The sequence below is a fragment of the Streptomyces javensis genome, from assembly GCF_039525925.1.
GTDB classification, from domain to species: Bacteria; Actinomycetota; Actinomycetes; order Streptomycetales; family Streptomycetaceae; genus Streptomyces; species Streptomyces asiaticus.
The window spans coordinates 1-57,671 of record NZ_BAAAIF010000004.1; the positions used below are offsets into that span (position 1 = coordinate 1).

A 57,671-nucleotide genomic window follows, 5' to 3' on the forward strand; every position below is an offset into this window, starting at 1 on the left:
CGGGGCACCGTGGCCGCGTGCGCGCTGCGGGGGGACGCGGCGGCGGGGGTGTCCGGAACGCCCGGGGCCGCAGGGGCGTCCGGGTCGCCCGGGGCGGTCGGCGCGGGGCTGGCGGCGCTGGTCAGGCTGCGCGCGGCCTCCGCCCTGGACCCGGCCCGCGCGACGGCCGAGCAGCTGCTGCGCTCGCCCAGGGCCACGGCGGGCGGCAGGGGCCCGGGGAGACCGTTGCCCAGGGCCGCCGCCGGGGTCAGCGCGCCCCGGCACGGGCTGGAGGATCTGCCCGCCGCCTGGCAGGAGGCGCTGGCCGCCGCGCGGGCGGCGCACGCCGACACCCACCTGGGCCCGGTCGCGGAGTGGTCCGCCATCGGCCCGTACCGGCTGCTGGCCGCGCTGCCCCCGCTGCCGCCGGACGCCGCCGTACGGCCCCTGCTGGAGCCCGCGCACGCCGAACTCGCCCGCACCGCCGAGACCTTCCTCGACTGCGCGGGTCAGGCCGGGCGCACCGCCCAGCGGCTGGGCATCCACCGGCAGACGCTGTACTACCGGCTCTCGCGGGTGCGGCAGCTGACCGGTCTCGACCTGGACGCGGGCGAGGACCGGCTGCTGCTCCATATGACGCTGAAGGCCGCGCGGCTCGGACCGCCGGGGTGCTGAGTCCGGAGTCCGGGCCCCGGGGTCAGTCGGCGGGGGCCACGGGGGCGTGGTGGGCCTCCGGAGCGCGTGGAGCGTCTGGGGCGTCCGGGGCATCGCCGACGATCCGGCGCATCGCCTCGACGAGGTCGTGGGCGCTGGGCATGAGGTCGGGGTCGATGGCCATCTGGACGATCATCCCGCTCACCAGCGTCATATAGAACGAGCCCATGACCCGGGAGGTCTCCTCGTCCACGTCGCGCTCGTCGATGCCGTGGATCAGCCCCACCAGCCCCTGGCGCCCCTCCGGTTGGGCCCGGGCGAACGCGGCACGCAGCTCGGGGTCGTTCTGAACCTGGAGGATGGCCTCCAATTGGGAGCGCCACATCGCCTGGTGCTTGTCGAACAGCTCGAGCACCCGGGTCCACCGGGACTCGAACCGCCCCCGCAGCCCGGCGTCCGGGTCCTCACCGGCCGGGGCGTCCGCCTCGAGGGAGCGCTGGACGTCATCGGCCCAGTCGCCCATGGCCGCGAAGAGCGCCTCCCGCATCAGGGCGTCCTTGGAGCCGTAGTGGTAGCCGATGGAGGCCAGATTGGCGCCCGAGGCGGCCACGATGTCCCGCGCCGTCGTACGGGACCAGCCCTTCTCCTCAAGGCAGCGCTTGGCCCCGGCCAGCAGATCCTCTCGATGTCCCATGGCGTCAGGGTATCCCGATCCCATACGGATGTCCCAGACGAACGTCTCACACGATTGTTTTACACAGACGTACTAGACGCCTGTTTAAGACGCTCGTATAGTCGCCGTCATGACCTCGACCTCCACCGGCCCGCGCGCCGGACGCAGGGAATGGACCGCCTTCGTGGTCCTGATGCTTCCGCTCCTCCTCGTCTCCATGGACGTGTCGGTGCTGTACTTCGCGGTGCCGGCCATCAGCCGGGAGCTGCACCCCAGTTCCACCCAGCAGCTGTGGATCTTCGACATTTACGCCTTCGCCCTCGCCGGGCTGCTCATCACCATGGGAGCGCTGGGCGACCGCTTCGGACGGCGGAAGCTGCTGCTGTTCGGGGCCGCGGCCTTCGGCGCCGCGTCCGTCGCGGCGGCGTACGCGCGGAGCGCCGAGATGCTCATCGCCGCCCGGGCGGTGCTCGGGATCGGCGGTGCCACGCTGATGCCCTCGACGATGGCGCTGATCCGCAACCTCTTCCTCGACGAGAAGCAGCGGGCCAAGGCGATAGCGATCTGGTCGTCGGCCATGGCGGGCGGTATCGCGCTGGGCTCGGTGCTGAGCGGAGTGATGATCGAGCACTTCTGGTGGGGCTCGGTCTTCCTGATCAACGTCCCGGCGATGGTGCTGCTGCTGGCGCTGGTGCCGCTCCTGGTGCCGGAGTTCAAGGACCCCGCGCCCGGGGCGTTCGACCTGCCGAGCGTGCCGCTGTCGATGGCCGCGGTACTGCCGGTGATCTACGGCCTGAAGAAGATCGCCGCCGACAACGGCGTCGGCCTGGTCCCGGTGCTGTCCATCGTGGCCGGTCTCGCCATCGGCGCCGTCTTCGTACGGCGCCAGCGCATCCGGCGTGACGCGATGATCAGCCCGGAGCTGTTCCACCACCGCGGCTTCGGCCCGTCGATCGCGCTGAACACGCTGGCCACCTTCGCCATGATGGGCTCGGCCTACTTCACCACCCAGTATCTCCAGTCGGTGCTCGGCAAGGGCGCGCTGGAGGCGGCGCTGTGGAGCCTGGCCCCGTCCGTCTGCGTCGGCATCGCCGGACCGGCGGCGGCCGCGGCGGTCCAGCGCGGTGCCAACCGGGCGTATGTGGTCGGCGCGGGCTTCGCGACCGCGGCCATGGGCTACGGGATCCTGGCCCTGGCCGGTACGGACGCGCTGTGGACGGTGCTGATCGGCGCCGCCGTGCTGGCCAGCGGGATCGTCGCGGTGATGTCGCTGGTCACCGACCTGGCGATCGGCACCGTCCCGCCGGAGCGGGCGGGTTCGGCGGCCGCGCTGCTGGAGACGGGCCAGGAGTTCGGCGGGGCGATGGGCATGGCGGTGCTCGGCAGCGTCGGCACCGCCGTCTACCGGAGCGACGTCAAGGACTCGCTGGGCGCCGGACTGCCCGCCGACGCGCTCGACCAGGTGCGCGAGACGCTGGGCGCGGCCGCCGCGGTGGCGGGTTCGCTGAAGGGGCGTGCCGGGGAGCAGCTGCTGGACGCGGCGCGGGAGGCGTTCACCCACGGGATGCGGATCGCCTGCGGGGCCGGGGCGGTGGTCCTGGTGGCGGGCGCGATCCTGGCCCTGGCGACGCTGCGCCGGGTCGGCGCGGAGCACGCCGGGCCGCCGGTCGAGGACGCGCCGTCGACCGCCGCGGACGAGGCGGTGCCGGGCCGCTGAACCCGGTACGCAACGCCTGTTGGGGACCCCGCCGCGGTGGGGTCCCCAACAGGCGTTGCGTACCGGGCGAGTTGACCGCACCAGTACGCATTTCCTCGAACACCACGGCAACCATTCCCCGCCCGGCGGCAACCACAGAACGGCGGCCGGACACGGCGGCCAGAGGGCTGAGCAGCCACCCCACGCGAGAGGAGCGACGCACCGTGCGCATCACCAGAGCGTTAGCGGCAGCCGGGCTCGCCGCCGCCTTCCTGATCGGCGCGGCCTACACACCGCAGGCCGTCGCGGGCGAACTGCCGGGCGACACCCGGTTCTTCAACAACCCCGACTCGCTCGTCAACAAGTGGGTCGCCGCCAATCCGGGCGACTCCCGGCAGCCGCGGATCGCCTCGCGGATCGCCAGTCAGCCCCAGGCCGCGTGGTTCTCCCGGTACTCCCCCGCCACCGTCACCGAGGACGTCCGGAAGGTCACCTCCGCCGCCTCCGCCAAGGGCCAGACCCCCGTCCTGGTGACGTACCAGATCCCCAACCGCGACTGCGGCGGGGCCTCCGCGGGCGGCGCGCCCGACCTCGCGAGCTATGACACATGGGTGCGCGGCTTCGCCGCCGGGCTGGGCAGCGGGCCCGCCGTCATCATCCTCGAACCCGACTCGATCGCGCTCATCAGCTGCCTCTCGCCCACCGAGCTGAGCGGCCGCTACGCCTCCCTGGCCCGCGCCGCCACCGCCATCCACAGCGCGAACCCCAACGCCCGGGTGTACTTCGACGCCGGGCACTCCGCCTGGAACAGCGCCGCCGTCCAGGCCGCACGGCTCCGCTCGGCCGGGGTGCTGACCAGCGGCGACGGCATCTACAGCAATGTCTCCAACTTCCGCCGCACCGCCGACGAGGTGACCTTCACCAAGAGCGTGCTCGCCCAGCTCGGCACCTCCTCGGGGCTCACCGCCGTCATCGACACCAGCCGCAACGGCAACGGCCCCGCCCCCGACGACGCCTGGTGCGACCCCCACGGCCGCAAGGTCGGCGAAAACCCCACGGCGAACACCGGCGACCCGGCCATCGACGCCTACCTCTGGGTCAAGCCCCCGGGCGAAGTCGACGGCTGCGCGGGCCCGGCGGGCACCTTCGCACCGGACTACGCCTACGAACTGGCGGGCTGAGCGGACAAGGCCGTGGGTCACAGCTGGTCGATCTCGGTGAGGTCGATGTCGATGGTGAACGGGACCGGAAGCTTGATCCGCTCGTGGTAGATGCCGGTCGGCACATAGGTACGCGTCACCGTGTTGAGCTCAAAAACCTGGACGACCGGACGGCGGCCCTCACCGTGCTCGACCAGCCAGAAGTGCGGAATTCCCGCCTCAGCGTAGAGCTGCGGCTTGCGCTTGCGGTCACGCGACTCCGGCGACACGACCTCCACCACGAGCACGGCGTCGGCCGCGTCATAACCCGTCTCACGCGCCTCGGCGGATAGGGCCTCGGCGCGTAGGACGGAGATATCGGGCTCGGGCCGGTTGCGCTTGTCGAGGGCGATGGTCATCTCGCGACAGACCCGGAGTGACTCAGGGACCGATGCCCAGAGCCCCTTCTCCAGCAAGTACATGACCAGCGAATGAAAACGCCTCTGCGGGCTCACGAAGACGAGGCTCCCGTCGATCAGCTCAGTGTGCGGCGGGAGATCCGGCATGCGGTCAAGATCGTCTGCGGTGAATCCGCCCGAGGGCGGAAACGCCCAGGCCGGAAGCGGTTCAGCAGTCATGGTTCCTCCCATGGACGGGATTCTGGCCGCGTGACCAAGGGTAGCGGGCCGGAACGCCGGAGACGCCACCCACACGAGTGGCGGCGCCTCTCGCCATTGACCCGGACCGACCGCGCTCCGCGCCCGGACCCCGCACCCTGACCCACCCATCACCGGAGGCCCTCCGCTCCGGGCGTGGAGCGGAGGGCCCCCGGGGGCGCGGGGCGCTGTCAGCCCAGGTGGGCGGGGAGCGGGGTGGCGTCCTTGGTGCCGGGGTCGCGTACCGGGCGCGGGGTGTTCATCAGCAGGGCCACGACCACCGCGGCGCCCAGGAGGATCGAGGACGAGACGACGAAGGCGTGCGAGAAGCCCTCGACCAGACCGGCCTTGGCGGTCGCCTTGGCGGTCTGCGGTGTCATCTGCCGGGCGTGCGCGGCCATGTAGTCGGAGGTCGCGCTGGTGGCGATGGTGTTGAGCATCGCCGTGCCGATCGAACCGCCGATCTGCTGGGCGGTGTTGACGGTGGCGGAGGCGACGCCCGCGTCCCCCGCCCCCACGCCATGGGTCGCGTAGTTCATCGAGGGCGCCATCACCAGGCCCATGCCGAAGCCGACCAGGAGCTCGGCGGGCAGCACCCCCGCCGCGTACGAGCTGTCGACGTCCAGGGGCACCAGCAGGACGACACCGGTGGCCGCGATCAGCAGGCCGGGCGCCACCAGCAGCCGCGGCGGCACCTTGGGGATGAGGCGGGACGCGACACCGCCCGCGCCGATCAGCACCGCCCCGGTCATCGGCAGGAACGCCACACCGGTGAGCAGCGCCGAGTACCCCTTGACGAGCTGCATGTAGTACGTGAGGAAGAGGAACATCGCGAACATGCCGACCACCGAGAGGCCGACCGCCAGATAGGCGCTGCCCCGGGTGCGGTCCCCCACCACGCGCGGCGGCAGCAGCGGCCGCGCCACGGTCCGCTCCACCATGACGAAGGCGAAGAGCAGCACCCCGCCCAGGATGAGCAGCCCGGTCACCAGCCGGGAGTCCCAGCCCTCGGACTCGGCCTCGCTGCATGCGTAGACGACAGCCACCAGCCCGCACACCGCCAGCACCACACCGGGGATGTCGAAGCGGGCGCGGCCCTCGGCGCGGGTGTCGGTGGGCAGCACGGACCAGCTGATGGCCGCGACGACCGCGATCGGCACGTTGACGTACAGGCACCAGCGCCAGTCGAGGTACTCGGTCAGCAGGCCGCCGACGACCAGCCCGATCGCACCGCCGCCCGCCGCGATCGCGCCGAAGATGCCGAACGCCTTGGCGCGCTCACGGGGCTCGGTGAAGTTCACCGCGAGCAGCGACAGCGCCGAGGGGGCGAGCAGCGCGGCGAAGGCACCCTGGAGGGCGCGGGCCGCGAGCAGCATCTCGAAACCGGAGGCGGCGCCGCCGAGCGCGGAGGCCCCGGCGAAACCCAGCAGCCCGATGAGGAAGGTGCGCTTACGGCCGGTGTAGTCCGCGATCCGGCCGCCGAGCAGCAGCAGACTGCCGAACGCCAGGGTGTAGGCGGTGATGACCCACTGCCGGTCGCCGTCGGAGATGCCGAGGTCCTTCTGGGCCGACGGCAGGGCGATGTTCACGATGGTGATGTCGAGGACGATCATCAGCTGGGCCAGGCCGATGAAGACGAGAGCGAGCCAGCGCCGCGGGTTGGCCTGCGGCGGCGCCTCTGAGGGCTGGGACATGGCGATGCCTTTCTGATCTTGCGGAAGGCGAGCGGAGAGGGAGGTCAGGCGGGGTCTGATTCGAGATCCGATGCGGCGTCGTGGGCCTCGTGGGCGTCGTGGGCGTCGTGGGCGTCGTGGGCGTCGTCGATCACTCGCTCCCGGATGCGCTTGAACGCCTCCGCGTCGACGGCCGGGCCGCCGAGCGGGGTGGTGGGGCGCGGGGAGCCGGTGGGGCGCAACCCGTCGATGTAGACATCCAGCTGGCGATGGGCGATGCCGTCATCGGGGGCGAACCGGCCGCCACCGGGCAGCGGCCGCGTCAGCCGGATGATCATCAGCGTGATGTCACCGAAGACGACATCGCTCCGGATCAGCCCCTGGGCCTGGGCGCGCAGGAGCATCGCGTCGATCAGGTCGACGGCGTCGCCGGGGACGCCGTCGAGGATCTCGTCCACGGTGAACCGGCCCAGCAGCGCGGGCATCACCGAGCCGATCTTGAGATCGAGGGCGGCGTGCATAAAGCGGCGCAGTGCGCGCCAGGGGTCGCCCTCCTCGGCGGCGGCCCGGCTCGCGGCCTCGGCCAGCGCGGTCAGCACCTCGATGGCGACCTCTCGACGCAGATCGGCACGGTGCGGAAACCGCCGGTAGAGGGTCGCGATGCCGACCCCCGCGCGCCGGGCTATCTCATCCAGCCGGGCGTCCGGCCCCTGATCGGCGAAGACCTCGCGGGCGGCGCGCAGGATCTGCTCCCGGTTGCGCCGCGCGTCGGCGCGCATGGCGGGCGACGGGACGTCAACAGGGGCGTCGGTGTCGGTCTCGGCGTCTGCGGACACGGGGCATCTCCTGACAGCACGGCACATACCTACAGCTATATGGAGAAATTTTCTCCACATAGCTGCGAGCGTAGCGAGCCCACCGCCATTATTCAACACGCGATGAAAAAGATCCGGAACCCCTCCGGCACGCCTTGCCGCCATGGACGCACAAAGACCTGGGCCCGGCCCCCGCCGAAGCGGGGACCGGGCCCAGGTGGGTGACTGCCGAAGCGGCTCAGACCAGATTGACCGACCGGGCCGAAGTGGCGCCGATCTCCTCGGCGATCTCGGTGAGCACGGGCTGCGGAATGGTGTCGTCCACCGTGAGCGCCACCAGCGCGGCACCGCCCGCCGTGGCCCGGGAGACCTGCATCCCCGCGATGTTGATCCCCGCCTCGCCCAGGATGCGGCCGAGCGTGCCGACCACACCCGGGCGGTCGGTGTAGCGGAGGAAGGCCATGTGGTCGGCGAGCGCCAGATCCACGTCGTACTCCCCCACCGCGACGATCTTCTGCTGGTGCTTGGGGCCGGCCAGCGTGCCGGAGATCGAGACCTCCTCGCCGTCCGACAGGGTGCCGCGCACGGTCACCACATTGCGGTGCTCGCTCGACTCCGAGCTGGTGGTCAGCCGCACCTCGACCCCGCGCTCCTGCGCGAACAGCGGCGCGTTCACATACGAGACGGTCTCGTCGACGATGTCCTCGAAGACGCCCTTGAGCGCCGACAGCTCCAGCACCTTGACGTCGTGCTGGGTGATCTCGCCGTAGACCTCGACATCGAGGCGGACCGCGACCTCGCCCGCCAGCGCGGTGAAGATCCGCCCCAGCTTCTCGGCCAGCGGCAGCCCGGGCCGTACGTCCTCCGCGATGACGCCGCCCTGGACGTTCACCGCGTCCGGGACCAGCTCGCCGGCCAGCGCCAGCCGCACCGAGCGGGCGACCGCGATGCCCGCCTTCTCCTGGGCCTCACCGGTGGAGGCGCCCAGATGCGGGGTGACCACCACATTGTCGAACTCGAACAGCGGGGACTCGGTGCACGGCTCCTGGGAGAAGACGTCGAGACCGGCCCCGGCCACCCGGCCCTCCTTGAGGGCGGCGGCCAGCGCCACCTCGTCCACGATCCCGCCGCGCGCGGCGTTCACGATCCGGACCTCCGGCTTGACCTTGTGCAGCGCCTCGTCGCCGATCAGGCCGACCGTCTCGGGGGTCTTGGGGAGGTGGACCGTGATGAAGTCGGAGACCTCGAGCAGCTCGTCCAGCGAGAGCAGCTTCACACCCATCTGCGCGGCCCGCGCGGGCTGCACATACGGGTCGTACGCGACGACCTTCATCCCGAAGGCGGACATCCGCTGGGCCACCAGGACGCCGATGCGGCCGAGGCCGACCACGCCGAGGGTCTTCTCGCTCAGCTCCACACCGGTGTACTTGCTGCGCTTCCACTCGCCGTTCTTCAGCGCGGCATTGGCCTGCGGGATGTTCCGGGCCGTGGCCACCAGCAGACCGCAGGCGAGCTCGGCGGCGGTGACGATGTTGGACGTCGGCGCGTTGACGACCATGACGCCCGCCTTGGTGGCAGACGAGACGTCCACATTGTCCAGGCCGACGCCCGCGCGGGCGACCACCTTCAGCTTCTTCGCGGCGGCGATGGCCTCGGCGTCGACCTTGGTCGCGCTGCGGACGAGGATCGCGTCCACATCGGCGATGGCGGGAAGGAGCTCGGCTCGGTCCGCCCCGTTGCAGCTCCGGATCTCGAAGTCCGGGCCCAGGGCCTCGACCGTCGCCGGAGAGAGCTCTTCGGCGATGAGTACGACGGGCTTACCAGTGGAAGCAGTGCTCACGTGGTCTTCAGTCCTCACTAGTCCTCAGCGGACGGCCGTCCCGACGGCCGCTGGCGGTGAAGGGGTCAGCCGCGTGGGAGACGCACGACGCTGTGAGCCTGACGCGCTTGCTGTTGATGAGTGTAGTGGCGGTCGGGCCTTCGTCATGTGCCGTTGCGGCAGGATCACCCGCACGTGGTGGTGCGCGATGGACAAAGCGCGAACCGGGTGCGGCGGGGGTCCGGCGGACCCCCGCCGCACCCGGGGCACGGCCTCCGCGCCACCAGACGCGGTTACGCCTCTTCGTCGACCCAGCTCATGAGCTTGCGCAGCTCCTTGCCGGTGGTCTCCAGCAGGTGGTTCTCGTCGGCCTTCTTCAGCTCGTTGTACTTCGGCAGGCCGGCGTTGTACTCCGCCATCCAGTTCTTGGCGAAGGTGCCGTCCTGGATCTCGCCGAGGATCTTCTTCATCTCGGCCTTGGTGGACTCGTTGATGATCCGCGGACCGGAGACGTAGTCGCCCCACTCGGCGGTCTCGGAGATCGACCAGCGCATCTTCTCCAGGCCGCCCTCGTACATCAGGTCCACGATCAGCTTGAGCTCGTGGAGGCACTCGAAGTACGCGATCTCCGGCTGGTAACCGGCCTCGACCAGGGTCTCGAACCCGGCCTTGACCAGCGCCGAGGTGCCGCCGCACAGCACCGCCTGCTCACCGAAGAGGTCGGTCTCGGTCTCCTCGGTGAAGGTGGTCTTGATGACGCCGGCACGGGTGCCGCCGATGCCCTTGGCGTAGGACAGGGCCAGCTCGAAGGCGCTCCCGGTGGCGTCCTGCTCGACGGCCGCGATGCACGGCACGCCGCGCCCCTCCTCGTACTGGCGGCGGACCAGGTGGCCCGGGCCCTTGGGGGCGACCATGCAGACGTCCACGTTGGCCGGGGGCTTGATGAAGTCGAACCGGATGTTGAGACCGTGCCCGAAGAACAGCGCGTCGCCGTCCTTCAGGTTGTCCTTCACGGACTCCTCGTAGACCTTGGCCTGGATCGGGTCCGGGACCAGGATCATGATCACGTCGGCCTCGGCGGACGCCTCGGCCGGGGTGACCACGCGCAGGCCCTGCTCCTCGGCCTTGGCCTTGGACTTGGAGCCCTCGTGCAGGCCGACCCGGACGTCGACGCCCGAGTCGCGCAGCGACAGCGCGTGGGCGTGGCCCTGGCTGCCGTAGCCGAGGATTGCGACCTTGCGGCCCTGGATGATGGACAGGTCGGCGTCGTCGTCGTAGAACAGCTCGGCCACTTCGGGAATCTCCTAGCGTGTGGGTTGTGCTTCCCACCGTATGACGGGCGGGCGGGTGAAGGTTTCGGGGTCTCGCCATACGGTCCGGCGCACGGGGCGCGCCGGACCGCGGCCACGCTGGTCGGGCGGGGTCAGGCGGACCGGTCGAGCGCGCGCAGGCTCCGGTCGGTGATGGAGCGGGCGCCGCGCCCTATGGCGATGGTGCCGGACTGGACCAGTTCCTTGATGCCGTACGGTTCCAGCATCTTGAGCATGGCCTCGAGCTTGTCGCTGCTGCCGGTGGCCTCGATGGTCACGGCCTCCGGGGAGACGTCCACGGTCTTGGCGCGGAACAGCTGGACGATCTCGACGATCTGGGAGCGGGTCTCGTTGTCGGCGCGGACCTTGACCAGGACGAGCTCCCGCTGGATCGCCTGGCCGTCCTCCAGCTCGACGATCTTCAACACGTTGACCAGCTTGTTGAGCTGCTTGGTGACCTGCTCCAGCGGCAGCTCCTCGACATTGACCACGATGGTGATCCGGGAGATGTCGGGGTGCTCGGTGACGCCGACGGCCAGCGAGTCGATGTTGAAGCCGCGGCGGGAGAACAGGGCGGCGATCCGGGCCAGGATGCCGGGGGTGTTCTCCACCAGGACGGAGAGCGTGTGCTTGGACATGGGCTCGGTCTCTTCTCTCTCTCGGTCCTGGCCTCAGTCGTCTTCGCCGTCGCCGAAGTCCGGGCGGGTGTCGCGCGCCGCCAGGATCTCGTCGTTGGAGGTGCCGGCGGCGACCATCGGCCAGACCATGGCGTCCTCATGGACGATGAAGTCCACGACCACCGGGCGGTCGTTGATCGCGTTGGCCTTCTCGATCACGGCGTCGAGGTCGGCCGGGTCCTCGCAGCGCAGCCCGACGCAGCCCATGGCCTCGGAGAGCTTGACGAAGTCGGGGACGCGGGTGCCCAGGTTCTGCTGGACGGGGGTGTCGGGGCCGGAGTGCAGGACCGTGTTGGAGTAGCGCTGGTTGTAGAAGAGGGTCTGCCACTGGCGGACCATGCCCAGCGCGCCGTTGTTGATGATCGCGACCTTGATCGGGATGTTGTTCAGCGCGCAGGTGGCCAGCTCCTGGTTGGTCATCTGGAAGCAGCCGTCGCCGTCGATCGCCCAGACCGTGCGGCCCTCGGCGCCGGCCTTGGCGCCCATGGCGGCCGGCACGGCGTAGCCCATGGTGCCGGCGCCGCCCGAGTTCAGCCAGGTGGCGGGGGTCTCGTAGCCGATGAAGTGGGCGGCCCACATCTGGTGCTGGCCGACGCCCGCGGCGAAGATCGTGTCCTCCGGGGCCAGCTGCCCGATCCGCTGGATCACCTGCTGCGGGGAGAGGCTGCCGTCGGCGGGCAGGTCGTAGCCGAGCGGGTAGGTCTCCCGCCACCGGTTCAGGTCCTCCCACCAGCCGGCGTAGTCCCCGGTGTGGCCCGCGTCGTGCTCGGCCTGGACGGCGACGACCAGGTCGGCGATGACCTCGCGGGCGTCCCCGACGATCGGCACGTCGGCGGCGCGGTTCTTACCGATCTCGGCCGGATCGATATCCGCGTGGACGATCTTGGCGTACGGAGCGAAGGAGTCGAGCTTGCCGGTGACCCGGTCGTCGAAGCGGGCGCCGAGCGCCACGATCAGATCCGCCTTCTGGAGGGCGGTCACGGCGGCGACCGTGCCGTGCATGCCCGGCATGCCGAGGTGGAGGTGGTGGCTGTCGGGGAACGCGCCCAGCGCCATCAGGGTGGTAGTGACCGGGGCGCCGGTCAGCTCGGCCAGGACCTTCAGCTCGGCGGTGGCCTGAGCCTTGATCACACCGCCGCCGACGTACAGCACCGGGCGCTCGGCCTGGGTGATCAGGCGGGCGGCCTCGCGGATCTGCTTGGCGTGCGGCTTGGTGACCGGGCGGTAGCCCGGCAGATCGGTCTGCGGCGGCCAGGAGAAGGTGGTGCGTCCCTGGAGCAGGTCCTTGGGGATGTCCACCAGGACCGGGCCGGGGCGGCCGGTGGAGGCGATGTGGAACGCCTCGGCGATCGTGCGCGGGATGTCCTCGGCCTTGGTGACCAGGAAGTTGTGCTTGGTGATCGGCATGGTGATGCCGCAGATGTCCGCCTCCTGGAAGGCGTCCGTGCCGATGGCCTTGGAGGCCACCTGTCCGGTGATCGCGACGATCGGGACCGAGTCCATGTGGGCGTCGGCGATGGGGGTGACCAGGTTGGTGGCTCCGGGGCCCGAGGTGGCCATGCAGACGCCGACCTTGCCGGTGGCCTGGGCGTAGCCGGTGGCGGCGTGGCCCGCGCCCTGCTCGTGGCGGACGAGCACGTGCCGGACCTTCGAGGAGTCCATCATCGGGTCGTAAGCGGGGAGGATCGTGCCACCGGGGATGCCGAAGACGGTGTCGGCACCCACTTCCTCGAGGGAACGGATGAGGGACTGCGCGCCCGTGACGTGCTCGACGGGGGCGGACTGCGGTCCGCCGCTACGGGGCCGAGGCTGGGGGTGATGGGACCCGGGGGCCTGCTCGGTCATCGGCATTCTCTTCTCGAAGATGAGGTTCGGTGCGGGAGGAGGGGGCGGGGCGGTGCACCGGACCCTGCCGGTGCAACAAAAAACCCCTCGTGCCGTAAGGCAAGCGAGGGGAGCGCGCCGGTGAGGGTCCGCAGGGCTTCAATGAGCCCTGCTCAGCCGACGCGCTGTCCAAGTACGAGAATTCGGGTGCGCATGGCTCCGACCCTCCCCCCGGCGCATATCGGGTGTCAAGTGGGTGGGACGGGCGTCTCAGTATTTGAGCGGGTCGGCGGGTGGGTGTGCGGCTCCGTACGGCGCGGGCCATGGGAGCCGCCGTGCCCGCCATGACCGCCGTGCCGGATCGGCAGGGCTCCGCCGACCAGCAGCGGAGGCTCCGGACGCGGCACCGGATAGCCGCCGCGCAGCAGCGCCCGGCGCAGCCGGTGCTCGTCCAGCGGCCCGCTGAAGGCCGCCCCCTGGGCGTGGGTGCATCCCATACCGCGCAGGGTGACAATCTGCTCGGGCAACTCCACCCCCTCTGCGATGGACTGCATTCCGAGGTCGCCGGCGATCCTCAGCAGCCCTGCGGTGATCTTGTGCAGCCGTGAGGACTCGACCACTCCCTCGACCAGTCCGGGGTCCAGTTTCAGCACATCGATGGGAAGCCTGCGGAGCGCCCTGATCGCGGCATAGCCGCTGCCGAAGCCGTCGAGGGCGATCCGCACCCCCAGGCGGCGCAGCGCGCCGAGGCGGTGCTCCAGCTCGTCCAGCGGCACCCGTGGATCGCTGTCGGTCAGCTCCAGGATCAGCGCTCCGGACGGCAGCCCATGGCGGGCCAGCAGGGTCTCCACGGCCTTGGGCGGCATCGACTTGTCCACCAGCCGGCTCGCGGGGAGCCGGACGCAGACCGGGACCGGATGGCCGTCGCGGCGCCGCTGGGCGGCCTGCTCGACGGCCGCCTCCAGCATCCAGCGGGACAGCTCGGCGGTACGGGCGGTGTCCTCACCGCTCCCCCGGCCGTTGTCGGCGACCCGGAGGAACTCGGCGGGGGTGAACAGGATGCCCTGGGCCGAGCGCCAGCGGGCCTGCGCCGCGACCGCGGTGATCCGGCCGCTGGTCAGTTCGACGACGGGCTGGTGCAGCAGCACGAACTCGCCGTCGTGCAGGGCGGCGCGCAGTCTGGTGGCGACCTCGGCGCGCCGCGCCACCTCGGCCTGCATCTGCGGTGCGTACAGCTCCACGCGGTTCTTGCCCGCGGCCTTGGCGCGGTACATCGCCAGGTCGGCGTTGCGCATCAGGGCGCCGGGGCTGGTGCCGGGCTCGGCGAAGGCGACGCCGATGCTGGCGGCCACGCGGACCTCGGTGCCGCCCTCGACCCGGTAGGGCTGGGAGAGCCGGAGCCGCAGCCGGTCGGCGATCTCCATGATGCGCTGCTCGCGGTTGCCGACGTCCCCCTCGCCGTCGCCGAGGATGAGGGCGGCGAACTCATCGCCCCCGAGCCGGGCCGCGCAGTCGCCGGACCCGGACCGCACGGACTCCTGGAGCCGACGGGCGGCCTGGACCAGCAGCTCGTCCCCGGCGTGGTGGCCGACGGTGTCGTTGACCGCCTTGAAGCCGTCGAGGTCGATGAAGAGCACGGCGGTGCCGGCGTCCGTACGGCGGCGGCCGGCGACGGCGTGCGCGACCCGCCGGGTGAACAGGGCGCGGTTGGGCAGGTCGGTGAGCGGGTCGTGCTCGGCGTTGTGCTGGAGCTGGGCCTGGAGCCGGACCCGCTCGGTGACATCGCGGCTGTTGAAGATCAGCCCGCCGTGGTGGCGGTTGATCGTGGACTCCACGTTGAGCCAGTCGCCGGAGCCGGAGCGGAAGCGGCATTCGATCCGGGTGGTGGGCTCCTCGCCCGGTGGGGCGGCCAGGAACCGGCGGACCTCGTGGACCACCGAGCCGAGGTCCTCGGGGTGGATCAGGGAGGCCAGCTCGGAGCCCTCCAGCTCCTCCGCGTCGCGGCCGTAGACCCCGGAGGCGGCCGGGCTGACATAGCGCAGGATCCCGGTGGGCGCGGCGATCATGATCACATCGCTGGAGCTCTGCACCAGGGAGCGGAAGTGGCTCTCCTTCTGGGCGAGTTCCTGGGTGAGCCTGATGTTGTCCATCAGCATGATCGCTTGTCGGACGACGAGCGCGAGCACGACCGCGCAGGCGGTGAAGAGCACCACCCCGTCGATCGGCCGGCCGTCCATCACGTTGAACAGGACCCCCAGGGTGCAGACGGCGGCGGCGAGATAGGGCGCGAGGGCGGCGAGCGAGCCCGCGATGGGGACGACGCTCTGCTGCGCGGGGCGGCGCGCCGGCGGCGGGTTCTGCGCGGCCTCACGGCGGGCCACCCACGGTGCGTACGCCAGCAGCACGGAACCGGCGAACCACCCGGCGTCGAGTATCTGCCCGGAGCGGTAGTGCTCCCGCAGCAGCGGCGAGGTGAACAGCGCGTCGCACAGCACGGTGAGCGCGAAGGCGGCGATCGCGGTGTTGATCGCGGAGCGGTTGCCCGAGGAGCGCCGGAAGTGGAGCACGATCACCATGCTGACCAGCACGATGTCCAGCAGCGGATAGGCGAGTGACAGGGCGCCGCGGGCCACGGAGGCGCCGTCCGCGCCGAACTCCCCGGTGTGGGCGAGCGCGAGGCTCCAGGAGAGCGTGACCAGCGATCCGGCGATCAGCCAGGCGTCCAGCCCCAGACAGATCCACCGGGCCCGGCTCGTGGGGCGCTTGGCGAGCACCAGCATCCCGACGATGGCGGGCGGGGCGAAGAGCAGAAAGCAGAAGTCGGCGACCGAGGGGGTCGGCACGGAGCGGCCGAGCACCACCTCGTACCAGCCCCAGACGGCGTTCCCCAGCCCGGCCATGGCCGAGGAGGCGGCGAACAGCAGCCAGGCCGGGCGCAGCCGCCCGGCGTGCCGGCGGCCGTGCCACAGACAGGAGGCCGTGGCGGCGAACGCGGCGGCGCTCAGCCCGAAGTCACCCATGACGAGCGCCAGTTGGGACGATCCCCAGCCGACGATCGCCCCCGCCGCGTAACCGCCGCAGACCAGGGCGAGGACCACTTGCGGCAGCAGCCCGGCCCCGCCGCCGGAGACCGACGGCCGGGCGAGCACCGCTCCCGTGGCGCTCACTGGACTGCCATCCACTGCGTGGCGGACCACTGGCGCCTCGGGGCCCCCGGAAGCGGTATCCCCGCGGGCCTCGTCGAGTTGGAGAACCGCGCGGCTGCGCGGAAGTGTCGCGGTCGACGCCTGAGCTGCGTCGGGTTGTCGGTCCATCGGCCATACATCGCCCGTCGCCCCCCTCGAGTTCCGGTCCATCGCTGACGCCGTCAGGTCAGTGGCGCAGCCCCCGCTCGGGACGATACACCAGACTGGTCACTCAGGGACATAGGTCATCTACGCACCGTAACCGACTACGGCGTTGTATATACGGAGTGGAGTCAATCGGTGCCTGTATGTGGTGCCAGAGGCATGTCTACCCCGTCGTGGCGACGAGATGTGCCAGCGACTCGCCGCGCGCGTAACGATGCAGCTGATTCCTCAACAGCCGCTTGGCGCGCGGGAGGAAGGCAGACGTGGGGCCGCCCACATGCGGGGAGATGAGCACCCCTGGAGCGTGCCACAGCGGATGCCCGACGGGCAGTGGTTCGGGGTCGGTCACATCGAGCGCGGCCCGCAGCCGCCCCGACTCCAACTCCGTGAGCAGGGCCTTGGTGTCCACGACCCCACCACGGGAGACGTTCACCAGCAGCGCCCCGTCCTTCATCCGGGACAGGAATTCCGTCCCCGCCAGCCCACGGGTGGCCTCGGTGAGCGGGGTCACCAGCACCACCACATCCGCTTCCGGAAGCAGTCGGGGCAATTCGTCGATCGGGTGCACCGGGCCGCGCTCGGTCGTGCGCGGGGAGCGCGCGACGCGCGCCACCCGCTCGCACTCGAAGGGCACAAGCCGATCCTCGATCGCGCTGCCGATGGCCCCGTAGCCGACGATCAGTACGGACTTGTCGGCGAGCGCGGGACGGAAGCCGGAGCGCCACTCCTCGGCGTCCTGGCCCCGGACGAAGTCGGGGACGCCGCGCAGCGAGGCCAGGATGAGGGTGAGGGCGAGCTCGGCGGTGCTCGCGTCGTGCACACCGCGCGCGTTGCACAGCCGCACCCCGGGCGCGAGATCGGCCAGCGCGGGCTTGATGTGGTCTATTCCGGCGGTGAGGGTCTGCACCACCCGCAGGTTGGTCATGGCGGGCAGCGGGCGGGTGCACACCTGCGGCGGCTTCATGTACGGGACGCAGTAGAACGCGCAGCGCGCCGGGTCGGTGGGGAAGTCCTCACCACCGTCCCAGTGGGCGTATTCGAGGGTGTCGGGAAGGCCGTCGATCTCCTCGGGCGGGATGGGCAGCCACACCAGGTCGCGCGCTTCGGATGAACCGTGAGTCGAACCGTGGTGGCGGAACGTATCGCTGTGATCTGCACTCATGCCAGGAGGCTATGCGATCACCGGCCGTTGGCAGAGGTTAGTTTGGGGTCCGAGGAACGGGAGGGGTCAGGCCAGGTGGAGCGCAGGAGAATCGGAGCGGCGGCGCTCGAAGTGGGGGCCATCGGCCTTGGATGCATGCCGATGAGCTGGGCGTACACCGCTTCGCAGCGCAGTGGCGAGCACTCGGAGCGCACCGTGCACACCGCGCTCGACTCGGGGGCGAGCCTGCTGGACACCGCCGACATGTACGGCCCCTTCACCAATGAGCTGCTGGTGGGGAGGGTGCTCAAGGAGCGGCGGGCGGACGCCTTCGTGTCCACCAAATGCGGACTGCTGGTGGGCGACCAGCACATCGTGGCCAACGGGCGGCCCGGCTACGTGAAGCGGGCCTGCGACGCCTCGCTGCGCCGGCTCCAGACCGATGTGATCGACCTCTACCAGCTGCACCGGGCCGACCCCGAGGTCCCCATAGAGGAGACCTGGGGCGCGATGGCGGAGCTGGTCGCGGCGGGGAAGGTACGGGCGCTCGGGCTGTGCGCCGTGGGGGCGCGGGCGCAGCGGAGGGCGGGCGCCGGGATGCACGACGCCACGGTGCGCCAGCTGGAGCGGGTCCAGCAGGTCTTTCCGGTCAGCTGTGTGCAGGCGGAGCTGTCGGTGTGGTCGCCCGACGCGCTGGAGGCGCTGGTGCCGTGGTGTGCCTCGCGCGGGGTGGGCTTCCTGGCGGCGATGCCGCTGGGCAACGGCTTCCTGAGCGGAACGCTGACCCCGGGGCAGGGCTTCGAGCCGGACGACATGCGGGCCCGGCATCCGCGGTTCACGGCGGAGATGATGGCCGCGAACCAGCCGATCGTGGCCGGTCTGCGACGGGTCGCCGAGCGGCACGGGGACGGGGTGACCCCGGCCCAGGTGGCCCTGGCCTGGCTGCTGGCGCAGGGGCCGCATGTGGTGCCGGTGCCGGGGACCAAGCGGGAGCGGTGGGCGGCGGAGAACTGCGCGGCGGCCGGTCTGCCGCTTTCCCCCGAGGACCTAGCGGAGATCGCGGGGCTGCCTCCGGCGCGGGGGTCGTGGGACTGAACGCGCCGCGCCCGGCGGCCCGGCGCGGGGGTCGTGGGACTGAACGCGCGGCGTCCGACGGCCCGGCGCGGGCCTCCGGTGTGCGTTCGGCCCTGGTCCGGGCCCGATCCGGGGATGGGAACCCGGCGCGGGCCCGCGGTGTATAAGAATCAGTGCCGTGCCGCGGCACACGTGCCCATGGAGAGGAAACCCGACCGTGCGACGTCCTCGCGTCACCTCTGTTCTCGCCGCCGCTGCCGCTGCCGCCGTGGTGCTCGTGGCGGGCTGCTCGTCCGACGGTGACAGCATCACCAGACCGGGCGGCCGGTCGTCCACGCCCACGAAGCCGGGCGGCGGGGACCCCTCGGGCGCGCCCTCGCCGACGGAGTCCGCGGCGCCCGCGAAGGGCTCGGTGAAGGTGGAGCGCACGCTCACCACGAAGCTGAACTCCCCCTGGGGGCTAGCGCCGCTGCCCGGCGGGGATCTGCTGGTCTCCTCGCGGGACACCGGGAAGATCTTCAAGGTCTCGGCGGACTCGGGGAAGAAGACCGAGCTGGGGTCCGTCCCGGGCGTCTCCGCCGCCGGTGAGGGCGGGCTGCTGGGGCTGGCGGTCTCCTCCGACTTCGGCACGGACCATATGGTCTACGCGTACTTCACCACCGATTCGGACAACCGCATCGTCCGGATGGTGTACGACGACAAGCGCCCCGCCGGCGATCAGCTCGGCGCCCCGGACACGATCTTCAAGGGCATCCCCAAGGGCGCGATCCACAACGGGGGCCGTATCGCCTTCGGCCCGGACAAGATGCTCTACGCGGGCACGGGAGAGAGCGGTGACCGCGGGCTCGCCCAGGACATGGACTCCTTCGGCGGCAAGATCCTGCGGATGACCCCGGACGGCGAGCCCGCGCCCCGCAATCCGGACGCCCAGTCGGTCGTCTACTCCCCGGGTCACCGCAATGTGCAGGGCCTGGCCTGGGATGCGGACAAGCGGCTGTGGGCATCCGAGTTCGGCCAGGACACCTGGGACGAGCTCAATCTGATCGAGCCGGGCAAGAACTACGGCTGGCCGGAGGCCGAGGGCAAGGCCGGGAAGAAGGGCTTTGCCGATCCGCTCGAACAGTGGAAGCCCAAGGACGCCTCGCCGAGCGGAATCGCCTACGCCAAGGGCTCGATCTGGATGGCCGGGCTGCGCGGTGAGCGGCTGTGGCGCATTCCGCTGAAGGGCGACAAGGCGGTGGCGAAGCCACAGTCGTTCCTGGACGGGAAGTACGGACGGCTGCGCAGCGTGGTGGCGGCGGACGACGGGGGGCTGTGGCTGACCACGAGCAATACGGATGGGCGCGGTGAGCCGGGGCGGGAGGACGACCGGATCCTGCGGCTGGAGGTCCGCTGAGGGGAGATTCGCCGCAGGGGATCCGCTGAAGGGAGATTCGCTGAGGGGAGGGCGAATCGGCTGGTCGTGGCGTTGAGTTCGGCCGACATGGTGCGGAGTGCCCGTTCTGTGACGGGTCTGCCTACACTGGCACCAGTCGCACGCCTACGGGGGTCGTCATGTTCAACCTCATCGAGGAACTGTTCGCGCCCGGCCGCAAGCACACCGATGAAGAGCGCAACCGACTGGAGTTCACGCTCGACGAGACGCGCAGCAGCGATCCGGGGAAGGGTCCTATAGACCTTGACTCCGGGCGAGTGGTGATCCGGCCTCGCGAAGGGGACTGACCCGGAACCCGGAAGGGGTCATGGGGGCTGACCCGGCGGGCGATCGCGCACACCGTCAGCGGGCCACCGCCGCGCCGTCGGCCAGGCCGTCCACCAGGCGCAGGCGGTGAGCCACGGCGGCTGCCTCGGTCCGGCCCGAGACGCCCAGCTTGGCCAGGATGTTGGAGACATGCACGCTGGCCGTCTTGGGCGAGATGAAGAGCTCCTCGGCGATCTGGCGATTGCTGCGCCCGTCGGCGACCAGTCGCAGCACATCCCGCTCCCGTGGTGTCAACCCCAGCTCCTCGGCCGGATCAACGGGTTCGGCGGGCTCGGCGGCCGGGGCCGGGGAGCCCGGGGCCGGGGGCAGTGCGGGGGTGCGGCCCGGGGACGCGTCGAGCGCGGCGCGGGTCGCGGCTGACGCCAGGGGCAGCCGGGCGCGTCGGGCCAGCAGCTCGATCTCCTCGCGCAGCGGACGGGCGCCCAGCCGGTCGGCCACGGCATACGCCTGGGCGAGCAGTTCGGCGGCGTGGTCGCGATCGGCCTCACCGGAGGTGCCTCGACCGGGGGCGTTCTCGCCGGAGGTGTTCCGGCCGGGGGTGCTCCCGCCCGGGGTGCTCCCGCCGGGGGTGAGCAGTGCCTCTGCCCAGCGGTGGCGGGCGCGGGCCAGGGGATAGGGGCGGTCCAGCGCGGCGAAGGCGGCCGTGGCCTCGGCCCAGAGGTCGGGCCGGTCCCGGCCCTCGGCGCGTGCCAGTTCGGCCTGGACCAGCGCCGCGTGGGCCCGCCATACCGGCACGGGCTGCGGCACCCGCTTCACGGCCGCCCGGAGGCGGGCCAGCGCCTCGCCCCGGCCCGGCTCGGCCGTGGGCAGCCCGCGGGCGGCCGACTCGGCCGCGGTGGCCGTGTACAGCAACCGCCAGACGTAACGCTGCATCCCGGGTGGGAAACCGGCCGCCACGACCTGGTCCAGCAGGGCCCGGACCTCCAGGATCCGGCCACGGGCCGCCGCGAGTTCGATGGCGTGCCCCGCGATCTGGAGGGTGACTGCGGTTCGGTGTTGCGGGCGCCGTAGTGCTCCCGGGCGGCGGCCAGCTCGCGCTCCGCCGTGTCCCACTCCCCGCGCACCAGGGCCAGCTGGGTGAGCCGGTTGGCGGCGGTGCCGCGCGGTTTGGTGCCGAGGGCGAGCCGCCGGGTCTCCAGGGCCGCCGCCTCCGCCTCGTCCCACCGGCCCAGGGAGAACAGCGACTCGGCCAGATTCCCGTAGACCCAGGCCCGGGAGTCCACCAGGCCCACCCGGTCCAGGATCCGGGCGCCCTCCTCGGCGGTCTCCACCGCCTCGGCCGACCAGCCGACCCCCTCCAGCGCCGAGGCCAGATTGACATAGCAGCGCCCCAGGACGCTGATGTCGCCGAGGGCCAGGGCCCGCTCGCAGACCTCGCGCATCTCGGCCAGCCCGCGCTCGATGTCGCCGGAGTCACCGGTGAAGTAGCCCAGCGTCAGGCGGGCGTTCAGCTCCGTGCTCTCGGCGCCCACCAGCCGGGCCAGCTCGACCGCCCGTTCGGCGGCGGCCAGGCCCTCGGCACCCGGCCGGTGGGTCATCGTCCAGCCCGCCACCTGCGCCATGACCTCGGCGTGTACGGGAGACGGCGGCAGCCCGCGCACCAGCTCCTGGGCCCGGCTCAGCTCCTCCCAGCCGTCACCGCGGGCCAGCCCCTCCATCAGCTTGCTCTGCTGGGTCCAGAACCAGGCGGCCCGCAGCGGGTCGTCACCGTCGCGGTCCAGCGTCCGCAGGGCCCGCTTGCTGACGGTCAGCGCGCGCTCCCGCTGCCCGGACATATGCGCGGCCACCACCACCTCGGCGAGCAGATCGAGATGGCGCAGCGCCTGGTCCTCACAGCCGCAGGCGGGGTACACCTCCGCGTGGCCCATGGGCCGCTGCGCCCGCCGTATCTCCGTGGGTGCCTCCTCCCACAGCTCCATGGCCCGCTCCAGCAGCCGCAGCTGCTCCGCGTGGGCGTACCGCCGCCGTGCCGCGACGGACGCCTGGAGCACGGCGGGCAGGGCCTTGGCGGGGTCGTGTGCGTGGTACCAGTAGCTGGCCAGCCGGGCGGCCCGCTCATCGGCCCGTACCAGCGCGGGCTCGGCCTCCAGGGCCTCCGCGAAGCGCCGGTTGAGCCGGGAGCGCTCCCCGGGCAGCAGATCGTCGCGCACGGCCTCGCGCACCAGCGAATGCCGGAAGCGGTAGCCGCTGTCGTCGGCCGTGGGGCGCAGGATGTTCGCCCCGACGGCGGCCCGCAACGCGTCGATCAGCTCGTCCTCGCCCAGCCGGGCGACCGCGCGCAGCAGTTCGTACTCCACCGAGGAGCCACCCTCGGCGAGGATCCGCACCACCCCCTGGGCCTCCTCGGGCAGCGCCTCGACCCGCACCAGCAGCAGATCGCGCAGCGATTCGCTGAGCCCGGTGGCACAGCCCTCGTTGAGGGAGCGGGCGATCTCCTCCACGAAGAAGGCGTTGCCGTCGCTGCGCTTGAAGATCCGGTCGACCAGCTCGCGCTCCGGCTCGGCCCCGTTGATCCCGGTGAGCTGGGCGCGCACCTCGCCACGGGTGAAGCGGGACAGCTCGATGCGCCGCACCTCGCGCATCCGGTCCACCTCGGCGAGGAACGGGCGCAGCGGATGGCGGCGGTGGATGTCGTCGGAGCGGTAGGTGGCCACGACCAGCAGCCGGGCGCTGAGCAGCGAGCGGAAGAGATAGCCAAGCAGTTCGCGGGTGGAGCGGTCGGCCCAGTGCAGATCCTCGATGGCGACGACAAGGGTGCGCTCGGCGGCCAGCCGCTCCAGCAGCCGGACGGTGAGCTCGAAAAGCCGGGCCCGGCCGTCCCCGTCGTGGGAGGCCTGGGAGGTCTCGCCGAGCTCGGGCAGCAGCCGGGCCAGTTCGCCCTCCTGCCCGGCGGCGGCCCCGTCCAGCTCGGTGCCCAGCTTGCGGCGCAGTGAGCGCAGCACGGTGGACACGGGCGCGAACGGCAGCCCGTCGGCACCCATCTCCACACAGCCGCCGACCGCCGCGACCGCCCCCGCGGCCACGGCCGAGGCCAGGAACTCATCGATGAGCCGGGTCTTGCCGACCCCCGCCTCTCCCCCCACCAGCAGCACCTGTGGCTCGCCCGCGGTGGCGCGGGCGAGCGCGTCCTCGAGGGTGGCCAACTCCTGGGCGCGTCCGATGAACACCGGGCTGACGGACGTGGTGTGCACGTCGTCGAGCATCGCACAGGGCACCGACACCGCGGCACCGGCTTTTCCGGCGCCCACCGTTCCGGATTCCACCGCTCCGGTTTCCACCGCTTCGGTTTCCACCGCTCCGGTTTCCACCGCTCCGGCCCTCCTGGCGAGCGACACGGCCCGGCCGCCGTCAGGCCGCCGTACGGTACGACCGTGGTGAGCGGTCGCCGCGCCACCGCCGGACCGGCCTCATCCAGCCTCCGCTCCCCCGCCCGGCCGAGCGGCCGTCGGCCCCCTCCACCGCCTGCCGGACCAGCCGAGCCGCGGCGGCCTCCCGCCGCAGCTCGGTCTCGCGGATCCGGTGCAACTCATGGTGCAGCATGGCGTTCTCCCTGGTGACGAGTGATTTCGTGGAACGCGTCCACTCTCGTCGGCCAGGCGGGCCCGGCACATCGGGAGGCCGCCCGATCTTCGCTCGGGCCAGGGCCTTAGGCGCCCCGCCGACATGGCTGAGGAAGCCTGAGGAGGGTCCTTAGGGCACCGGCGACCGTGCCGTACCGGCCGCCGCCGCGCCCTCCGCGGGCTGCCCCGGCAGCGGCACGGGCACCGCCACCGGCCCGGACGCCGGGCCCTCACCGTCGCCCCCGGCCCCAACCTCGGCGTCGCCCGTGCCCTCGCCCTCCGACTCGATGCTGATCCTCGGCAGCAGCCGCTCCAGCCAGCCCGGCAGCCACCAGTTGGCGCCCCCGAGCAGATGCATCAGCGCGGGCACCAGGAGCGTACGGAGGACGAAGGCGTCCAGGGCGACCGCGGCCGCCAGCCCGATGCCGAACATCGCGATGATCCGGTCGCCGCTGAGCACGAAGGCCGAGAAGACCGCGATCATGATGACGGCGGCGGAGTTGATGACCCGGCCGGTCTCGGCGAGCCCCACCCGGACCGCGGTGCGGTTGTCGCGGGTGCGCCGCCACTCCTCGTACATCCGGCTGACCAGGAAGACCTGGTAGTCCATGGAGAGCCCGAAGAGCACCGACACCATGATCACTGGCAGGAAGGGCTCGATCGGGCCCGCCCTGCCCAGCCCCAGCAGTTCGCTCCCCCAGCCCCATTGGAAGATCGCGACCACCACGCCGAAGGACGACGCGACGGCGGCCACATTCATGACCGCCGCCTTGATCGGGATGCCGATGCTGCGGAACGCGAGCAGCAACAGCACACATCCCAGCGCCACCACCACCCCCACGAACAGCGGCAACTTGCTCACGATCACCGCGGCGAAGTCGTCGTAGCCCGCCGTCAGCCCGCCCACGTAGACCCGCAGCGAGCTGCCCTCCTCGGCCCGGGGCAGCACCTCGGCGCGCAGCCGTCCGACGAGGTCGGAGGTGTCCCGGGACTGCGGTGCCGTCGTGGGGACGACCGTGATGACGCCGGTGTCGCCGCCTCCGCCCAGGTCCGCGGCGGTCACCGAGGCCACTCCGTGGATGGTGCGCAGGGTCTCGGGCAGTTGGGTGAAGGCCATACGGTCGTCGGCCCCGTCCATGCTGCCTATCAGCGTCAACGGGCCGTTGAAACCCGGTCCGAACCCCTCGGCCAGCAGATCGTAGGCCCGGCGCGTGGTCGAGGCCGAGGAGCCGTTGCCCTGGTCCGAGGTGCCCAGGTGGAGCGAGAAGGTGGGGAGGGCGAGCACCGCGATGAGGGCGGCCGCGACCGCCCCCAGCAGTTTGGGGCGGCGCTCGACGTAAAGCGCCCAGCGCGCGCACAGGCCCTGGGACGCCGCGGCTTCCGGCCCCCGCTCGGCCAGCCGTCCGCGCTCCCTCCGGTTGAGGGCCCGCATGCCGATCAGGCCGAGCAGCGCGGGTAGCAGGGTGAGCGAGGCGGCGACCGTAAGGGCGACGGTGAGTGCCGCGGCGACCGCCACGCCGTTGAGGAAGGACAGCCGCAGGACGAGCATGCCGAGGAGCGCGAGACAGACGGTCGCGCCCGCGAAGACCACCGCGCGCCCCGAGGTGGCCACCGCGCGCTGGGCGGCCTGTTCCACCGACAGCCCCCGCCGCAGCCCCTTGCGGTGCCGGGTGACGATGAACAGCGCGTAGTCGATCCCCACGCCGAGGCCGATCAGCATGCCGAGCATGGGTGCGAAGTCGGCGATGGTCATGGCGTGGCCGAGCAGCCCGATGGCCGCGTACGCGGTGCCGACGCCGATGAGCGCGGTGGCGATCGGCAGCAGCGTCGCCGCGAGCGAGCCGAAGGCGAGGAAGAGCACCACGGCGGCCACGCCGACCCCGATGGCCTCGCTCAGATGGGCGGGCCCGGTCCGCTCGGTGAGCCCGGCGCCCGCACCGCCCATCTCGACCTGAAGGCCCTTGGCCCCGGAGGCGGCGGAGCGCACCGTGTCGAGCACCCGGCGCACCTCCGCCTCGCCCAGGTCGGCGGCGGGTTCGCGGAAGACGACGGTGGCGTAGGCGGTGTGCCCGTCGGCGCTGATCCGGCCGTTGTCACCGGCCTCGCCGAGCCCGCCGGATCCGCCCAACCGGCCGGTGTCACCGGCGCCGTACGGACCGGTCACGGAGGCGACGCCGGGCAGGTCCGCCACCTGCCGCAGCGCCGCCGTCATCCGCCGCTCGACCCCTGGGGCGCGTACGCTGCCCGCGCCGTCCGCGGTGTGCCAGACGATGGTGTCGCTGTCCCCCGCCCGGTCCGGCAGCCGCCGCTCCACCAGGGCGGAGACCTTGGAGGAGTCGGTGCCCGGGATGTCGTAGTCGTTGGAGTACGCCGAACCCGTCACGGCCGCCGCCGCGGCGACCCCGGCGAAGGCGGCCAGCCACAGCACGATGACGATGGCTCGGCGCCTGAGACACCAGCGGGCGAGTGCGGCCATGGCTGCTTTCCGGGTATTGCGCCGAACGCGCGATGTGGCTGAGACGAGTGCACTGTGTCAGCCCGAAAAGATCCTTTGTCTCCTTTGTGGTTTTCCCCACATCCGGGGGTGATCGCCGGTTCCGTCCCCGGCCGAGGGCGTGGGCCGCGGCCGGACCATCACCGCCCGGCCGCGGCGACCAGCGGAAAGTGGCAGGCCACCCGATGTCCCGGCGCGGCCGGCTCGGTGGAGGCGGGCTCGATCCGGGCGCAGATTTCCTGAGCGGCCGGACAGCGGGTACGGAACCGGCAGCCCGAGGGCGGGTCGGCGGCCGAGGGGGTCTCGCCGCCCAGCGGTGCCCCGGCGACCTCGGCCGCCGGGTCGGGCTGCTCGGCGGTGTCCAGCAGTCCGCGGGTATAGGGATGCAGCGGCGCGTCGAATACCGAGGCCGCTGGTCCTGTTTCGACCATCTTGCCCAGGTACATCACGCCGACCGTGTCCGCGAGGTGGCGCACCACGGCCAGGTCGTGCGAGATGAACAGATAGGCCAACCCCTTCTCGCGCTGGAGGTCCCGCATCAGATTGAGGATCTGTGCCTGTACGGAGACGTCGAGGGCCGAGACGGGTTCGTCGGCGACCACCAGCGACGGTGACAGCGCGAGCGCGCGGGCCAGCCCCAGGCGCTGGCGCTGGCCGCCGGAGAACTCGTGCGGGTAGCGGTCCACGGCGCCGCGATCCAGCCCGACATCGTCCAGCAGCCCGGCGATCCGCGCGTTCTGCGCGGCACGGTCGCCGATGCCCTGGATGACCAGCGGCTCCCGCAGCATCGCGCCGACCCGCATCCGCGGGTCCATGGACGCGTACGAGTCCTGGAACATCAGCTGCACCTCGCGCCGGTGGGCGCGCAGCGCACGCCGGTCCAGCGCGGCGATGTCGCGGTCCGCGAAGCGGACGGTGCCGCGGGTCGGCTCCTCCATGCCGACGACCAGCCGTCCGAGCGTGGACTTGCCGCAGCCGGACTCCCCCACGATGCCGAAGGTCTCGCCACGCCTGACGACCAGCGACACCCCGGCGACGGCGCTCACGACGGCGGCCGCGGCGCGCCCGCGGAGCGCGAAGGGGTTGCTGTGCAGGGGGTAGTCCTTGGTGACGTCGGTGAGCTCGAGCAGGGTCTCGTCGGCACGGGACGGGGGCGTGGCGGGGGCGGCGGGGACGACTTCGGCGACGGGATCGACGGCGGGGTCGACGGGGTGGAAGCAGGCGAAGGCGTGTGCGTCGCGACGGGCGGCCCCGGCCCGCCCTTCGGGCATGTCCCCGGTCGCCGGACCGTGCGGCGCCGTCCTCGGACCGGGGGCCGGGGCGGAGCCCCCGTTCCGGGAAGCGGTGGGCGGGGGCAGCACCACCTCGGACAGCTCTGGCTCCGCCTCCCGGCACTCCGCGGTCGCGAAGCCGCACCGTGGCGCGAACCGGCAACCCGCGGGCCGCGTGACAAGGGACGGCGGCAGGCCCGGAATCGTGGCGAGCGGCTGCGACTCGTCCGCCGCCCGCTCCGGCAGCGCGGCGAACAACGCCTGCGTGTACCGATGGCGCGGGGCCGCGAACAGGGCGCGCACGCCCGCCCGTTCCACCGTCCTGCCCGCGTACATCACCGCCACCCGGTCCACCCGTCTGGCGATCACCCCCAAGTCGTGCGTGACCAGGATCATCGCCATGCCCAGACGCGACCGCAGATCGTCGATGAGCTCCAGGATCTGGGCCTGTGTGGTGACGTCGAGCGCGGTCGTCGGCTCGTCGGCGATCAGCAGCTCGGGCTCGCAGATCAGCGCCATGGCGATGGCGACGCGCTGCCGCATGCCGCCGCTGAGCTGGTGCGGGTAGTTCCTCAGCCGCTCACCGGGGGTCGGCAGGCCGACCAGCCGCAGCATCTCCTCGGCCCGCTGCCACGCTTCCGCCTTGCCCAGGCCCTTGTGCAGCAGCAGCGGCTCCGCGACCTGGGCGCCGATGGTCATGGTCGGGTTGAGGGAGGTGAGCGGGTCCTGGAAGACCATGCCGATGGAGTTGCCCCGAACGCCCCGGAGCACCGGCTCGGTCGCGGTCGCCAGGTCCGTACCGCCGAAGTCTATGGAGCCGCCGGTGATCCGGCCGCCGCCCGGCAGCAGGCCGAGCACGCTCAGCGCGGTCATGGTCTTCCCGCAGCCGGACTCGCCGACGATGCCCAGCGCCTCGCCCGGGGCGAGGTCCAGGGAGACTCCGTCGAGGGCGTGCACGGTGCGGTCGCGGCCCGCGATCTCGACGTGGAGATCGTCGACACGTAGCAGGAGAGACCCGGTGGTCCCGGTGGAGTCGGTCATCAGCGGTTGCCTCCGCTCTTCCGGAGCCGCACGTCGAAGGCGTCCCGCAGCCCGTCCCCGATGAAGTTGAAGGCGGCGACAACGAGCACGATCGCGATGCCCGGCGGGAAGATCAGCCACCAGTAGCCGACCTGGGTGTAGGTGATACCCGCGCTGAGCATGGAGCCCCAGTCGGCGGCGGGCGGCGGGATGGACAGGCCGAGGAACGACAGATACGCGACGTAAAGGATCGCGTCGGCGATCTGGAAGGTGGCGTTGACGACGACGGTGCCGATCGCGTTCGGCACGATGTGCCGGAAGACGGCGCGCGTCCCGCCGCCGCCCATGAGCCGCATGGCGTGGATGTAGTCCCGGCTGCGCAGGGCGAGGGCTTCACCGCGGATGAGGCGCGCCGGGGACAGCCAGGCGACCGAGGCGATGATGAGGATCAGCACCGGTTTGCTGGGCGTGACGATCGCGGCGACGACGACCAGCAGGAAGAGGGCGGGGATGGCGAGCGCGGCGTCGGTGATCCGCATCATGGCGGCGTCCAGCCAGCCACCGAAGTAGCCCGCGACCGAGCCGTAGACGGTGCCGATCAACGTGGCGAGAAGCCCCGCCGCGAGGCCCACTTCCAGGGAGGTCCGGCCGCCGGTCATCAGCCGGCCGAGCATGTCGTAGCCGAGGTCGGTGGTGCCCAGCGGATGGCCGGGGCTGCCGGGCGCGAGATTGGCCTGGCCCAGATCGGTGTGCACCTGGTCGGTGGAGTGGAGCAGCGGGCCGAGGAAGCAGAAGGCGCTCAGCGCCACCAGCACCACCGCCCCGGCCAGGGCCAGTTTGTCGCGGGTGAAGACGGCGAGGGTGCGGCGGGCGAGGCTCGGGGTGGGGACGTCCGTCCCGTCGACGGCGGGGGCGGTCCCGGCGGCTGTGGCGGTCACGAGACGCTCCTGATCCGGGGGTCGAGGACGGCATACGCGATGTCGGTGATCAGCGAGCCGATGACGGTGGCGACGCCGACGACGAGGGTCACCCCGAGCAGCACCGGGAAGTCGGAGCCCTGGGCGGCGTTCCAGAACAGCAGCCCCATCCCCGGGTAGTTGAACATCGACTCCACGACGAGTGCGCCGCTGAAGAGGGTCGGGAGATAGAGGCCGAGGAGGGTGGCGAGCGGAATGAGCGCGTTGCGCAGCACATGCCGGACCATGATCCGCGCGCTGGACTGGCCTTTGGCCCGCGCTGTGCGGACGTATTCCTCGCCCAGGTTGTCCAGGACCGCCGAGCGCATGTAGCGGCTGAAGGCGGCGATGACGCCGAGCGCCATGGTCACCACGGGCAACACCAGCCCGGGAAGGTCGCCCAGGATGCCGCCGACGGTGTCCGCCTGCGGCGCCTCGGCCGGGAAGAGCTGGAGCCGCTGGCTGAAGACGAGGATCAGGACCAGGCCGAGGAAGAAGGCGGGGGTGGCGTAGGCGAGGAAGGCCAGCCCGGTGAGGAGGTAGTCGGCGGCCCCGCCCCGGCGTACGGCCTGGAGGATGCCCAGCGGGATCGCGAGGACGGCGGCGAGGGCGATGGCCAGCCCGGTCAGGACGAGGGTCTTGGGCAGCCGGTCGGACAGCAGCGAGGAGACCGTCTGGTTGAGCTTGTACGACTCGCCGAGGTCGCCGGTGAGCAGCCGCCCGAGGTACTTCACGTACTGGAGCGGGAGCGAGCGGTCGTAGCCCTGCTGGTGGTTGAAGTGCTCGACCGCCTGCGGGGTGGCCTTGGGGCCGAGGATGGCGCGGGCGGGGCCCCCGGGGAGCTGGTGCAGCAGCACGAAGACGATGACGGAGACGAGCAGCAGGACGACGGCGGCCTGCGCGGTGCGCTTGATCAGAAAGCGGATCACTTCCGGCCCGCCCCCTTCTTGACGAAGTACCAGTCCTGGGGGGCGAGGCTCAGGGTCGGGTTCTGGTCGACGCCGCGCAGGTCGTTGCGGATGACGGAGACCTGGTAGGCGGGGTTGGGGGTCCACAGGACGGGGACCTTGCGGGCGACGTACTCGCCGTAGCGGCGCATCGCGGCCGGGTCGCCGGAGTACTCGGTGTCCTTGATCAGCTCATCGGTGCGCGGGTCGGACCAGTTGCCCATGTTGGAGGGGGCGCCGGTGGCGAAGAGCTGTTCTCCGCTGGGGTCGGGCGGGAAGTACCAGCTGCCCGCCGTACCGAAGAACCCCAACTCCCACGCCTTGCACAGCGGTTCGGTCCGTTCGCAGGGGACGGTGGTGCCGAGCACCGTGTTCAGCGGCTGCTGCCGGACGTCGAGGGTGATCCCGGCCTTGTCGTACGAGGACTTGATCTCCTGCATCTGGTTGGAGCTCTCGGTCGAGCCGGACTGCGACAGCAACGAGAGCTTCAGTGGCTGCCCCTCCTCGATGCCCTTGCCGCACGCGTCGCCGCCGGTCCCGGGCCTCGCGCAGCGCAGCGTCCCGCCGTCCCGCGCCTTCCAGCCGTGGGCGGCCAGCAGCCGCTTCGCCGCGGCCGGGTCGTACGGATAGGGGTCCTTCGCGAGCAGGCTCGCGGGGACCGGGCCGCGGGTGGGGTCGGCGCTGCCGCGCCAGATCACCTTGGAGATGGCGCGCTGGTCGATGAGGAGCTGGAGAGCCTGGCGGAGATAGGTCTGGCGCAGCAGCGGGCCCGCGGTGGGGTGGTTGAAGTTGAGCACGAGATAGGTGATCGCCCAGCCCTCCCACGGGTCGACGCGATAGCCCATCTCCTGGAACTTCTTGGACTGGGCCATCACCGACGGCGGGATGTAGCCGTAGTCGACGCCACCGGAGCGCAGCACGTTGAATTCGGAGTCGGCGGTGGTGAAGGGCTTGAAGACGACGCGGTCGAGGTGGGGCTTGTCGGGGCCGGAGTAGCGGGCGTTGGGTTCGAGCGCGACCTGTCCCGAGGTGGCCCACTGGCGGATCTTCCAGGGCCCGTTGACGGTCTTCCACAGGGGGTCGGTGGCGAAGGCCGAGAGCTGCTTGGCGTGCCGGGTCAGCCGCGCGAAGACCTTCTTGGGGTCCTCGTCGTCCGGGTTCCAGGCGTGCCGGGGCAGCGGGGTGAAGTAGAGGAGCTGGTTGGCGGTGAACCAGGCGGGGTTGTACGCGCGGTCGAGCCGGAGCCGGAAGGTGCGTTCGTCGATCGCCTGGAACCGCTTGATGTTGTCCGGCAGCAGCTTCGGCGAATAGCCGCCCCACTCCGCCTTGTTGTGCTTGATCAGGTCGAACCAGAATTCCACGTCCCGGGTGGTGACGGGCTTTCCGTCGGACCAGCGGTAGCCCTTCTTCAATGTGACGGTCACCGTCTTGTTGCCGTCGCTGTAGCGGGGCTGCTCGGCGAGGTTGCGCGGGCTGTCCAGGCTGAGCTCGGCGCCCTTCTTCTCGGGCTGGTAGAGCGGCAGATAGAGCAGGTTCTGGATCGAGCTGTTGTAGGTGGCCAGATAGCCGGGCGCGCCGATCGGGAAGATCCAGTTGGGGGTGGCCGCCGGTGGCAGCGCCATGGTCGCCGTACCGCCCTCGACCCTGGTGCCGCCCGTCGCGCCGACATCGGTGATCCGGCCGGCCCGGGGTCCGCAGCCGGTGACCAGGCCCGTGCCGCCGCCGAGGATGAGGGCCGCGACAAGTCCCGCGAGGGGCCCGCGTATTCGTGTACTGCGCAGACCCATGCCGCCTCCGCGGGGTCGTCGGGGTGGTTCGGGATCGCCGGGGTGGTACGGGGCCGTCGGCCGAACGAAGATAGCGAGCAAAGTACGGACGACTTTGAAAAGAAGTCAAGAGTCTGGCGCGCGAAGCCGGGAATGTTATCTACTGAGAGCCCGTTGCTACATCGACTTCGTTCGGATATCGAATAAAGTCCGGACGATGCAGGAAAGACCGACCGACGGAAAGGGCGCCACATGACCGCCGCCGAGGAGCAGCCCGGCTCCGCCGCGCACGTCCTCGAACTCGTCGCGAGCGGCACCGCGGCCTCCCGCGCCGATCTCGTAAGGGAGTTGGGGCTCGCCGCCTCCACCGTCTCCGCACGGGTGCAGGAGCTGGTGGACGCCGGGCTGCTCACCGAATACGGCGAGGGCGCCTCGCGCGGCGGCCGCCGACCCCGCCTGCTGCGGATACCGGACAGTGGGGGCATCGCGCTCGCCGCCGACCTGGGCAGCCATCACGCCCGCGTCGGCGCGGTCGGCCGCACGGGCGCCACCTTCGACGTGACCGAGCACTCCTTCGACCTGACGGCCGGTCCCGACCGGGCCCTGGAGCCGCTGGTGGGGCGGCTCGCCGAGCTCGCGGACCGCCAGCGCGCGGCGGGCCGCACGGTGCGGGCCGTCGGCGTCGGCTTCCCCGGCCCCGTGGACACGGGCACGGGCCAGGTCATCGCCCCGGCCCGGATGCCCGGCTGGCATCTGTACGAACTGCGCGACCGGCTCGCCGAGCGGCTCGGACTGCCCGTCCTCGTCGACAACGACGCCAACATGATGGCCCTCGGCGAGCACCGGGTCGCCCACCCCGGGCTGCGCCACCTCGTCGTCGTCAAGGCGGGCCGCGGCATCGGCTCCGGCGTGATCAGCGACGGCCGCCTCTACCGGGGGGCGCGCGGCTCGGCGGGCGACATCAGCCATGTGCGCGTCGACGCGGCCGCCGAACGCCCCTGCTCCTGCGGCAACATCGGCTGTCTGGAGACCGTCGCCAGCGGCGCCGCGATCGCCGCCGAGCTGCGCACGCTCGGCATCGGCGCCGACGGGTCGACGGATGTGCTGCGCCTGGTGACGGACGGCGAGCCGAACGCGACCACCCTGGTACGGCAGGCCGGCCGGCACATCGGGGCCGTCCTGTCCGTCGTCGTCAACTTCTTCAACCCGGAGGCGGTGGTCCTCGCGGGGGCCCTTGCCGAGGCCGAGCCGCTGGTCGCCGCGGTCCGCGGGATGCTGTACGAGCGGTGTCTGCCGATGGCGACGAGCGAGCTGACGATCACGGCGGCCACGAGCGGCGCCGACGCGGGGCTGCTCGGGGCGGGCCACGCGGCGCTGCGCGAACTCGCCCCCGGCAGCCGGCCGGTGCCCATGGCCCCGGCCGCCCCCCGATGACGCCCGTGCCGCGCCGGCCGTACGACACCGGCCGTACGGCACAGGCCGTACGACACCGGCCGTACGACACCGGCCCGCGTGGCCGGTCCGCCCACCCCTGGACACCCCCCCGACGCATCCGACCGGCGCGACCGGACGCACCCCGGCGCATCTGAAAGCGAGACAGCATGGCCTCCACCGCACCCCGCCCGGCCAACGCTCCGGCGGCAGGGCCGGACCCGGACGGCGCGGCGGCGCCCCCGGGCCGTCGTCGCCCGCGCATCGGCATCGGCGGCATGTCCATCGAGTCCAGCACCTTCTGCCCGCACCGCACGACCTACGACGACTTCCGGGTCACCCGCGGCGCCGAGTTGCTGGACCGCTACACCTGGACGGCGTCCGACGGCGACCTCGCGGAGCGCGTCGAGTGGGTGCCCCTGCTGCACGCCGTCTCGCTCCCCGGCGGCCCGGTCGAACGGGAGACCTACGACCGGATCAAGGGCGAGCTGATCGAGCGGCTGCGGCGGGCCGGGCCGCTCGACGGGCTGGTGTACGACATCCACGGCGCGATGAGCGTGCTGGGTCTGGAGGACGCCGAGGACGACCTGACCGAGGCCGTACGGGAGGCGATCGGGCCCGATGCGCTGATCTCCGCCGCCATGGACCTCCACGGCAATGTCTCCCGCCGCTTCGCGGGCCGGCTCGATCTGATCACGGCCCATCGGCTCGCCCCGCACGAGGACGCCTGGGAGACCCGCGAACGCGCCGCCCGCAAACTGGTGGAGCGCCTGGCCTCCGGCCGGGGCCGCCCGCATCTGGCCTGGGTGCAGATCCCGGTGCTGCTGCCCGGTGAGCGCACCAGCACCCGTCTGGAGCCCGCCAAGTCCCTGTTCGGGCGGCTGGCCGCCGTGGAGGCGATGGACGGCGTCGTGGACGCGGCGATCTGGGTGGGCTACGCCTGGGCCGACGAGCCGCGCTGCCGGGCGGCCGTGGTGGTGACCGGCGACGACCCCGTGCTCGCGGTCGAACAGGCCCGCTCGCTCGCCCGCGAGTACTGGGAGAGGCGCCGCGACTTCGCCTTCGTCGGCCCCACCGGAGGCGCCGACGAGTGCATCGCCGAGGCCGTCGCCTCCTCCGCCCGGCCCTTCCTGATCAGTGACTCCGGCGACAATCCCACGGCCGGGGGCGCCGGGGACCTCGCCCATATGCTCGGGCGGCTGCTGGCCAACGAGGACCTGGCCGCCGGCCGCGCCACCGCCCTGCACCCCGGGATCACCGATCCGGCGGCGGTCGCGGAGTGCTTCGCCGCCGGGCCGGGCGCGACGGTCCGGCTGTCCGTCGGCGGCGGGGTCAGCCGGGGTACGGGGGACCACGCCGCGCCCTGCGAGCTGACCGGCGAGGTGGTCGCCCTGCGCCGGGACGACCCGGTCGGCGGGGATCTCGCGGCGGTGCGGCACGGGGGCGTCACGGCGATCCTGGTCAGCCGCCGCAAGCCGTTCCACACCCTGGCCGACTTCGGTGAGCTGGACCCGCGCGGCTATGACCTCGTCGTCGTCAAGATCGGCTATCTGGAGCCCGAGCTGTACGCCCTGGCGGCGGACTGGCGGCTCGCGCTCACCCCCGGCGGGGTGGACCAGGATCTGCCGCGGCTGGGCCACCACCGGATCGAGCGGCCGCTGTTCCCCTTCGACGACGCGGAGTTCGACACCCCGGAGCTCACCCCACGGCTGCTCACCCGCTGACCGCCGCGACCGGGTGGACCCGTGAGGCCCACCCGGCTGACGGCGCTACTTCCCCACGCCCTCCGCGAGCCCCCGCACGAAGTGCCGCTGTCCCAGCAGGAAGACCACGATCATCGGCAGCGCGGCGATCGTCAGCCCGGCGAAGAGCATCGGCCAGTCCGAGTTGAGCCGCCCCGCCATGTCGGCGAGCCCGACCGGCAGTGTCTTGAGGTGGTCGTCGGTGATGAAGACCAGCGCGAACGCGTACTCGTTCCAGGCGAACAGCGCCTGGAGCACCGCCGCCGACACCAGGATGGGCCGTGCCATCGGCACCACCACCCGCCAGAAGATCTGCCAGCGGCCGGCGCCGTCGATATGCGCCGCCTCCTCCACTTCGGTGGGCAGGCCCAGCAGATAGGCGCGGATGAGGAAAGTGGTGAACGGCACCTTGAACGCGGTGTAGAGGACGATCAGCGCCCAGTAGGTGTCGTAGATCCCCAGTGCCTGGAGGAGCTGGGACAACGGCACCAGGGCCACCGTCGGGGACAGCATCATCGCGCCGAGCACCAGCAGCAGGGCGGGCTGGGAGCACGGGATGTCCAGCCGGGTCAGCCCGTACGCGGCCCAGGCGCTGATGAGCACCACCGCCAGCACCGAGGCCGAGGTGACCAGCGCGCTGTTCAGCAGATAACGCAGTACGCCCTGGTCCCAGGCGTCGGCGTAGGTCCCCCAGCGCGGCTCGCCGGGGAGCGACCAGGGGCTGGAGAAGATCTCACCGTTGGTCTTCAGCCCGGACAGCGCCATCCAGCACAGCGGGTAGAGCACCGCGACGGCCAGGGCGGCGAAGACGCAGTAGGCCAGCAGCCGGGTCAGCGCCGGGCGGAGCCGCGCGGGCGTCGAGCGCGGCGCCCTGGAAGAGGAGGTTCCGGAGTGCGGGGCGGAGCGCTCCGTGTCGAGGGTGAGGGTCATCGCGCCGCCTTTCTCCGGGAGTGGATCAGCTGAAGCGCCCCCGCCGCGAAGGTGATCAGGAACATCACGGTGCCGATCGCGGAGGCGTATCCCATGTCGTCACCGGTGAAGGCGCTGGAGTAGAGCCAGGTGCCCAGCACCTGGCTGGAGTTGCTGGGGCCGCCGCCGGTCATCACCATGACCTCGTTGAAGACCAGGAAGGCCTGGGAGACGGTGAGGATCACCAGCAGTCCGGTCATCTCGCGCACCATGGGCACGGTGATGGTGAAGAAGGTGCGCACCCGGCCCGCGCCGTCCATGTGCGCCGACTCGTACAGCTCGCGCGGCACCCGCTGGACGGCCACGGTGAGCAGCATCGTGGTGTAGCCGAAGGACTGCCACTGGCTCATGGCGATCACCCCCCAGATCGCGGTGCCGGGGTCGCCGAGCCAGTCGTGCTCCAGGGAGGACAGGCCGACGGCCCGCAGCGCTCCGTTCACCATCCCGGCGTCCGGCTGGTAGAGGAACTGGAAGAGCAGCCCGGTGACGGTCATGGAGACCGCGGCCGGGATGAAGTAGACGGTGCGCAGCAGGCCCCGCAGCCGGCGGCCGAGCAGTTCCTCCAGCGCGGCTGCGAGCACCAGGGCCGCGCCGACCTGGAAGACCACCGAGACGACGGCGTACGCCACGTTGTTGAGCAGGGCCTGCCAGAAGACCGGGTCCTGGGCGGCCTGGCGGTAGTTCTCCAGGCCTACGAAGCGGGTGACGGGTGAGAACGCGCTGTACTTGTAGAGCGAGAGCCGGATGTTCTCGACGATCGGGTAGTAGACGAACAGCGCGATCAGGGCGAGGGCCGGGACGACGTACAGCGAGTGGCGCAGCCGCCGCCGGGCGGAGCGGCCCCCCGCGGTCCTTGCCGGGGTGGCGGTGGTCGCGTTCATGGCCTCACTCCGAACCGCCGGCCCTTCTCCGCGCCCCGGCGCACCTCGACGATCGCCCGCTGGGGCGTCATCCGGCCGGACAGCACGGACTCGGCCGCGGAGAGATAGGGATTGACGATCGTGTCATCGGCGGCGGTGTCGAGCCACACCGCCATGTCGTGTCCGGCGATGGTCCGCTGGGCCTTGGGCAGTCCGCGCAGGGTCCCGGCGTCGGCGGTGTCCTTGACGGAGCTGAGCCAGCCGAGATCGTGCACCAGTGCGCGGGCCCGGGTACGGCTGGTGAGGAAGCGCAGGAAGTCCACGGCGAGCGCCTTGTCGGGCGAGTTGCCCGAGACCATCAGTCCGTCGGTGCCGCCCGCGAGGGCGCGGGCGCTTCCGGCGGCGCCGGGTATCGCGGGCAAGGCGAAGAAGTCCCAGTCGTGGGCGAAGGACTTCGGTGCGCCGCCGGCCTCGCTCAAGTAGGAGAACTCCAGCGTCTCGACGTACTGCATGGCGGCCTTGCCGTACACCAGCCGGGCCTGGGCGGCCTCATGGCTCATGCTGGTGCCGCCGGGCGCGAAACAGCGCTGCCGCAGCCGCCGCAGATCCTCCAGCGCGCGGACATAGCCGGGGTGGTGGAAGGCGTCGTTCCCGCCGCGTCCCGCGTAGTCCCGGGCGAGCACCGCCGGGGGCACCTCCATGGCGTTGAACTGGGTGAGCAGATGGCCCGCCGGCCAGCCGTACTGATTGCCGAAGGCGATCGGCACGTACCCGGCCCGCTTGATCCGGTCGCAGGCGGTCAACAGGGCGGGGAAGCTCCTGGGCTCGCGCACCCCGGCCTCGGCGAAGATCCTCTTGTTGTAGGCGAGGACCTTGGCGTCCATGTCGAGCGGAACGCCGTGGATACGGCCGCGGAAGGTGAACGCGTCCAGCGCCTCGGGTTCGAAGCTCCGGCCCCAGGCGGTGTTCTTCAGCTGGGAGGTGAGATCGGCGGCCATCTTGCCGTCGGCGAACTTGCCCGCGTAGCGGCCGGGCCAGGAGAAGTAGATGTCAGGTAGGTCGCGCGCGGCGGCCAGCACCGCGATGCGGTCCTTGTAGGGCTGGTCCCCGACGGCCTGGAGTTCGATGGTGACATCGGGGTTGCGCTTCTCGTAGGCGCGCGCCACCTCCTCGAAGTACGGCGCGTACTCCGGGTCGGCCCATTTCTCCAGCACGGTGAGATGACCGGACGGCCTGCCGGAGAGGGTGAAGTCGTCGGGGGTGGTCCGGATCGGGGCCTGGCCGCAGGCGGTGAGCAGCAGGGTGAGCAGACAGACGGAGATGACGGCGGCTGGACGCATCGGTTCTCTCCTGGCGGGTCGGGACGGTTCAGACCGCGGTCCGATCGACGGTGGCGGACGGGGGATCGGGGACGGGGAAGGCGGCGGGGTGGCCGAAGGCGCCGGGCAGGGCGCAGACCTCGGCAGCGTAGGCGGCGGCTCGGGCGGCCGCGTCCTCCAGCGGACGCCCGTCGAGCAGGGCGACGAGCAGGGCGGCGATGAAGGAGTCACCGGCGCCGAGGGTGTCCAGCGGCTCGACGGGCACCACCGACTGGGCGTACGGAGCCCGGCCCGCGCGGCCGATCAGCGCGCCCCGGCCGCCGCGGGTGACCACCACCAGCCGGGGGCCGAGGGTGTGGGCGCGGGCGATGAGATGGGCGGCCTCGGTGTCATCGGCGTCAGGCCGGGAGAAGACGGCGCAGTACAGGTACGGCAGCAGCGGACCGGCGTAATGCCAGGAGCGGTCGGAGAAGTCGTAGCTGGTCCGGCGGGCGGCGCGGGCCAGTCGCGGAAGCTGGTCCTCCAGATGAGCGCAGTCCCCGGTGTGGACGAGGTCGAAACCGGCGAGCCAGTCGAGGTCGTCGGGGGTGAGCCGGAACCGGGAGACGCCCTCGGAGCAGTCGCCGAAGTGGCGGTTGCCGCCGTCGTCGAGGTGGACGGTGGCGTAGGCGGTGGGCCCCTCGGCGGTGCGAGCCCGTTCGGTGCGCACTCCCTCGGCCGCGAGGGCGGCGCGGATGTGCGCGCCCGCCGCGTCGTTCCCGGTGACACCGAGGTACGCGCCGTCGGCACCGCGCCGGGTGGCGTGCACCGCCACGTTGAGGGCGTTGCCGCCGGGATACATCAGTCCGCGCCGCGGGTAGCGGTCGACGACGTTGTCGCCGACTCCGCAGATGCGCATGGTGATTCCTCTTTCGGTACGGGACTGGCCTGCGGTGGGGGACGGCCCGGTGCGGCACTGGTCGTGCGGCGCCGCACCGGGCCGGGCGGAAGACGGGCTCAGTAGGCGACCTTGAACATGTAGCGGCGCTGGTCCAGGTCATGTCCACGGACCGCCTCGTAGTGCCGGGCCAGCCGGGTGACCAGGACGTCGAGCGCGATGGGGCTGATCTCACCGCGCAGGTGCTCCGGGACGCCCGGCAGGGTCAGCGCCCGGGTGTCGAGGTAGTGGGCCTTCTCGGTGTAGGTCTCCAGGAAGGTGCGGGCGCGCTCGGCCATCGGCCGGGTGGCGTCCTCGCCGAGCAGCAGCAGCACCGGCTGGTCCTCGGTGACGACCTCGAACGCTCCGTGGAAGAACTCCCCGGCGTTGAACGAACCGGCGTGCTTCCACTGCATCTCCATCAGGTAGCACATCGAAAACCCGTAGCCCGCGCCGTAGTTGGGCCCGGCGGAGAGCACATAGGTGACCTCCTCGTCGGCCAGCGCGGTGGCGATGGCGTGGTTGAGCTCCTCGGTCTGCTCCTGCGCCGCGTAGAGGGCGTCGGGAAGCGCCTCGTACGCCTGGCGCACGGCGGCGTGGTCGCCCTCGGCGCCGACCGCTTCGAGCACGGCGTGGGCCAGCTGCCCGAACAGCACCTGCTTGGGGGCGACGACGGTGTCCTCGCTGCGGTAGGTGAAGGCGATCTCGGCGGCCCGGGCGAGCGGGCTGTCCGCGCTGCGGGTGAGGGCGGCGACCCGCGCCCCGGCCTCGCGGGCGTAGTGGGCCGCGGCCACGGTCTCCTTGGTGGTGCCGGTGTGGGAGGAGACCAGGACGAGGGAGCCCTCGCCGAGCAGGGCGGGACGGCGCAGGTTGAACTCGTCGCTGTTCATGTGGAAGACGGGGAGCGGCGCCCGGGTCTCCAGCAGGTAGTGCGCCGGATAGGCGGCGGTCAGCGAGCCGCCGCAGCCGACGAGGAAGACATTGCGCAGTCCGGATCCGACGACGTCGTCGATGAAGCGGCGGGCCGTGTCGTTCTGGCCGAGGGCGAAGGAGACGGCCTCCTTGAAGTCCGCGGTGATGGGCTTGAGCGGAAGGGTTGCGGTGGTCACGCCGGTCCTCTCTGCGTTCGAGGCATGGGGAGGTCGCCGCCCGTCGGGGCGGTATCGGGGGGTACGGGCTTACGGGTGCGGCGTCGTGGACCGGACACCCGGAGGGTCTTGAGAACGTTCCCAACATCGTCCGTTGGGAACGTTCTCAACGTCGTGTGTTGGGAACCTTCCCACCGCCTCGATGCCGACGTCAAGAGGTGTTACGCACCGACCGTCGACAGCCGATAGCCTGGCCTGGCCATGACGACCAACCGACGCCGCGCCGCGACCATCCCCGACGTCGCCCGGGAAGCCGGAGTCTCCCGGTCCACCGCCTCCCGGGCGCTGGCGGACTACGGCTCGGTCAGCCCCGATGCGCGGGAACGCGTCCGCGCCGCCGCGGAGAAACTGGGCTACCGCGCCAACCAGCTCGCCCGAAGCATGATCACCGGCCGGACGCATACGCTCGGCGTGGTGATCGCGGACATTCAGAACCCGTTCTTCGCCGGGGTCACCCGCGGGATCACCGACGCGGCCCACACCGCGGGCTACCAGGTGCTGCTGGCCAACACCGACGAGGACCTCGGCGCCGAGCGCGCCGCCGTGAAGACGCTCTGCGACAAGCATGTGGACGGCCTGGTGGTCGCCCCCGCCTCCACCACCGAGGTCGGTCATCTGGCCGCCCTGGTCGAGGGGGTGTGCCCGGTGGTCCTCCTGGACCGGCACGCGCCCTCGCTGCCGACGGACGCGGTGACGGTGGACAACCAGGGCGCGAGCGCGGACGCCGTCCGCAGGCTGATCGCCGCCGGCCACCGCCGGATCGCCCTTGTGACATTGGTCGGCAGCGAGCCTGACGGCGGGGCGGACGGCGGGGCGGAGCACGGAGCCGGGGCGAGAACGGGGGAAGCGGCCTCGGGGCCGTTCCCCATCTCGACCGGAGTCGAGCGCGTCGCGGGCTACCGTGCGGCGCTGCGCGCGGCCGGGATCGAGGACACGGACGCGTATCTACGGGTGGGCACCTTCCACCGGCAGGACCCGGCCGTCCTCACCGAAGAACTGCTCTCCCTGCCCGAACCGCCCACTGCCGTCTTCGCCACCGACAGCATGATCGCGCTCGGGGTGCTCTCCGCGGTGAACGCACGCGGGCTGCGCGTCCCGGAGGACATCTCGGTGGTCGCCTTCGACGACGCGGAGTGGACCCGGGTGGTCCGGCCGCGGCTCAGCGTGGTGGCCCAGCCGGTCCAGGAGTTGGGGGCGGAGGCCGTACGGGCGCTGCTGACCCGCATTGAGAGGGGCGCCCGGCCGCCCCGCCACATCACCCTGGACACGACCTTCATCACCCGCGACTCCGTCGCCCCACCGCGGTAGGCGGCCAGAGGCCGCCGGGGGCGGGAGGGGCGCGGCACGGGGTCCAGCCCACCGGGCGGGTGCGGCGCGGCGCGGAGTCCGGCGCGGCGCGCACCTGCTCCCGCCGCGCGGCGGACTTCGGCGGCTGCCGTTGCCAGGCGTACGCCCTGACCGGCGACGCCGCCCGCACCGACCCCGCCTGTGCGCTCTCCCCGGACCACGGGGTGATCCGCTCGCTGACGACGGGCACCGGGCACCCGGCCGGAGCGGACGCCCCGGCGCCGACCGGCGCGCGGCCCCGGCCCACACAGGGCGGTAGCCGTTCCGCACAGGGCAGTGGCCGGTCCACACAGGGCGGTAGCCGTTCCGCACAGGGCAGTGGCCGGTCCACACAGGGCAGTGGCCGGTCCGCACAGGGCGGTGGCGCGGCGCCGCGCGGATGAAGGCCGGTGCGGGCGCGCGCCAGACCGCGCTGCCCTGGCGCCGTGCCCGGCGCCGAGGCCACTCGGCCGACCGGGCACCCGTGGCAGGGGCGATCCCGCGCGGACGCACAGCCACCGGAAGCGACGGCGCGGCCCGAAGAACACCGGCCCCCACCACATCGCCACGGCGCCCCATCCGCACGCCCGCCCCGCTCGGCCGACTCGGGGGCCACCTCGCACGCGATCCCGAGCGCTCCGAGGCACATCGCCCTGGTGCCACCAGGACCGGCCGGCACCGGAAGCGCGCGGCAGGCGCTCGGCACGAGCGTGCCGGGTGCCGAGTGCCGCCGCGTGACCGGCCGGAGGGCCGTGACCGGCCGGAGGCGATCCGTGCCGCGGGGCGATCGGCCCGGGAACGCGGCACCGTTGGCCGCCGACCATGGCGACGGGGTGGGCCCAGCGGGCCCACCCCGTCGTACATCCGGTGACGCTCGGCTATCCGGTGGCGCTCAGCCCTCGACGCCCAGCTTCTCCAGGATCAGCTCGCGCACCCGCGCCGCGTCCGCCTGGCCGCGCGTGGCCTTCATGACCGCGCCGACCAGCGCACCCGCCGCCGCGACCTTGCCGCCGCGGATCTTGTCGGCGATGGCCGCGTTGGCCGCGATCGCCTCGTCCACGGCGGTGCCCAGCGCACCCTCGTCCGAGACGACCTTCAGCCCGCGCTTGGTGACGACCTCGTCCGGGTCGCCCTCCCCCGCGAGGACGCCCTCGATGGTCTGGCGGGCCAGCTTGTCGTTGAGCGAACCCTCCTTGACCAGCGCGCACACCCGGGCCACCTGCGCCGGGGTGATCGACAGCTCCGCGAGCTCCACCCCGTCCTCGTTGGCACGGCGGGCCAGCTCGCCCATCCACCACTTACGGGCCTGGTCGGCCGGGGCGCCCGCGTCCATCGTGGCCGTGATCAGGTCGATCGCGCCCGCGTTGAGCACCGACTGCATCTCGTGCCGGGACAGGCCCCACTCCTCGCGCAGCCGGTTGCGGCGCACCCGCGGCAGCTCCGGAAGCCCGCCGCGCAGCTCCTCCACCCAGGTCCGGGCGGGGGCGACCGGCACCAGGTCGGGCTCGGGGAAGTAGCGGTAGTCCTCCGCCTCCTCCTTGACCCGGCCGGAGGTCGTGGAGCCGTCCTCCTCGTGGAAGTGGCGGGTCTCCTGGATGATCGTGCCGCCGTCGTTCAGCACCGCGGCATGGCGCTGGATCTCGAAGCGGACCGCGCGCTCGACCGACCGCAGCGAGTTGACGTTCTTGGTCTCGGAGCGGGTGCCGAACTTGTCGGCGCCCTGCGGGCGCAGCGACAGGTTCACATCGCAGCGCATCTGGCCCATCTCCATGCGCGCCTCGGAGACCCCGAGCGACTTGATGAGCTCGCGCAGCTCGGTCACATACGCCTTGGCGACCTCCGGGGCCTTCTCCCCGGCGCCGACGATCGGCTTGGTGACGATCTCGATCAGCGGGATCCCGGCCCGGTTGTAGTCCAGGAGGGAGTGCTGGGCGCCGTGGATGCGGCCGGTCGCGCCACCCACATGGGTGGACTTGCCGGTGTCCTCCTCCATATGGGCGCGCTCGATCTCGACGCGGAAGACCTCACCGTCGACGTCGACGTCCAGATAGCCGTTGAAGGCGATCGGCTCGTCGTACTGCGACGTCTGGAAGTTCTTCGGCATGTCCGGATAGAAGTAGTTCTTCCGGGCGAAGCGGCACCATTCGGCGATCTCGCAGTTGAGCGCGAGTCCGATCTTGATGGCCGACTCGACGCCGGTCGCGTTGACCACCGGGAGCGAGCCGGGCAGGCCGAGGCAGGTGGGGCAGGTCTGCGTGTTGGGCTCGGCGCCCAGCGCCGTGGAGCACCCGCAGAACATCTTGGTCTTGGTGCCGAGCTCGACATGCACCTCGAGCCCCATCACGGGGTCATAGGTGGCGAGGGCGTCCTCGTACGACACCAGTTCAGTGACGGTCACGGAAAAACTAACCTCTCAGTCCGCGAGGACGTCGTCGTCGCCCATGCGCTTGAGCTCGCGGATGAGCAGGGCGACGCCGGTGACGATGGCGGCGGCCGAGACCACCGCGTCGGCCAGTTGCAGCTTGTCGTTCTCGGTTCGGGCCTTCTTGGCCTGCTTCGCCACACTGACCGCGCCGAACAGCGAGGTCGCGATGGACAGGTAGGTGCCGGGCCTGGACTTCTTGAAGCCCTTCGCCTTCTTGATCGCACTCATAGTGACGGTGCCTCCTCGATCAGCGGGTGGCCCCACTTGTCGATGAGCGCGGCCTCGACCGCGGCACCGACCTTGTAGAGCCGGTCGTCGGCCATGGCGGGGGCGATGATCTGCAATCCGACCGGCAGACCGTCCTCCGGTGCCAGACCGCAGGGCAGTGACATGGCCGCGTTCCCCGCGAGGTTGGTGGGAATCGTGCAGAGGTCGGCCAGATACATCGCCATCGGGTCGTCGGCGCGCTCGCCGATCGGGAAGGCGGTGGTCGGGGTGGTCGGCGAGACCAGCACGTCGACCCGCTCGAACGCCTTCTCGAAGTCACGCTTGATCAGCGTGCGGACCTTCTGCGCGGAGCCGTAGTACGCGTCGTAGTAGCCGGAGCTGAGCGCGTAGGTGCCGAGCATGATCCGGCGCTTGACCTCGGCGCCGAAGCCCTCCGCGCGGGTGAGCGCGGTGACGTCCTCGGCGGACTTGGTGCCGTCGTCGCCCACCCGCAGGCCGTAGCGCATGGCGTCGAAGCGGGCCAGGTTGGACGAGCACTCGGACGGCGCGATCAGGTAGTACGCGGCCAGCGCCTTGTCGAAGGACGGGCAGGAGATCTCCTCGATCTCGGCGCCCAGCTCCCGCAGCAGCTCCACCGACTCGTTGAAGCGCTGCATGACGCCGGCCTGGTAGCCCTCGCCCGCGAACTCCTTGACGACGCCGATGCGCATGCCCCGCACGCTTCCGTTGCGGGCGGCCTCGACGACGGCCGGGACCGGCTCGTCGATCGAGGTCGAGTCCATCGGGTCGTGCCCGGCGATGACCTCGTGCAGCAGCGCCGCGTCCAGCACGGTGCGGGCGCAGGGGCCGCCCTGGTCGAGCGAGGACGAGAACGCCACCATGCCGTAGCGGGAGACCCCGCCGTACGTCGGCTTGACCCCGACCGTGCCGGTGACGGCGGCGGGCTGGCGGATCGAGCCGCCGGTGTCGGTGCCGATGGCGAGCGGGGCCTGGAACGAGGCCAGCGAGGCGGACGAGCCGCCGCCGGAGCCGCCGGGGACCCGGGTGAGGTCCCAGGGGTTGCCGGTGGGGCCGAAGGCGCTGTTCTCGGTCGAGGACCCCATGGCGAACTCGTCCATGTTGGTCTTGCCGAGGACGATCACGTCCGCGTCCCGCAGCCGCTGGGTGACGGTCGCGTCATACGGCGGGATCCAGCCGTCGAGGATCTTGGAACCGACCGTGGTCGGGATCCCCTTGGTGGTGAAGATGTCCTTGAGCGCGAGCGGAACACCGGCCAGCGGGCCCAGCTCCTCGCCGCGCTCCCGCTTCGCGTCGACGGCGCGCGCCTGGGCGAGCGCCCCCTCGCGGTCCACGTGCAGGAAGGCGTGCACCTTCTCGTCGACGGCCTCGATACGGGCCAGGTGCGCCTCGGTCACCTCGACGGCGGTGACCGCGCCGGAGGCGATCCTGGCGGCGATCTCGGCCGCGGTGAGCCTGGTCAGGTCGGTCACGGTGGTCACTCCTCCCCCAGGATCTGCGGCACCTTGAAACGCTGCTGCTCCTGGGCCGGGGCGCAGGCCAGCGCCTGCTGCGGGGTCAGGGACGGACGGACCTCGTCCGGACGCATGACGTTGGTCAGCGGCAGCGGGTGGGAGGTCGGCGGAACGTCTTGGTCGGCGACCTCGGAGACGCGGGCGACCGCGCCGATGATGTCGTCGAGCTGTCCGGCGAAGTGGTCTAGCTCTTCGGCCGTCAGCTCCAGACGCGCCAGCCGGGCGAGGTGGGCGACCTCCTCGCGCGTGATGCCAGGCATGCAGCGATCCTCTGGGTGAGTGTGGAGTGTTTCGGCCCCAATCCTATGGCTCCCCGCACACACAGCGCGAAAGGCTTTGGGTGCGCCTGTTGTGGGCAATCGTTCCGCGGGGCGGAACGGGTGGGCACAACCCACCCACCGGCCCGCACCCGGCGACGAAACACCGAGGGGCAGCACCGGCGCCGCGCCCCTACGTCCACCTATGTCACCGGCTGATCCGCGTCCTCGTCCGCGGAAGCGTCTTCGTTCGACGGCTCCGCCGTCTCGCGGTGCCAGCCGCCCTCACCCCGCGCCCGCAGCCACGCCGTCATCTCCTCCGGCGGCATCGCCGCGGCCACCAGCCAGCCCTGGACCGCGTCGCAGCCCAGATCCCGCAGCCGCTCCCAGGTCTCGTCGTCCTCGACGCCCTCCGCGACCACGAGCAGGCCCAGCGAGTGGGCGAGGTCGACCGTACAGCGGACGATCTCCGCGTCCTCGTTGTCCACGGCCAGCCGGGCCACGAAGGAACGGTCGATCTTGAGCTCGCTGACCGGCAGCCGCCGCAGATGGACCAGCGACGAATACCCCGTCCCGAAGTCGTCGAGCGACATCTTCACCCCGTGCCCGGTGAGCCCGGCCAGGGTGTCGGCGGCCCGCTGCGGGTCCTCCAGCAGGACGTGCTCGGTTATCTCCAGCTGAAGGGCGCCCGCCGGGACCCCGTGCCGGGCCAGCCGCCCGGCGACCGCGCCCGCGAAGCCGGGGGTGTGGACATCGCGCGGCGAGACGTTGACGGCGACGGGCACCTCGAGGCCGTCGGCGCGCCACCGCGCGACCTGGCCCAGGGCCGTCTCCAGGACGTACTCGGTCAGCCGGGGCATCAGCCCGGAGCTCTCGGCCATGGAGATGAACTCGTCCGGCGGCACCTTGCCCCGGTCCGGGTGCACCCAGCGCACCAGCGCCTCCAGGCCCGCCACATGCCCGTCGAAGCCGACCTTGGGCTGGTAGTGCAGCTCGACGTCGCCCGCGTCCAGGGCGCGCCGCAGATCGCCGAGCAGACCGAGCCGGTCGGGGGTGTTGCCGTCCCGCCGCGCCTCGTACAGCTCGACTCCGCTGCGGTCCCGCTTGGCCTGGTACATCGCGACGTCGGCGCGGCGCAGCAGCCCCTCGGCGTCCAGGGCGTGGTCGGGGTAGACGGCGACGCCCGCGCTGGCCTCGAGCACCAGGGTCAGCCCGTCCAGGTCGAGCGGGGAGCCGAGGTCGCCGACGAGGACGCGGGCGCTGCGCTGGGCGCTGGTGAGCGAGTCGGTGGTGGGCAGCAGCACCGCGAACTCGTCGCCGCCGAGCCGGGCCACCTCCGCCCCGCGCGGCAGGGCGAGCCGCAGCCGCTCGGCGATCTGGAGCAGCAGCCGGTCACCGGCCAGATGGCCCAGGGTGTCGTTGACCGAACGGAAGCGGTCGAGGTCCAGCAGCACCAGCGCGGTGCGGTTGCCGGCCCGCTCGGCCTCGTCCAGCGCGGTCCAGGTGCGCTCCAGCAGCCACTGGCGGTTGGGCAGCCCGGTGAGCGGGTCGCGCAGCTGCTCCTCGGCGCGGACCCGGGCGATCCACAGCGTGGAGTCCAGGGCGACCAGCGGCACCGCGAACAGCGGGAGCAGCAGCGGGGTGTCCCCGGCGACGACCACGATGAGGGGGGCGATGCCGAGGAGCGCGATGCCGACGAGGACCTGCCGGAAGAGGGCGGTGCGGGCGACGGTGGGCAGTCCGGCGCCGGGCGGGGCGAGGGAGCACCACAGCAGGGCGCGGGTCACCGCGAGATAGACGAAGGCGGCCAGGGCCGTCTGGGGGATGGCGGACACATGCCAGGTGTCGGTGCGCCAGGGGTGTTCGACGGAGGGGGTGGTGCCGAAGGCGGCGAGGGTGAGGGCGGCCGCGCCGACCCCCAGGATGTCGACCGCGCCGTGCAGGGCGGCCTGCCGCCATCGGTGCCGGCGGGCGGCGCCGACCAGGACGACCACGGCGAGGCTGACCAGCACGGCCGGAATCCAGCCGTAGAGCAGCAGCGCCGCCAGGGTTAACGCGGCCCCGGAGCCGGTGCCGCCCCACCAGCGGTCACGGCCGAGGGCGACCAGATGGCCGACGATGATTCCGGTGAGCACGGCGAGCGACCAGCCCACGGTTCCGTCGGGAAAGAGCGCATTGCCCGCGTCGAGCACTCGGAACACTCCGATACCGAGTGCGAAAGCCGCCATGGCGACCGCAGCGGCCGGCAGCGCGGGCAGCACGGCCCGGCGCAGCCGCGACGCCGGGGCGGCGCTTTCGGTCGGTTTCATACCCGTCCCTCTCACAGCCGGCGGTGCCAGCGCCACGGCGGGCGCACACCTCAACAGTAGGCGGCAGAAGGGGAAGACGGGCGGCGATCGGCGACGGTTCCCCGAATGCCGCCCGACGATCCATGACCTTCTGCTATGCGCTGTAAGGGTGATGCCCGCCGGCTGTACCCGGGAAGTGCTCCCAGTCGTAATCCGGCCAGGTTTGGACCCATTGAGCGGACAAGATGGCCGGAGCACTGCGCCGGATGGGTGGAGCGGCTACTCCAGCGGCCACTTCCGTGGCTACTCCAACCGCCGCTCCACCGGCCGTCCGTGCTACTCGGCGGACTCTTCCGCGGGCTCTTCCCCGGACTCTTCCGGGGGCGTCAACGCGACCTCTCGCGCGGCGTCGGGACCCTGTTCGAGCAGGACGCCAAATCCGTCCTCATCGAGCACGGGAACCTTCACCTGCATGGCCTTGTCATACTTCGAGCCCGGATTGTCGCCGACTACTACGAAATCGGTCTTTTTCGAAACCGATCCGGTGACTTTGGCACCACGGTTCTGTAGTGCCTCCTTGGCCCCATCCCGGGTGTACGACTGGAGCGTTCCGGTGACGACGACGGTGAGGCCCGCCAGCGGACGGGGGCCTTCGTCCTCGCCGCCCTCCTCCTCAAGACGGACCCCGGCCCGGCGCCATTTCTCGACGATCTCGCGGTGCCAGTCGACCGCGAACCACTCCTTGAGCGAGGCGGCGATGGTCGGCCCGACCCCCTCCACGGCCGCCAGCTCCTCCTCGTCCGCCTCGGCGATCCGGTCCAGCGAGCGGAATTCCCGGGCCAGCGCGGTGGCGGCCACGGGGCCGACATGACGGATCGAAAGGCCGGTGATGATCCGGGCCAGCGGACGCTCCTTGGCCGCCTCGATATTGGCCAGCATCGCCAGGGCGTTCTTCTTCGGCTCGCCCTTCTGGGTGGCGAAGAACGTGACGACCTTCTCCTCACCGGTCTCCGGATCACGCTTGGGCAGTCCGCTGTCCGGGTCCAGTACATACGACCGAATGGGCAGCAGTTGTTCGATCTTCAGGTCGAACAGATCGCCCTCGTCCTTCAACGGCGGTTCGGCGGGTTCCAGCGGCTGGGTGAGGGCGGCCGCGGCGACATAGCCGAGGTTCTCGATGTCCAGGGATTTCCGCCCGGCGAGATAGAAAATCCGCTCGCGCAGCTGCGCCGGGCAGGACCGGCCGTTGGGACACCGCAGATCGACATCGCCCTCCTTGGCGGGCTGGAGCGGCGTATCGCACTCGGGGCAGGCGGCCGGCATCACGAATTCCCGTTCGCTGCCGTCCCGCAGATCGACGACCGGGCCCAGGATTTCCGGAATGACATCGCCCGCTTTGCGGAGCACCACGGTGTCACCGATCAGCACGCCTTTGGCCTTGACCACATCCTGGTTGTGCAGCGTCGCGAATTCGACCTCCGAGCCCGCGACCGTGATCGGCTCGACCACCGCATAAGGCGTCACCCGCCCCGTGCGCCCCACGCCCACCCGGATGTCCACCAGCTTGGTGTTGACCTCCTCGGGCGGGAACTTCCAGGCGATCGCCCAGCGCGGCGCCCGCGAGGTGGAGCCCAGCCGCCCCTGGAGCGGGATCTCGTCCAGCTTGACGACCGCGCCGTCGATCTCGTGCTCCACCGAGTGCCGGTGCTCGCTCTCGCCGTAGTACGCGATGTACTCGCGCACGCCCTCGATCGAGTCGACCACCTTGAAGTGGGCGGCGGTGGGCAGCCCCCACTCGTGCAGCAGCTCATACGCCTGCGACAGCCGGTCGATGTCGAAGCCCTCGCGCGCCCCGATGCCGTGCACCACCATGTCCAGCGGCCGGGACGCGGTGATCTTCGGGTCCTTCTGGCGCAGCGAACCCGCCGCCGCGTTCCGGGGGTTGGCGAAGGGCGGCTTGCCCGCCTCCACCAGCCCGGCGTTCAGCTCCTCGAACCGCTCGCGGGGCAGGAAGACCTCGCCGCGCACCTCCACCAGCGCCGGGACGCGGTCGCCCGTCAGCCGGTTGGGGATCTTGGCGATCGTCCGCACATTGGGCGTGATGTCCTCGCCGGTGCGGCCGTCGCCACGGGTGGCGGCGCGGGTCAGCCGCCCGTGCTCATAGGTGAGGTTGACCGCGAGGCCGTCCACCTTCAGCTCGCACAGGAAGTGGTACGAGGCGCTGCCCAGCTCCTTGGCGATGCGGTCCGCCCAGCCGGCCAGCTCCTCGTCGTCGAAGGCGTTGTCCAGGCTGAGCATCCGCTCCCGGTGCGCGACCTCGGTGAACTCCGTCTCGTACGCCCCCGCGACCTTCTGGGTCGGCGAGTCGGGCGTGCGGAGCGTGGGATGCTCCTCCTCCAGCGCCTCCAGCTCGCGCATGAGCTTGTCGAACTCGGCGTCACTGACGACCGGCGCGTCCTTCACGTAGTACCGGAAGCGGTGCTCCTCGATCTGCTCAGCGAGCCTGGCGTGCCTCTCCCGCACCTCGGCGGGGACCTTCGACTGCTGTTCGCCGGCCACCGTGTCGTCCTCCCGTTACTCAGGGTTGTCCGCGAGCGATCTCGCCGCCCGGACGCAGTGGGCCAGCGCGGCGCGGGCGTACCCGGGCGAGGCGCCCGCGAGCCCGCACGACGGGGTGACCACCACCGACTCCGCGAGAGTCGCCGGTGCCAGCCCCAGCCTGCGCCACAGCGTCCTGACACCCCCGACGCTACCGGCAGGGTCCGACAATGGGGTGTCCGTGCCGGGTACCGCGCCGATGAGCAGTGCCGTACCGCCTTCCACCGCTTCCCCGATCGCCTCCTCCTCACCCTCCGTGAGCAGCGACAGATCGAAGGAGATCCCCGCGACGCCCGCGCGCCGCAGCAGCCCGAACGGCACGGCCGGCGCGCACGAGTGCACCACCACCGGCCCGTCGGCCGCCTCCACCAGGGTCCGCAGCGCGCCCTCGACCACGCCCCGGTCCACGGCGGCGTGGGTGCGGTAGCCGCTGGCCGTACGGACGCTCCCGCGCAGCACCGACGTCAGCGACGGCTCGTCGAGCTGGAGCACCACCTCGGCGCCCGGCACCCGGCGGCGCACCTCCGCCAGATGGGCGCGCACGCCCTCGGCGAGCGAGGCCGTGAGGTCACGGCAGGCGCCCGGGTCGCTCAGTGCGACCTCGCCGCCGCGCAGTTCGAGGGCGGCGGCCAGGGTCCAGGGCCCCACGGCCGACACCTTGAGCGCGCCCTGGTGCCCCTGGGTGAACTCCTCCAGCGCGTCCAGGTCCTCGCCCAGCCAGGAGCGGGCCCGCCGGGTGTCCCGGCCCGGCCGGTCGCTGATCCGCCAGCCGCTGGGCTCGACATGCGCGTACAGCTCGGCCAGCATCCCGGCGGTGCGCCCGATCATGTCCGCGCCGGGCCCGCGCGCGGGCAGCTCCGGAAGGTACGGCAGGGCCTCCAGCGAGCCGGTGACGGTCTTCGCGGCCTCCCGCGCGTCGCCGCCCGGCATCGATCCGACGCCGGTTGCGGCCCCTGGGGCCCATGGGTGGTGGGGGTTGGTGCTCTTCTCGCTCACGTAAGCGCTCCGCTGAAAGCGTTGTTATGCCAGTCGGTCGTCTGCGGCGCCATTGTGGCTGGGCGCGCCGTTCCCCGCGCCCCTTCGGGGCGCCTCATGCGGCCGGGGCAGGTGACTGCCCCGCCGCCGAGGACGGCTGCTCAGCCGCGCGGGCGGACCTGGAGGTCGGTGATCTCGGCGTCGTGCGGCAGGTCGAGGGCGGTCAGGATGGTCGTCGCCACGGTCTCGGGCGCGATCCAGCGCTCCGCGTCGTACTCCTTGCCCTCCTGCTGGTGCACCTTCACCTGCATCGGGGTGGCCGTGCGCCCCGGGTAGACCGTGGTCACCCGGACGCCGTTGCCGCTCTCCTCCCAGCGCAGCGCGTCGGCCAGCGCCTTGAGCCCGTGCTTGCTGGCGGCGTACGCGGCCCACTGTGCGTTGGCGCGCAGCCCGGCGCCGGAGTTGACGAAGACGACATGCCCCTGGGCCAGCCGCAGCTGCGGCAGCAGCAGGCGGGTCAGCTCGGCGGGCGCCACGAGGTTGGCGGCGAGCTGGCGGTTCCATGCCTTCGGGGTCAGCTCCCCGACCTCGCCCAGGTCGACCACTCCGGCGATGTGCAGCAACGAGTCCAGCCGGTCGGGCAGCGTCTGATGGCCCAGCGCCCAGGACAGCCGGTCCGGGTCGGCCAGGTCGCCGACGACCGTCCGCACCCCCGGGAACCGCTCCGCCAGCTCCTTCGCCCGCCCGGCGTCCCGCGCGAGCAGCCACAGCTCGTCGCCGCGCTCGGCCAGCCGCTCGGTGACCGCCGCGCCGATGCCCGAACCTGCCCCAGTGATCAGATGCGTTCCCATGGTCCCCAGCTTGCCTCACCGACGGACGCGCCCCGACGACGGTCCCGGCTTGGTCCCGGCTTGGCGCGATCCCATGCCCGAAACCCGGGCGGACTTCCCGCCGAGCGCTCCCATCCTGTAACGGGCACGGCGCCGGCTGTTACGGGGCCAGGGGGCTCAGACGGACTCCAGGTACGTCATGGCCTCCACCCCGTTCTCCGCGAAGAAGACCAGCTCGCTCAGCGGCCGGGGCAGGAACCCCTCCTCCTCCATCCGCTGGAACTGCTGCTTCAGGCCGTCGTAGAACCCCGCCGCGTTGAGCAGCACCACCGGCTTGATGTGCAGCCCGTGCTTCTTGAGCTCCAGGATCTCGGTGGCCTCGTCCAGCGTCCCGGTGCCGCCGACCATGATCACGACGGCGTCGGCGCGGGCGAGCAGCTGCGCCTTGCGCTCGGCGAGGTCCTTGGCGATCACCATCTCGTCGGCGTTCTCCCGGGCCTTGGCGGCGAGGAATTCCACGGAGATCCCGACCAGCCGCCCCCCGTGCTCCTGCACCCCGTCCGCCATCACCTTCATCAGCCCGACGTCCGACCCGCCCCAGACCAGCGTGTGCCCGCCCTTGCCGATCAGCTCGGCGAACTCGCGGGCGGGGACGGTGTAACGGTCGTCGAGGTCGGCGGCGGAGCAGAAGACGCAGATATTCATGCGCATCACTTTACGAGCCGGGTCGGACACCCCCGCCGCCACGGGTCACGCCGTGCGGCGGGTCTTTCCCCTCCCCGCCCCTTCCCACAGCATCCATTTGCGGCTCCGCCGCGTGGCAGGGGCTCCGCCCCTGGACCCCGTGGCCCGGGGGGCCAAGCCCCTGCCACGCGACGCGGTCGCATACCGCTGCTGCGGGCAGGGGCGGAGCCCCGGTTTCGGGCCTGCCCCAGGTTTCGGCGCCTGGAGCGCCCTGTCGCCGCGTCCGGCCTCACCCCCTGCCCATCGCGCCGATGTGGGCGAGCACCGCCGCGGCGCCGTCCTCCACACCAATCGCGTCGGCGAGGTCGGCCGCCCGGCGGCGGAGGGCGGAGGCGGTCAGGCAGGTCGTGATCGCCGTGGCGAGGGATTCGGCGGTGAGAGCGTCGAGGGGCAGCGGCCGGGGGGCGACTCCTAGCCGGTGCAGCCGTGCCGCCCAGAACGGCTGGTCGGCCATGGCGGGCACCGGCACCGCGGGGACCCCGGCGCGCAGTCCGGCCGCCGTGGTGCCCGCTCCGGCGTGGTGGACGACGGCCGCCGTGCGCGGGAACAGCCAGTCGTGCGGCAGGTCGCCGACCGCCAGGACGTCGTCCCCGGCCGCCGTCAGCCCGGCCCATCCCGCCTGCACCACCGCGCGCACCCCCGCCCGGGCCACCGCCGCCGTCACCAGCTCGCCCAGCCGCTCCCCCTCGCCCGGCGCCATGCTGCCGAACCCGATGAACACCGGCGGCGGACCGGCCCGGAGGAAGTCGACCAGCTCGGCCGGGGGCCGCCAGTCGCGGGGCCGGGCGGGCCACCAGTAGCCCGCGACCTCGACCCGGGACGGCCAGTCCGCCGGACGCGGTACGACCAGCGGGCTGAAGCCGTGGAAGACCGGCCGGAGGTCCGCTCCCGTCGTCCGCGCGGTGGCGGGCGGCAGCCCGAGCCGGGTGCGCAGCCCCGACACCGCGCCCGCCTGGAGCGCTCCGGCGTCCGCCAACAGCCGCCGCCCCGCCGCCAAATTGCCGTCCGGCCCGAGGTCCTCGGCGTCCGTGGCACCGGCCAGCGGGAACTCCCGAGTGGCGCAGGCCGGTGCGAGAAAGGCGCCGATGACGGGGACGCCGGACGCCTCACCGGCCACCCGGCTGAGCGCCGCCGGGCCGAACGCGGTGAGCACCAGGTCGGCCCCGTCCGCCACGGCCGCCGCCACCCCGTCGGCGAGCCGGTCCAGAAACGCCGCCATCGCGGCGCGCGCCTCGTCCCAGGAGGCCGCCCGCGCCCTGGCGCGGATCAACTCCCGTGGATCGCCCGGCAGCGGCCGGTGGTCCAGGCCGCATCCGTCGATGAGCCCGGCGAAGGGTGGGTGCGCGGCCACGGTCACCTCATGGCCGGCCTCCAGCAGACGCCGCCCCAGGCCCGTATACGGGGCGACGTCGCCTCGCGAACCGGCGGTCACGATCAGAATCCGCATGGATGATCCTCCTCGGCGAGTGCCGCCCGGCGCATACTCGGACGACGGCGTTCGCCACGGACGCTAAGGGCTCCTGCGCGGGGGAGGTTCAAGCGACGGTGACGCGCGGCACGCAGGGCGGGAACACGGACGGCAAGCAAGGCGGGAACACGCCCGCCACACAACGCAGGACCACGCACGGCACGCAGGACGCCAACACGCCCGCCACCCAAGCCAAGACCAAGCGCGGCACGCGGGGCGGGAACACGGGCGGCACGCGGGGGCGACCACAGCGACACGGTGGGCACGCAGGACGGGGCAACACGGGCGGCACGCAGGACGCCAGCACGCCCGCCACCCAAGACAGGACCACACACAGCACACAGAACGGCGACACGGTGGGCGCACAAGGCGGGAACACGGTGGGCATCGGCGAACTGGCCGCACGCACCGGACTGCCGGTGAAGACCATCCGCCACTACTCGGACATCGGGCTGCTGCCCGAGAGCGGACGTACCCCGGGCGGTCACCGCAGATACGCCGCGGACGCGCTCCCCAGGCTCCGGCTGATCCAGCGCCTCCGTGCGCTCGGCACCCCCATCGCCGCGATCGCCGCGGTCATGGCGGGGGAACGCTCGCTTGGCGAACTCGTCACCCGCGAACTGGACGTGGTCCGGGAACAGTTGCGTGAGGCGACATGGCGCCGGGAGCTGCTTCGCGCGCTGGACGACTGCCCCGCACCGGAACGGCTGCGCCGCCTCGGCCTGCTCGCCGGGGTGGGCAAGCTGGACGACGCCCACGACCGGCTGGTGCGGTACTGGCACTGGGCGCTCCCGGCCGGTCTGCCGCGCCGCCTCGCCCAGGCCGTCATCGACGGCGCGGTGCCCACGCCACCGGCCGCCCCGACCACCGCGACCGTCCTCGCCTACGCCGAGCTGCGGGCCCTGGCCACCGCGGACGACCGGCGCCGCCAGCCGCAGCCCCACCAGGTGGGCGACGTGGCGTCGTTCTACGCCGGTCTCCTGGACGCCTGCGCGCTCGCCGGTGAGGCCCTGGCAGCCGACTGCCCGGACCGGCTCGCCGAAGCGCACGGCCACTTCGTGCGCGCCTACGCCCGCATCGACGGCCACGACGACACGCCGGTGTTCCGCTCGCGTCTGCGCGCCCTGTTCCGCCGCGGGACGCGCGCCGGTTCGTTCTCGCTGCGCTACTGGCGACAGGCCCTCGTCATCACCGGCGAGACCCCGCCGCCGACCGCGGCCTCCGGCCAGGGGCACCTCGCGGCGCCACTCGCCACCCTGTACCACCAGGTCGCGGGCGTCTCGCTGAGCGCGAACGCCCGATGAGCGGCCCCGGGTGGCCGACAGCGGGTCCGGAACCCGCCACCGGCCACCCGACCGGGTCGGAGGTCAGGGGCCGACCCCGGATCAGCGGGTGAAGTGGAAGATGCCCCAGGTCACATGGCGGTTCCTGCCGCCCTCGACCCAGTTGCTCAGCCCCTTCTTCATATGGGTGAGGTAGTCGGCGCTGACCTGCTCCGTCAGGCCGTTCGCCTCCTGGTGCCGGGTTTCCTCCAGGACCCGGGCGTAGTGGGTGATCAGCTGCTCGCGGTGCTCCTGGAAGCCGCCGCCGACCTCGATGAAGCCGAGCCGCGCCAGTTCATGGCGGTAGAACTCGGGCGACCCCATGGTCTCCAGATGGATGCGGTCCAGGATGGGGCGGAGGGTTTCGGCGGGGCAGCCATCGGCCGCCATGGGGTCGGTGAAGATGAGATGACCGCCGGGGCGCAGCACGCGGGCGGCCTCCTCCAGGGGGCGGGCGCGGTTGCCGCTGTGCAGGAACGCGTCCTGGGACCAGACGACGTCGACGCTGTCGTCCGGCAGCGGGATGGACTCGAAGGAGCCGTCCATCACCTCGATGGCCTCGGTCAGCCCGCGCTCGGCGTTCAGCGCGCGATGCCGCTCGTTCTCCACCTCGCTGAGGTTGAGCGCCATGACGCGGCAGCCGTACGTCTCGGCCAGATAGCGGGCCGAGCCGCCGAAGCCCGCTCCGAGGTCGAGGACGACGGAGGACTCGGTGAGGTCCAGCTGCCCGGCCATACGGGCCACGGTGCGCCTGCTGGCCTCGGCGATCGGCTCGTCGGGCCGGTCGTAGATGCCGATGTGGATGTCCTCGCCGCCCCAGACGCTCCAGTAGAAGGCGTCGGCGTCCGCGGAGTTGTAGTAGTCGCGGGCGGTGCCCACGGCTCCCGAATACTCCCCGTCGGCCGGGACCGAACCGTTCGGCCCGACCGGCTCCTCCGTCGTGCGGTATTCCTTCTCCGCGACGTGGATGAAGAAGTCGGGCCGCTCCTCGCGGTAGGTGTGCTGGAAGTCGCCGTAGGTCTCGATCCGCTGGAAGC

The 57,671-nt window shown here is 72.0% G+C and carries 42 protein-coding genes and 2 pseudogenes (1 of these 44 running past the window's edge); 11 read left to right on the forward strand and 33 right to left on the reverse strand.

Annotated features, from left to right (window positions below):
- Nucleotides 1-654 (forward strand): PucR family transcriptional regulator (locus ABD329_RS05500; RefSeq protein WP_344316029.1); only part of this gene is annotated, 654 nt, incomplete at its 5' end.
- 22 nt (nt 655-676) lie between these two features.
- On the opposite strand, the gene ABD329_RS05505 is transcribed toward ABD329_RS05500, so the two are convergent.
- Nucleotides 677-1,327, reverse strand: coding sequence for a TetR/AcrR family transcriptional regulator (locus tag ABD329_RS05505; RefSeq protein ID WP_344316030.1), 651 nt, complete (start codon nt 1,325-1,327; stop codon nt 677-679).
- Between the two features lie 109 nt (nt 1,328-1,436).
- Between ABD329_RS05505 and ABD329_RS05510 the strand changes: the two genes are divergently transcribed.
- Nucleotides 1,437-3,023 carry an MFS transporter gene (locus ABD329_RS05510; RefSeq protein ID WP_198281600.1) on the forward strand — a complete coding sequence of 529 codons (1,587 nt, stop codon included), beginning with the start codon at nt 1,437-1,439 and terminating at the stop codon, nt 3,021-3,023.
- 203 nt (nt 3,024-3,226) lie between these two features.
- The gene (locus ABD329_RS05515) at nt 3,227-4,183 is read left to right on the forward strand and encodes a glycoside hydrolase family 6 protein (RefSeq protein WP_198281601.1); all 957 of its coding nucleotides are present in this window, start codon (nt 3,227-3,229) and stop codon (nt 4,181-4,183) included.
- 17 nt (nt 4,184-4,200) lie between these two features.
- Here ABD329_RS05515 and ABD329_RS05520 read toward each other — a convergent pair whose 3' ends face one another.
- The 9 genes from ABD329_RS05520 to ABD329_RS05560 all read right to left on the reverse strand — a co-directional run bounded on the left by ABD329_RS05520 (nt 4,201) and on the right by ABD329_RS05560 (nt 17,427).
- Nucleotides 4,201-4,779 carry a Uma2 family endonuclease gene (locus ABD329_RS05520; protein WP_198281602.1) on the reverse strand — a complete coding sequence of 193 codons (579 nt, stop codon included), beginning with the start codon at nt 4,777-4,779 and terminating at the stop codon, nt 4,201-4,203.
- 209 nt (nt 4,780-4,988) lie between these two features.
- The gene (locus ABD329_RS05525; RefSeq protein ID WP_344316032.1) at nt 4,989-6,491 is read right to left on the reverse strand and encodes an MFS transporter; all 1,503 of its coding nucleotides are present in this window, start codon (nt 6,489-6,491) and stop codon (nt 4,989-4,991) included.
- Between the two features lie 44 nt (nt 6,492-6,535).
- Nucleotides 6,536-7,306: a TetR/AcrR family transcriptional regulator gene (locus tag ABD329_RS05530; RefSeq protein WP_309142765.1), complete on the reverse strand. Its 771-nt coding sequence runs from the start codon at nt 7,304-7,306 to the stop codon at nt 6,536-6,538.
- Nucleotides 7,307-7,523: 217 nt separating this feature from the next.
- Complete coding sequence (gene serA, locus ABD329_RS05535) at nt 7,524-9,125, reverse strand: phosphoglycerate dehydrogenase (protein ID WP_198278137.1); 1,602 nt, start codon at nt 9,123-9,125, stop codon at nt 7,524-7,526.
- 272 nt (nt 9,126-9,397) lie between these two features.
- The gene (gene ilvC, locus ABD329_RS05540) at nt 9,398-10,396 is read right to left on the reverse strand and encodes a ketol-acid reductoisomerase (RefSeq protein ID WP_191065557.1); all 999 of its coding nucleotides are present in this window, start codon (nt 10,394-10,396) and stop codon (nt 9,398-9,400) included.
- A 131-nt stretch (nt 10,397-10,527) separates the two neighbouring features.
- Nucleotides 10,528-11,052, reverse strand: coding sequence for an acetolactate synthase small subunit (ilvN, locus tag ABD329_RS05545; protein ID WP_191065556.1), 525 nt, complete (start codon nt 11,050-11,052; stop codon nt 10,528-10,530).
- 33 nt (nt 11,053-11,085) lie between these two features.
- Nucleotides 11,086-12,936, reverse strand: a complete 1,851-nt coding sequence (locus tag ABD329_RS05550; RefSeq protein WP_198278138.1) for an acetolactate synthase large subunit — start codon at nt 12,934-12,936, stop codon at nt 11,086-11,088.
- Nucleotides 12,937-13,163: 227 nt separating this feature from the next.
- A complete protein-coding gene (locus ABD329_RS05555) occupies nt 13,164-16,082 on the reverse strand; it encodes a putative bifunctional diguanylate cyclase/phosphodiesterase (protein WP_198278139.1) in 2,919 nt (972 codons plus the stop codon).
- 346 nt (nt 16,083-16,428) lie between these two features.
- Nucleotides 16,429-17,427 carry a 2-hydroxyacid dehydrogenase gene (locus tag ABD329_RS05560; protein ID WP_214665042.1) on the reverse strand — a complete coding sequence of 333 codons (999 nt, stop codon included), beginning with the start codon at nt 17,425-17,427 and terminating at the stop codon, nt 16,429-16,431.
- A gap of 75 nt (nt 17,428-17,502) precedes the next feature.
- Between ABD329_RS05560 and ABD329_RS05565 the strand changes: the two genes are divergently transcribed.
- The 3 genes from ABD329_RS05565 to ABD329_RS05575 all read left to right on the forward strand — a co-directional run bounded on the left by ABD329_RS05565 (nt 17,503) and on the right by ABD329_RS05575 (nt 20,202).
- Nucleotides 17,503-18,501 (forward strand): aldo/keto reductase, encoded by a 999-nt coding sequence (locus ABD329_RS05565; protein ID WP_198278140.1) that lies wholly within the window; start codon nt 17,503-17,505, stop codon nt 18,499-18,501.
- A gap of 196 nt (nt 18,502-18,697) precedes the next feature.
- Nucleotides 18,698-19,876 carry a PQQ-dependent sugar dehydrogenase gene (locus tag ABD329_RS05570; protein WP_198278141.1) on the forward strand — a complete coding sequence of 393 codons (1,179 nt, stop codon included), beginning with the start codon at nt 18,698-18,700 and terminating at the stop codon, nt 19,874-19,876.
- A gap of 158 nt (nt 19,877-20,034) precedes the next feature.
- A complete protein-coding gene (locus ABD329_RS05575) occupies nt 20,035-20,202 on the forward strand; it encodes a DUF6191 domain-containing protein (RefSeq protein WP_166483824.1) in 168 nt (55 codons plus the stop codon).
- A 55-nt stretch (nt 20,203-20,257) separates the two neighbouring features.
- Here the strand turns inward: ABD329_RS05575 and ABD329_RS05580 are convergent.
- From ABD329_RS05580 to ABD329_RS05610, 7 genes and pseudogenes are all read right to left on the reverse strand, one after another.
- Nucleotides 20,258-23,445: pseudogene (locus tag ABD329_RS05580) on the reverse strand (helix-turn-helix transcriptional regulator).
- Nucleotides 23,446-23,590: 145 nt separating this feature from the next.
- Nucleotides 23,591-23,782 carry a hypothetical protein gene (locus tag ABD329_RS05585; protein WP_344316033.1) on the reverse strand — a complete coding sequence of 64 codons (192 nt, stop codon included), beginning with the start codon at nt 23,780-23,782 and terminating at the stop codon, nt 23,591-23,593.
- A gap of 150 nt (nt 23,783-23,932) precedes the next feature.
- Nucleotides 23,933-26,278 (reverse strand): MMPL family transporter, encoded by a 2,346-nt coding sequence (locus tag ABD329_RS05590; RefSeq protein ID WP_344316034.1) that lies wholly within the window; start codon nt 26,276-26,278, stop codon nt 23,933-23,935.
- 158 nt (nt 26,279-26,436) lie between these two features.
- Entirely contained in the window at nt 26,437-28,608 is a 2,172-nt protein-coding gene (locus tag ABD329_RS05595; RefSeq protein WP_344316035.1) for an ABC transporter ATP-binding protein, read from the reverse strand.
- Nucleotides 28,608-29,525, reverse strand: coding sequence for an ABC transporter permease (locus ABD329_RS05600; RefSeq protein WP_198280918.1), 918 nt, complete (start codon nt 29,523-29,525; stop codon nt 28,608-28,610). The genes ABD329_RS05595 and ABD329_RS05600 overlap by 1 nt, the downstream gene beginning before the upstream one ends.
- Nucleotides 29,522-30,472, reverse strand: a complete 951-nt coding sequence (locus ABD329_RS05605) for an ABC transporter permease (RefSeq protein WP_198280917.1) — start codon at nt 30,470-30,472, stop codon at nt 29,522-29,524. The genes ABD329_RS05600 and ABD329_RS05605 overlap by 4 nt, the downstream gene beginning before the upstream one ends.
- The gene (locus ABD329_RS05610; protein WP_198280916.1) at nt 30,469-32,277 is read right to left on the reverse strand and encodes a peptide ABC transporter substrate-binding protein; all 1,809 of its coding nucleotides are present in this window, start codon (nt 32,275-32,277) and stop codon (nt 30,469-30,471) included. The genes ABD329_RS05605 and ABD329_RS05610 overlap by 4 nt, the downstream gene beginning before the upstream one ends.
- Nucleotides 32,278-32,508: 231 nt before the next feature.
- On the opposite strand from ABD329_RS05610, the gene ABD329_RS05615 reads away from it, so the two are divergent.
- Both ABD329_RS05615 and ABD329_RS05620 read left to right on the forward strand, forming a co-directional pair.
- Nucleotides 32,509-33,690 (forward strand): ROK family transcriptional regulator, encoded by a 1,182-nt coding sequence (locus ABD329_RS05615; RefSeq protein WP_198280915.1) that lies wholly within the window; start codon nt 32,509-32,511, stop codon nt 33,688-33,690.
- 167 nt (nt 33,691-33,857) lie between these two features.
- Nucleotides 33,858-35,411 (forward strand): M81 family metallopeptidase, encoded by a 1,554-nt coding sequence (locus ABD329_RS05620; protein WP_198281387.1) that lies wholly within the window; start codon nt 33,858-33,860, stop codon nt 35,409-35,411.
- A gap of 45 nt (nt 35,412-35,456) precedes the next feature.
- Here ABD329_RS05620 and ABD329_RS05625 read toward each other — a convergent pair whose 3' ends face one another.
- The 5 genes from ABD329_RS05625 to ABD329_RS05645 all read right to left on the reverse strand — a co-directional run bounded on the left by ABD329_RS05625 (nt 35,457) and on the right by ABD329_RS05645 (nt 40,602).
- Nucleotides 35,457-36,359: a carbohydrate ABC transporter permease gene (locus ABD329_RS05625; RefSeq protein ID WP_198281388.1), complete on the reverse strand. Its 903-nt coding sequence runs from the start codon at nt 36,357-36,359 to the stop codon at nt 35,457-35,459.
- Nucleotides 36,356-37,279 (reverse strand): carbohydrate ABC transporter permease, encoded by a 924-nt coding sequence (locus ABD329_RS05630; protein WP_198281389.1) that lies wholly within the window; start codon nt 37,277-37,279, stop codon nt 36,356-36,358. The genes ABD329_RS05625 and ABD329_RS05630 overlap by 4 nt, the downstream gene beginning before the upstream one ends.
- Nucleotides 37,276-38,598, reverse strand: coding sequence for an ABC transporter substrate-binding protein (locus tag ABD329_RS05635; RefSeq protein WP_198281390.1), 1,323 nt, complete (start codon nt 38,596-38,598; stop codon nt 37,276-37,278). The genes ABD329_RS05630 and ABD329_RS05635 overlap by 4 nt, the downstream gene beginning before the upstream one ends.
- Before the next feature lie 28 nt (nt 38,599-38,626).
- A complete protein-coding gene (locus ABD329_RS05640) occupies nt 38,627-39,475 on the reverse strand; it encodes a PfkB family carbohydrate kinase (RefSeq protein WP_344316036.1) in 849 nt (282 codons plus the stop codon).
- A gap of 98 nt (nt 39,476-39,573) precedes the next feature.
- A complete protein-coding gene (locus ABD329_RS05645; RefSeq protein WP_198278320.1) occupies nt 39,574-40,602 on the reverse strand; it encodes an SIS domain-containing protein in 1,029 nt (342 codons plus the stop codon).
- 240 nt (nt 40,603-40,842) lie between these two features.
- Between ABD329_RS05645 and ABD329_RS05650 the strand changes: the two genes are divergently transcribed.
- Both ABD329_RS05650 and ABD329_RS05655 read left to right on the forward strand, forming a co-directional pair.
- A complete protein-coding gene (locus tag ABD329_RS05650) occupies nt 40,843-41,949 on the forward strand; it encodes a LacI family DNA-binding transcriptional regulator (RefSeq protein WP_198278319.1) in 1,107 nt (368 codons plus the stop codon).
- An 89-nt stretch (nt 41,950-42,038) separates the two neighbouring features.
- Nucleotides 42,039-42,167, forward strand: a pseudogene (locus ABD329_RS05655) (SPASM domain-containing protein); the annotation flags it as partial.
- A 692-nt stretch (nt 42,168-42,859) separates the two neighbouring features.
- Here the strand turns inward: ABD329_RS05655 and gatB are convergent.
- The 10 genes from gatB to ABD329_RS05705 form a co-directional block, all read right to left on the reverse strand.
- Nucleotides 42,860-44,365, reverse strand: coding sequence for an Asp-tRNA(Asn)/Glu-tRNA(Gln) amidotransferase subunit GatB (gatB, locus tag ABD329_RS05660; protein ID WP_198278318.1), 1,506 nt, complete (start codon nt 44,363-44,365; stop codon nt 42,860-42,862).
- Nucleotides 44,366-44,380: 15 nt separating this feature from the next.
- Nucleotides 44,381-44,620, reverse strand: a complete 240-nt coding sequence (locus ABD329_RS05665) for a hypothetical protein (RefSeq protein WP_198278317.1) — start codon at nt 44,618-44,620, stop codon at nt 44,381-44,383.
- Complete coding sequence (gene gatA / locus ABD329_RS05670; protein ID WP_198278316.1) at nt 44,617-46,110, reverse strand: Asp-tRNA(Asn)/Glu-tRNA(Gln) amidotransferase subunit GatA; 1,494 nt, start codon at nt 46,108-46,110, stop codon at nt 44,617-44,619. Before gatA ends, ABD329_RS05665 begins: the two co-directional genes overlap by 4 nt.
- Nucleotides 46,111-46,115: 5 nt before the next feature.
- Nucleotides 46,116-46,412, reverse strand: coding sequence for an Asp-tRNA(Asn)/Glu-tRNA(Gln) amidotransferase subunit GatC (gene gatC, locus ABD329_RS05675; RefSeq protein ID WP_198278315.1), 297 nt, complete (start codon nt 46,410-46,412; stop codon nt 46,116-46,118).
- A gap of 200 nt (nt 46,413-46,612) precedes the next feature.
- Nucleotides 46,613-48,718, reverse strand: a complete 2,106-nt coding sequence (locus ABD329_RS05680) for a putative bifunctional diguanylate cyclase/phosphodiesterase (protein ID WP_198278314.1) — start codon at nt 48,716-48,718, stop codon at nt 46,613-46,615.
- Between the two features lie 315 nt (nt 48,719-49,033).
- A complete protein-coding gene (gene ligA, locus ABD329_RS05685) occupies nt 49,034-51,256 on the reverse strand; it encodes an NAD-dependent DNA ligase LigA (protein ID WP_198278313.1) in 2,223 nt (740 codons plus the stop codon).
- 15 nt (nt 51,257-51,271) lie between these two features.
- Nucleotides 51,272-52,291 (reverse strand): methionine synthase, encoded by a 1,020-nt coding sequence (locus ABD329_RS05690; protein WP_198278312.1) that lies wholly within the window; start codon nt 52,289-52,291, stop codon nt 51,272-51,274.
- Nucleotides 52,292-52,431: 140 nt separating this feature from the next.
- Nucleotides 52,432-53,121, reverse strand: a complete 690-nt coding sequence (locus ABD329_RS05695) for an SDR family oxidoreductase (RefSeq protein ID WP_198278311.1) — start codon at nt 53,119-53,121, stop codon at nt 52,432-52,434.
- A 156-nt stretch (nt 53,122-53,277) separates the two neighbouring features.
- Nucleotides 53,278-53,805 (reverse strand): LOG family protein, encoded by a 528-nt coding sequence (locus ABD329_RS05700; RefSeq protein WP_344316038.1) that lies wholly within the window; start codon nt 53,803-53,805, stop codon nt 53,278-53,280.
- A gap of 268 nt (nt 53,806-54,073) precedes the next feature.
- Nucleotides 54,074-55,291, reverse strand: a complete 1,218-nt coding sequence (locus ABD329_RS05705; protein ID WP_198280855.1) for a glycosyltransferase — start codon at nt 55,289-55,291, stop codon at nt 54,074-54,076.
- A gap of 401 nt (nt 55,292-55,692) precedes the next feature.
- On the opposite strand from ABD329_RS05705, the gene ABD329_RS05710 reads away from it, so the two are divergent.
- Entirely contained in the window at nt 55,693-56,616 is a 924-nt protein-coding gene (locus tag ABD329_RS05710) for a MerR family transcriptional regulator (protein WP_309142900.1), read from the forward strand.
- Nucleotides 56,617-56,697: 81 nt separating this feature from the next.
- On the opposite strand, the gene ABD329_RS05715 is transcribed toward ABD329_RS05710, so the two are convergent.
- Nucleotides 56,698-57,671, reverse strand: the 3' portion of a protein-coding gene (locus ABD329_RS05715; protein WP_246619006.1) for a glycine/sarcosine N-methyltransferase. The gene runs 781 nt beyond the window's last position; only the last 974 of its 1,755 coding nucleotides appear in the window; the start codon falls outside the window, past its right edge; it ends in the stop codon at nt 56,698-56,700.

Coding starts and splice junctions, on each gene's coding strand:
- ABD329_RS05560 (WP_214665042.1), bottom strand. CDS start 17,427: ATGAGTGCAGATCACAGCGATACGTTCCGCCACCACGGTTCGACTCAC.
- ABD329_RS05585 (WP_344316033.1), bottom strand. CDS start 23,782: ATGCTGCACCATGAGTTGCACCGGATCCGCGAGACCGAGCTGCGGCGG.
- ABD329_RS05610 (WP_198280916.1), bottom strand. CDS start 32,277: ATGGGTCTGCGCAGTACACGAATACGCGGGCCCCTCGCGGGACTTGTC.
- ABD329_RS05695 (WP_198278311.1), bottom strand. CDS start 53,121: ATGGGAACGCATCTGATCACTGGGGCAGGTTCGGGCATCGGCGCGGCG.
- ABD329_RS05595 (WP_344316035.1), bottom strand. CDS start 28,608: ATGACCGACTCCACCGGGACCACCGGGTCTCTCCTGCTACGTGTCGAC.
- ABD329_RS05620 (WP_198281387.1), top strand. CDS start 33,858: ATGGCCTCCACCGCACCCCGCCCGGCCAACGCTCCGGCGGCAGGGCCG.
- ABD329_RS05575 (WP_166483824.1), top strand. CDS start 20,035: ATGTTCAACCTCATCGAGGAACTGTTCGCGCCCGGCCGCAAGCACACC.
- ilvN (WP_191065556.1), bottom strand. CDS start 11,052: ATGTCCAAGCACACGCTCTCCGTCCTGGTGGAGAACACCCCCGGCATC.
- ABD329_RS05635 (WP_198281390.1), bottom strand. CDS start 38,598: ATGCGTCCAGCCGCCGTCATCTCCGTCTGTCTGCTCACCCTGCTGCTC.
- ABD329_RS05510 (WP_198281600.1), top strand. CDS start 1,437: ATGACCTCGACCTCCACCGGCCCGCGCGCCGGACGCAGGGAATGGACC.
- ABD329_RS05640 (WP_344316036.1), bottom strand. CDS start 39,475: ATGCGCATCTGCGGAGTCGGCGACAACGTCGTCGACCGCTACCCGCGG.
- ABD329_RS05525 (WP_344316032.1), bottom strand. CDS start 6,491: ATGTCCCAGCCCTCAGAGGCGCCGCCGCAGGCCAACCCGCGGCGCTGG.
- gatC (WP_198278315.1), bottom strand. CDS start 46,412: ATGCCTGGCATCACGCGCGAGGAGGTCGCCCACCTCGCCCGGCTGGCG.
- ABD329_RS05650 (WP_198278319.1), top strand. CDS start 40,843: ATGACGACCAACCGACGCCGCGCCGCGACCATCCCCGACGTCGCCCGG.
- ABD329_RS05630 (WP_198281389.1), bottom strand. CDS start 37,279: ATGAACGCGACCACCGCCACCCCGGCAAGGACCGCGGGGGGCCGCTCC.
- ABD329_RS05550 (WP_198278138.1), bottom strand. CDS start 12,936: ATGACCGAGCAGGCCCCCGGGTCCCATCACCCCCAGCCTCGGCCCCGT.
- ABD329_RS05680 (WP_198278314.1), bottom strand. CDS start 48,718: ATGAAACCGACCGAAAGCGCCGCCCCGGCGTCGCGGCTGCGCCGGGCC.
- ABD329_RS05665 (WP_198278317.1), bottom strand. CDS start 44,620: ATGAGTGCGATCAAGAAGGCGAAGGGCTTCAAGAAGTCCAGGCCCGGC.
- ABD329_RS05700 (WP_344316038.1), bottom strand. CDS start 53,805: ATGAATATCTGCGTCTTCTGCTCCGCCGCCGACCTCGACGACCGTTAC.
- ABD329_RS05505 (WP_344316030.1), bottom strand. CDS start 1,327: ATGGGACATCGAGAGGATCTGCTGGCCGGGGCCAAGCGCTGCCTTGAG.
- ABD329_RS05705 (WP_198280855.1), bottom strand. CDS start 55,291: ATGCGGATTCTGATCGTGACCGCCGGTTCGCGAGGCGACGTCGCCCCG.
- ABD329_RS05625 (WP_198281388.1), bottom strand. CDS start 36,359: ATGACCCTCACCCTCGACACGGAGCGCTCCGCCCCGCACTCCGGAACC.
- ABD329_RS05520 (WP_198281602.1), bottom strand. CDS start 4,779: ATGACTGCTGAACCGCTTCCGGCCTGGGCGTTTCCGCCCTCGGGCGGA.
- ABD329_RS05590 (WP_344316034.1), bottom strand. CDS start 26,278: ATGGCCGCACTCGCCCGCTGGTGTCTCAGGCGCCGAGCCATCGTCATC.
- ABD329_RS05615 (WP_198280915.1), top strand. CDS start 32,509: ATGACCGCCGCCGAGGAGCAGCCCGGCTCCGCCGCGCACGTCCTCGAA.